At 70.0% G+C, this 40,893-nt stretch carries 37 protein-coding genes (1 of these 37 running past the window's edge); 23 read left to right on the forward strand and 14 right to left on the reverse strand.

Annotated elements, in window-relative coordinates:
- The 8 genes from ACH4TV_RS39955 to ACH4TV_RS39990 form a co-directional block, all read left to right on the forward strand.
- A protein-coding gene (locus ACH4TV_RS39955) for an L-aspartate oxidase (protein ID WP_398406253.1) crosses the window boundary here: on the forward strand, positions 1 to 1,600 show its 3' portion. The gene continues 167 nt to the left of window position 1, outside the view; 1,600 of the gene's 1,767 nt are visible here — the last part of the coding sequence; the start codon falls outside the window, past its left edge; its stop codon occupies positions 1,598 to 1,600.
- Positions 1,601 to 1,605: 5 nt separating this feature from the next.
- Entirely contained in the window at positions 1,606 to 2,592 is a 987-nt protein-coding gene (gene nadC, locus ACH4TV_RS39960) for a carboxylating nicotinate-nucleotide diphosphorylase (protein WP_398406254.1), read from the forward strand.
- A gap of 8 nt (positions 2,593 to 2,600) precedes the next feature.
- Positions 2,601 to 3,398 (forward strand): type III pantothenate kinase, encoded by a 798-nt coding sequence (locus ACH4TV_RS39965; RefSeq protein ID WP_105970850.1) that lies wholly within the window; start codon positions 2,601 to 2,603, stop codon positions 3,396 to 3,398.
- A 209-nt stretch (positions 3,399 to 3,607) separates the two neighbouring features.
- Complete coding sequence (locus tag ACH4TV_RS39970) at positions 3,608 to 4,243, forward strand: hypothetical protein (RefSeq protein ID WP_398406291.1); 636 nt, start codon at positions 3,608 to 3,610, stop codon at positions 4,241 to 4,243.
- Between the two features lie 70 nt (positions 4,244 to 4,313).
- Positions 4,314 to 4,505, forward strand: a complete 192-nt coding sequence (locus tag ACH4TV_RS39975; RefSeq protein ID WP_398406255.1) for a hypothetical protein — start codon at positions 4,314 to 4,316, stop codon at positions 4,503 to 4,505.
- 102 nt (positions 4,506 to 4,607) lie between these two features.
- Positions 4,608 to 5,057, forward strand: a complete 450-nt coding sequence (locus ACH4TV_RS39980; RefSeq protein ID WP_398406256.1) for a BlaI/MecI/CopY family transcriptional regulator — start codon at positions 4,608 to 4,610, stop codon at positions 5,055 to 5,057.
- Positions 5,058 to 5,066: 9 nt separating this feature from the next.
- Positions 5,067 to 5,600 carry an amino-acid N-acetyltransferase gene (locus ACH4TV_RS39985; protein WP_398406257.1) on the forward strand — a complete coding sequence of 178 codons (534 nt, stop codon included), beginning with the start codon at positions 5,067 to 5,069 and terminating at the stop codon, positions 5,598 to 5,600.
- 224 nt (positions 5,601 to 5,824) lie between these two features.
- Entirely contained in the window at positions 5,825 to 6,160 is a 336-nt protein-coding gene (locus ACH4TV_RS39990; protein WP_398406258.1) for an Lsr2 family protein, read from the forward strand.
- Here the strand turns inward: ACH4TV_RS39990 and ACH4TV_RS39995 are convergent.
- Positions 6,139 to 6,759 (reverse strand): SCO3374 family protein, encoded by a 621-nt coding sequence (locus ACH4TV_RS39995; protein ID WP_398406259.1) that lies wholly within the window; start codon positions 6,757 to 6,759, stop codon positions 6,139 to 6,141. The two genes, ACH4TV_RS39990 and ACH4TV_RS39995, sit on opposite strands and share 22 nt — an antisense overlap.
- 432 nt (positions 6,760 to 7,191) lie before the next feature.
- Here ACH4TV_RS39995 and ACH4TV_RS40000 point away from each other — a divergent pair, with 432 nt between their 5' ends.
- A complete protein-coding gene (locus ACH4TV_RS40000; protein WP_398406260.1) occupies positions 7,192 to 9,720 on the forward strand; it encodes an ATP-dependent Clp protease ATP-binding subunit in 2,529 nt (842 codons plus the stop codon).
- 85 nt (positions 9,721 to 9,805) lie between these two features.
- Here the strand turns inward: ACH4TV_RS40000 and ACH4TV_RS40005 are convergent, their stop codons facing one another.
- Positions 9,806 to 10,450 (reverse strand): HAD family acid phosphatase, encoded by a 645-nt coding sequence (locus tag ACH4TV_RS40005; RefSeq protein ID WP_398406261.1) that lies wholly within the window; start codon positions 10,448 to 10,450, stop codon positions 9,806 to 9,808.
- A gap of 460 nt (positions 10,451 to 10,910) precedes the next feature.
- On the opposite strand from ACH4TV_RS40005, the gene ACH4TV_RS40010 reads away from it, so the two are divergent.
- On the forward strand, positions 10,911 to 11,546 hold the full coding sequence (locus tag ACH4TV_RS40010; RefSeq protein ID WP_398406262.1) for a M23 family metallopeptidase: 636 nt from the start codon (positions 10,911 to 10,913) through the stop codon (positions 11,544 to 11,546).
- Between the two features lie 11 nt (positions 11,547 to 11,557).
- Here the strand turns inward: ACH4TV_RS40010 and ACH4TV_RS40015 are convergent, their stop codons facing one another.
- Positions 11,558 to 12,142, reverse strand: coding sequence for a TetR/AcrR family transcriptional regulator (locus ACH4TV_RS40015; protein WP_398406263.1), 585 nt, complete (start codon positions 12,140 to 12,142; stop codon positions 11,558 to 11,560).
- Positions 12,143 to 12,318: 176 nt separating this feature from the next.
- On the opposite strand from ACH4TV_RS40015, the gene ACH4TV_RS40020 reads away from it, so the two are divergent.
- The gene (locus ACH4TV_RS40020) at positions 12,319 to 13,980 is read left to right on the forward strand and encodes an MDR family MFS transporter (RefSeq protein ID WP_398406292.1); all 1,662 of its coding nucleotides are present in this window, start codon (positions 12,319 to 12,321) and stop codon (positions 13,978 to 13,980) included.
- A 365-nt stretch (positions 13,981 to 14,345) separates the two neighbouring features.
- Here the strand turns inward: ACH4TV_RS40020 and cseC are convergent, their stop codons facing one another.
- From cseC to ACH4TV_RS40045, 5 genes are all read right to left on the reverse strand, one after another.
- Positions 14,346 to 15,716, reverse strand: a complete 1,371-nt coding sequence (gene cseC / locus ACH4TV_RS40025; protein ID WP_398406264.1) for a two-component system sensor histidine kinase CseC — start codon at positions 15,714 to 15,716, stop codon at positions 14,346 to 14,348.
- A 9-nt stretch (positions 15,717 to 15,725) separates the two neighbouring features.
- Positions 15,726 to 16,433, reverse strand: a complete 708-nt coding sequence (cseB, locus tag ACH4TV_RS40030) for a two-component system response regulator CseB (RefSeq protein ID WP_398406265.1) — start codon at positions 16,431 to 16,433, stop codon at positions 15,726 to 15,728.
- Positions 16,434 to 16,478: 45 nt separating this feature from the next.
- Positions 16,479 to 17,081, reverse strand: a complete 603-nt coding sequence (locus tag ACH4TV_RS40035; protein ID WP_398406266.1) for a hypothetical protein — start codon at positions 17,079 to 17,081, stop codon at positions 16,479 to 16,481.
- 119 nt (positions 17,082 to 17,200) lie between these two features.
- Complete coding sequence (locus ACH4TV_RS40040) at positions 17,201 to 17,743, reverse strand: SigE family RNA polymerase sigma factor (protein ID WP_398406267.1); 543 nt, start codon at positions 17,741 to 17,743, stop codon at positions 17,201 to 17,203.
- Positions 17,744 to 18,002: 259 nt separating this feature from the next.
- On the reverse strand, positions 18,003 to 18,911 hold the full coding sequence (locus tag ACH4TV_RS40045; RefSeq protein ID WP_398406268.1) for an A/G-specific adenine glycosylase: 909 nt from the start codon (positions 18,909 to 18,911) through the stop codon (positions 18,003 to 18,005).
- 328 nt (positions 18,912 to 19,239) lie between these two features.
- Here ACH4TV_RS40045 and ACH4TV_RS40050 point away from each other — a divergent pair, with 328 nt between their 5' ends.
- Positions 19,240 to 20,097, forward strand: a complete 858-nt coding sequence (locus ACH4TV_RS40050) for a hypothetical protein (protein ID WP_398406269.1) — start codon at positions 19,240 to 19,242, stop codon at positions 20,095 to 20,097.
- A 65-nt stretch (positions 20,098 to 20,162) separates the two neighbouring features.
- Here the strand turns inward: ACH4TV_RS40050 and disA are convergent, their stop codons facing one another.
- Together disA and radA are read right to left on the reverse strand one after the other, a co-directional pair.
- On the reverse strand, positions 20,163 to 21,287 hold the full coding sequence (gene disA / locus ACH4TV_RS40055; RefSeq protein WP_398406270.1) for a DNA integrity scanning diadenylate cyclase DisA: 1,125 nt from the start codon (positions 21,285 to 21,287) through the stop codon (positions 20,163 to 20,165).
- An 81-nt stretch (positions 21,288 to 21,368) separates the two neighbouring features.
- Positions 21,369 to 22,778 carry a DNA repair protein RadA gene (gene radA / locus ACH4TV_RS40060; RefSeq protein ID WP_398406271.1) on the reverse strand — a complete coding sequence of 470 codons (1,410 nt, stop codon included), beginning with the start codon at positions 22,776 to 22,778 and terminating at the stop codon, positions 21,369 to 21,371.
- A 208-nt stretch (positions 22,779 to 22,986) separates the two neighbouring features.
- On the opposite strand from radA, the gene ACH4TV_RS40065 reads away from it, so the two are divergent.
- The gene (locus ACH4TV_RS40065; RefSeq protein WP_398406272.1) at positions 22,987 to 24,750 is read left to right on the forward strand and encodes a hypothetical protein; all 1,764 of its coding nucleotides are present in this window, start codon (positions 22,987 to 22,989) and stop codon (positions 24,748 to 24,750) included.
- A 10-nt stretch (positions 24,751 to 24,760) separates the two neighbouring features.
- Here the strand turns inward: ACH4TV_RS40065 and ACH4TV_RS40070 are convergent, their stop codons facing one another.
- On the reverse strand, positions 24,761 to 25,615 hold the full coding sequence (locus ACH4TV_RS40070; RefSeq protein ID WP_398406273.1) for a hypothetical protein: 855 nt from the start codon (positions 25,613 to 25,615) through the stop codon (positions 24,761 to 24,763).
- A gap of 83 nt (positions 25,616 to 25,698) precedes the next feature.
- Here ACH4TV_RS40070 and ACH4TV_RS40075 point away from each other — a divergent pair, with 83 nt between their 5' ends.
- The 4 genes from ACH4TV_RS40075 to ilvD all read left to right on the forward strand — a co-directional run bounded on the left by ACH4TV_RS40075 (position 25,699) and on the right by ilvD (position 30,357).
- Complete coding sequence (locus ACH4TV_RS40075) at positions 25,699 to 26,643, forward strand: Ppx/GppA family phosphatase (protein WP_398406274.1); 945 nt, start codon at positions 25,699 to 25,701, stop codon at positions 26,641 to 26,643.
- A gap of 206 nt (positions 26,644 to 26,849) precedes the next feature.
- Positions 26,850 to 27,689, forward strand: a complete 840-nt coding sequence (locus tag ACH4TV_RS40080; protein ID WP_398406275.1) for a sugar phosphate isomerase/epimerase family protein — start codon at positions 26,850 to 26,852, stop codon at positions 27,687 to 27,689.
- Positions 27,686 to 28,300, forward strand: a complete 615-nt coding sequence (locus ACH4TV_RS40085; protein ID WP_398406276.1) for a TetR family transcriptional regulator — start codon at positions 27,686 to 27,688, stop codon at positions 28,298 to 28,300. Before ACH4TV_RS40080 ends, ACH4TV_RS40085 begins: the two co-directional genes overlap by 4 nt.
- A 203-nt stretch (positions 28,301 to 28,503) precedes the next feature.
- Positions 28,504 to 30,357 carry a dihydroxy-acid dehydratase gene (gene ilvD / locus ACH4TV_RS40090; RefSeq protein ID WP_398406277.1) on the forward strand — a complete coding sequence of 618 codons (1,854 nt, stop codon included), beginning with the start codon at positions 28,504 to 28,506 and terminating at the stop codon, positions 30,355 to 30,357.
- A 121-nt stretch (positions 30,358 to 30,478) separates the two neighbouring features.
- On the opposite strand, the gene ACH4TV_RS40095 is transcribed toward ilvD, so the two are convergent.
- Positions 30,479 to 32,656 (reverse strand): serine/threonine-protein kinase, encoded by a 2,178-nt coding sequence (locus tag ACH4TV_RS40095; protein WP_398406278.1) that lies wholly within the window; start codon positions 32,654 to 32,656, stop codon positions 30,479 to 30,481.
- A gap of 183 nt (positions 32,657 to 32,839) precedes the next feature.
- Between ACH4TV_RS40095 and ACH4TV_RS40100 the strand changes: the two genes are divergently transcribed.
- The 3 genes from ACH4TV_RS40100 to ACH4TV_RS40110 all read left to right on the forward strand — a co-directional run bounded on the left by ACH4TV_RS40100 (position 32,840) and on the right by ACH4TV_RS40110 (position 34,806).
- Positions 32,840 to 33,199, forward strand: a complete 360-nt coding sequence (locus ACH4TV_RS40100) for an SH3 domain-containing protein (RefSeq protein ID WP_398406279.1) — start codon at positions 32,840 to 32,842, stop codon at positions 33,197 to 33,199.
- A 63-nt stretch (positions 33,200 to 33,262) separates the two neighbouring features.
- Positions 33,263 to 33,811: an EamA/RhaT family transporter gene (locus ACH4TV_RS40105; protein WP_398406280.1), complete on the forward strand. Its 549-nt coding sequence runs from the start codon at positions 33,263 to 33,265 to the stop codon at positions 33,809 to 33,811.
- Positions 33,812 to 34,020: 209 nt separating this feature from the next.
- Positions 34,021 to 34,806 carry a class I SAM-dependent methyltransferase gene (locus ACH4TV_RS40110; RefSeq protein ID WP_398406281.1) on the forward strand — a complete coding sequence of 262 codons (786 nt, stop codon included), beginning with the start codon at positions 34,021 to 34,023 and terminating at the stop codon, positions 34,804 to 34,806.
- Here ACH4TV_RS40110 and ACH4TV_RS40115 read toward each other — a convergent pair.
- Positions 34,761 to 36,275: a SulP family inorganic anion transporter gene (locus ACH4TV_RS40115; protein ID WP_398406282.1), complete on the reverse strand. Its 1,515-nt coding sequence runs from the start codon at positions 36,273 to 36,275 to the stop codon at positions 34,761 to 34,763. The two genes, ACH4TV_RS40110 and ACH4TV_RS40115, sit on opposite strands and share 46 nt — an antisense overlap.
- A gap of 321 nt (positions 36,276 to 36,596) precedes the next feature.
- Here ACH4TV_RS40115 and ACH4TV_RS40120 point away from each other — a divergent pair, with 321 nt between their 5' ends.
- From ACH4TV_RS40120 to proC, 3 genes are all read left to right on the forward strand, one after another.
- Positions 36,597 to 37,427, forward strand: coding sequence for an ABC transporter ATP-binding protein (locus ACH4TV_RS40120; RefSeq protein WP_398406283.1), 831 nt, complete (start codon positions 36,597 to 36,599; stop codon positions 37,425 to 37,427).
- The gene (locus ACH4TV_RS40125) at positions 37,424 to 38,176 is read left to right on the forward strand and encodes an ABC transporter permease (RefSeq protein ID WP_398406284.1); all 753 of its coding nucleotides are present in this window, start codon (positions 37,424 to 37,426) and stop codon (positions 38,174 to 38,176) included. Before ACH4TV_RS40120 ends, ACH4TV_RS40125 begins: the two co-directional genes overlap by 4 nt.
- 233 nt (positions 38,177 to 38,409) lie before the next feature.
- The gene (gene proC, locus ACH4TV_RS40130) at positions 38,410 to 39,222 is read left to right on the forward strand and encodes a pyrroline-5-carboxylate reductase (protein ID WP_398406285.1); all 813 of its coding nucleotides are present in this window, start codon (positions 38,410 to 38,412) and stop codon (positions 39,220 to 39,222) included.
- Between the two features lie 40 nt (positions 39,223 to 39,262).
- Here proC and trpS read toward each other — a convergent pair whose 3' ends face one another.
- On the reverse strand, positions 39,263 to 40,291 hold the full coding sequence (gene trpS / locus ACH4TV_RS40135; RefSeq protein WP_398406286.1) for a tryptophan--tRNA ligase: 1,029 nt from the start codon (positions 40,289 to 40,291) through the stop codon (positions 39,263 to 39,265).
- Positions 40,292 to 40,893: the final 602 nt, after the last annotated feature.

The raw sequence follows: 40,893 nt of genomic DNA on the forward strand, positions 1-40,893 counted from the left end.
GGTCGTCGTCACCAAGGCCCGCCTCGACGACGGCTCCACCCGCTGGGCCCAGGGCGGCATCGCGGCGGCCCTGGGGGAGGGCGACACCCCCGAACAGCACCTGGACGACACCCTGGTGGCCGGCGCGGGCCTGTGCGACGAGGAGGCCGTACGGATCCTCGTCACGGAGGGCCCGGACGCCGTACGGCGGCTCATCGAGACCGGCGCCCACTTCGACGAGTCCTCCGAAGGAGGACTGGAACTGACCCGCGAGGGCGGCCACCACCGCCGCCGCATAGCGCACGCGGGCGGCGACGCGACCGGTGCGGAGATCTCCCGCGCACTCGTCGAAGCGGTCCGCGCGCGAGGCATGCGTACGGTTGAGAACGCGCTCGTCCTGGACCTCCTGACGGACGCCGACGGCCGTACGGCGGGTGTGACCCTGCACGTCATGGGAGAGGGCCAGCACGACGGCGTGGGGGCCGTCCACGCCCCCGCGGTGGTCCTCGCCACCGGCGGCATGGGCCAGGTCTTCTCGGCGACCACCAACCCGTCCGTGTCCACCGGCGACGGCGTGGCCCTGGCGTTGCGCGCGGGCGCCGAGGTCAGCGACCTGGAGTTCGTCCAGTTCCACCCCACGGTGCTCTTCCTGGGCACCGACGCCGAGGGCCAGCAGCCGCTCGTCTCCGAGGCGGTACGCGGTGAGGGCGCCCATCTCGTCGACGCCGACGGCGTGCGTTTCATGACCGGCCAGCACGAACTCGGCGAACTCGCGCCCCGGGACATCGTCGCCAAGGGCATCATGCGCCGCATGCAGGAGCAGGGCGCCGAACACATGTTCCTGGACGCCCGGCACTTCGGCGCCGACATGTGGGAGCACCGCTTCCCGACGATCCTCGCCTCCTGCCGCTCCCACGGCATCGACCCGGTCACCGAGCCCGTCCCGGTCGCCCCGGCCGCCCACTACGCCTCCGGCGGCGTCCGCACCGACTCCCGGGGCCGTACGACCGTCCCCGGCCTGTACGCGTGCGGAGAGGTCGCCTGCACCGGTGTCCACGGCGCCAACCGGCTCGCCTCCAACTCCCTCCTGGAGGGCCTGGTCTACGCCGAGCGCATCGTCGCCGACATCACCGCGGCCCACGCCGGAAACGGCCTCCACGCGCGCGTGCCCGTCCCCGTGCCGCACCCCGAGAAGCCCGCGCACCCGCTCCTCGCCCCCGAGGCCCGCTTCGCGATCCAGCGCATCATGACGGAGGGCGCCGGCGTACTGCGCTCGGCCACCTCCCTGGACACGGCCGCCACGGCACTCCAGCAGCTGCACGCCGCGGCCCGCGACGCGCTCGACGAGCACGGCAAGACCTCCGAGCCGGGCGTCGACACCTGGGAGGCCACCAACCTCCTGTGCGTGGCCCGCGTTCTGGTCACCGCCGCCAGGCAGCGCGAGGAGACCCGCGGCTGCCACTGGCGCGAGGACCACGCCGAGCGCGACGACACGACCTGGCACCGGCACATCGTCGTACGGCTGAATCCCGACCGGACGCTGGCCGTACACACCACCGACACCGCAGACTTCCCCCCGACCCGGCAGCACCAGCCGGGGCACCGTCCCCAGGAGCAGTGACAGACGTGAGCACCCCCGACCTTCCCCTCGCCCAGAGCGGCGGCTGCGGCGACGGCTGCGCCTGCGGCGATGCCTCCGACACGGCAGACGACATGTACATGGAGTGCGGCCTCGACCCCGCGCTCGCCGCCCTCCTCGCCGACGCAGGCCTCGACCCGCTGGAGGTCGAGGACATCGCCAACGTCGCCATCCAGGAGGACCTCGACCACGGCGTGGACGTGACGACCGTCGCGACCATCCCCGAGGACGCCCGCGCCACCGCCGACTTCACCGCCCGCGAGGGAGGCGTCGTCGCCGGTCTGCGGATCGCCGAGGCGGTCGTCTCCGTGGTCTGCACCGACGAGTTCGAGGTCGAGCGGCACGTCGAGGACGGCGACCGCGTGGAGGCCGGCCAGAAGCTCCTCAGCGTCACGACCCGCACCCGTGACCTCCTGACCGCCGAGCGCAGCGCCCTCAACCTCCTGTGCCGCCTGTCCGGCATCGCGACCGCCACGCGCGCGTGGGCGGACGTCCTGGAGGGCACCAAGGCGCGGGTCCGCGACACCCGCAAGACGACTCCCGGGCTGCGTGCCCTGGAGAAGTACGCGGTCCGCTGCGGCGGCGGCGTCAACCACCGCATGTCCCTGTCGGACGCGGCCCTCGTCAAGGACAACCACGTGGTGGCCGCCGGCGGCGTCGCCCAGGCCTTCAAGGCCGTACGGGACGCCTACCCGGACGTACCGATCGAGGTCGAGGTCGACACGCTGCACCAGCTGCGCGAGGTCGTCGACGCGGGCGCCGATCTGATCCTCCTGGACAACTTCACCCCCGGTGAGTGCGACGAGGCCGTCGCGGTCGTCGCCGGGCGGGCGTTGCTGGAGGTCTCCGGCCGGCTGGTCCTGAAGAACGCCAAGGAGTACGCCGACACCGGCGTCGACTACCTGGCGGTCGGCGCCCTCACCCACTCCGCACCGATCCTCGACATCGGTCTCGACCTGCGAGCGGCGGAGTAGGTAACGCCATGCTGCTGACCATCGACGTAGGAAACACGCACACCGTCCTCGGACTCTTCGACGGCGACGAGATCGTCGAGCACTGGCGCATCTCCACGGACGCGCGCCGCACGGCCGACGAACTGGCGGTCCTCCTCCAGGGCCTCATGGGCATGCACCCGCTCCTCGGCGACGAGCTGGGCGACGGCATCGACGGCATCGCCATCTGCGCGACCGTGCCCTCGGTGCTGCACGAGCTGCGCGAGGTGACGCGGCGGTACTACGGCGATGTGCCGGCGGTACTGGTCGAACCCGGCGTGAAGACCGGCGTACCGATCCTCACCGACAACCCCAAGGAGGTCGGCGCGGACCGCATCATCAACGCGGTCGCCGCCGTCGAGCTGTACGGGGGCCCTGCGATCGTCGTCGACTTCGGTACGGCGACCACCTTCGACGCGGTGTCCGCGCGCGGGGAGTACGTGGGCGGGGTGATCGCGCCCGGGATCGAGATCTCCGTCGAGGCGCTCGGGGTGAAGGGGGCGCAGCTCCGGAAGATCGAGGTGGCGCGTCCCCGGGCCGTGATCGGCAAGAACACGGTCGAGGCGATGCAGGCGGGCATCATCTACGGGTTCGCGGGCCAGGTCGACGGCGTGGTGACGCGGATGGCGAAGGAGCTGGCGGAGGACCCGGACGACGTGACCGTGATCGCTACGGGTGGGCTGGCGCCGATGGTCCTCGGCGAGGCGTCGGTGATCGACGAGCACGAGCCGTGGCTGACGCTGATCGGGCTGCGGCTGGTGTACGAGCGGAACGTGTCCCGTATGTAGATCCGCCCCCGCCGCCCCTACCCGTCCCATCCTCGGGGGCTCCGCCCCCGAACCCCCGTTCGCGCTGAACGCGCTCGTCCTCAAACTCCCCCAGAGGGGGGACCCCCAACGGGCTGAAAGGGCGCGCCACGCCCTATCCGTAATGCCGAATTTGTCTGATTAGCGCGTATCGTCGCCGCATGCCCACGCCATTCGGATCTCGCGGCGGCATGGCGTTCGGTGCGGAGGAGCTGCGTGTGCTCCGTCGCGCCCTCGCCCTCGCCCTCCACCCCGGCCCCGCCTCCGCAGAGGACGTTCAGGACTGTCTCCGGCTCGCCGAGTCCGTCGACGAGGCGGCGCACGAGGGGATCAGGCTCCGCGCCTTCCTCGTGGCCGACCTCGCCCGCTACCGCGCCGCCCTGCCCGGCACCGCCGCCGGCTATCTCACGCTCCTGGAGGAGGCGCTGGGCGCCGGGTACCGCCCGGACCCGGATGACCTCGCCGGCCTGCGGGCGCTGCGCGGAAACCCCGTCGCCGCCGTCCTCCTGGACCGCTGTCTGCGGTTCGCGGAACGGGACGTACGGGCCCGGCTGGGCGCCAGAGGGGCCGCCCGCCGGCCGGTCGCGCCGACCGTGCCCGCCTCCCGTACCCGCCTCCTGGCGCTGACCGGCGGGCTCGCCGCCGGGGAACCCGGCAGGAAACCGGGCGAGAAGCCCGCGGAGAAGCAGCCTGTGGAACGGCCCGCCCCGGCTCCCCGCCCCGCGACGCCCCATCCCGACCGCCCCATCCCCACCCCCGGCGAGGTCTTCCCCCGCCGCAAGCCGGCCCCGCCCGCGAATCCCCCGCAGCAGCTCGCCGCGGGCTGAACGCCGCTGAACCCACCGAAGGCCCGGGCCCCCGCCCGGGCCTTCCGTCGGCCCTGGCTACTCTGGGCGCATGGAATACGTCTCCGCGCTCGTGCCCCCGGTAGTGATGGCCGCGCTCTTCATCGGTGTGATCGTGACGATGGTGAAGAGTCAGGGCGGTGCCAACAAGACCAAGGAGGATGCCGTCGTCGACGCCACCCTCGCCCGGGCCGAGCAGACCCGGCAGGCCGGACAGGTCAGCCAGGATCGCCCCGTTTCGTAGGCATTTAGCACTGAAAGTGCACGTCCTTCGCGCTATTCACCGTTTCTCCCACTAGTGTGCTGAGTTGTGCCTCGCCCATTGGGAGAACTCGAAGACGCGGTCATGACGCGGGTGTGGAAGTGGAACCGCCCGGTGACCGTTCGAGAAGTCCTGGAAGACCTTCGGCAGGAACGGTCCATCGCGTACACCACGGTGATGACCGTTTTGGACAATCTCCATCAGAAGGGCTGGGTGCGCCGCGAGGCGGAAGGCCGGGCCTATCGATATGAGGCGGTCTCCACCCGTGCCGCCTACGCGGCCGCGCTGATGAACGACGCGTGGTCGCAGAGTGACAACCCCGCCGCCGCTCTCGTCGCGTTCTTCGGCATGATGAGCGAAGAACAGCGGCTCGCGCTGCGGGATGCCGTTCACATCGTCGAAGGGCCGGAACAGGTCGAACAGCCCCGACGGACCGAACAGACCGAACAGACCGAACAGGCGGTACAGGCGGAAGCCGCGGAACATACCGGCTACGAGAACCCCGCCTCGGTCCGGGACTCCACCGGGCGATAGCGTCCGCTCATGTCAGCGATGCGTCCCGAAGTCACCGCAAAAGCCATCACCGTCCGGCGGGCCAGGACCAGTGATGTCCAGGCCGTGCGCTCACTCCTTGACTCGTTCGTCCGTGGCCGTATCCTGCTCGACAAAGCGACGGTGACGCTTTACGAGGACATCCAGGAGTTCTGGGTCGCCGAACGCGACGACAACGGCGAGGTCGTGGGGTGCGGTGCACTCCACGTGATGTGGGAAGACCTCGCCGAAGTGCGTACTCTCGCGGTGAACCCGGACCTGAGAGGTTCCGGTGTGGGACATCAGTTGCTGGAGAAGTTGCTGCAGACCGCGCGCTGGCTCGGCGTTCGACGCGTTTTCTGTCTGACCTTCGAAGTGGACTTCTTCGGGAAGCACGGCTTCGTGGAGATCGGTGAGACGCCTGTTGACACCGATGTCTACGCGGAGCTGCTGCGTTCCTATGACGAGGGCGTCGCGGAGTTCCTCGGTCTCGAACGAGTGAAACCGAACACCTTGGGCAACAGCCGGATGCTTCTGCATCTGTGATCGGCGGGCAATTCCTGTGAGCCGCCCTGCCCAGGTTCCCTATGTCCGAAACGCGTACGTTTCCGGTCCGGGGAAGGGCAGTCGGTCTCTCCCGGGGGTTTGTGTTTTTCCGGCAAAAGCGGTTTGCTTTCCAACGTACTGCAGTACTGCATATAACAGGGGACGCGAAACGGCGGCGTACGCCGCAGCCTTCGGCTCCCAAGTTATCGATGAAAGGAAATCCGGTGGCACAGAAGGTTCAGGTCCTTCTTGTCGACGACCTCGACGGCGGCGAGGCCGACGAGACCGTGACGTTCGCGTTGGACGGCAAGACGTACGAGATCGATCTCACGACTGCCAATGCTGACAAGCTTCGCGGTCTTCTCGAGGCCTACGTCAAGGGCGGCCGTCGTACCGGTGGCCGTGCTTCGGGTGGGCGTGGAAAGGCGCGCGTCGCCACCGGCGGCAGCCAGGACACCGCGCAGATCCGTGCTTGGGCGAAGGAGAACGGTTACGAGGTCAACGACCGTGGCCGCGTTCCCGCGTCCATTCGTGAGGCTTACGAGAAGGCCAACGGCTGAGCACACGCACGCCGCAGCCGGACGCGGTGGCAATGCGTTGCCAGTGTGTCCACCAGCCGTACGAGATCGGGGGCGCCTCCGACGCCCCCCAGGGCCGACATCGTCGGCAGCGGGATTTCCGTCCCGCGTCCTGTTTCAGGGGGCCGCAGCCAGACAGCGGCCCCCTGCGGATTTTCCCGGCCCACAAGGACGCCCGCCCCGGCCGGGGGTCCGGGCGGCGGGGGCGCCTCGATGTGGCCGCCCGCGCCGATCGCCTTCAGGTCCGGGATGAGCCTGCCCCACTCCAGCCAGTCCAGCAGCCCGGGCAGCTCGTCCGCGCTGCCCGCAGCCACCAGCAGCCGCATCCGGTCCCCGCTCAGGGCCACCGGAAAGCCCGGCGCCCGCGCCTGTCCCCGGTGCCGCAGCGCCGCGAACCCCGCCTCCGCCGGCACGTCCAGGACATCGAAGCGCGGGCCCACGACCAGACGTACCGGAAGTCCCGCGGATCCGGAACCGGGCACTGTCGGCCACCCCAGTTCGTTCTCGTACCACTGCTGGACATCACTCGTGGCATCGCTCGCGTCGGACGGGTGGCGAGGAAAGGGGAGTGTGGGGACCATGCCGAAGCCAACCGCCGTAAAGGCCCGCGAGTTACGCTGGGTTCCCCTGGGGATGCGCAGAGTGCCGATATCGGGGCGTTCGGAGCTGTCCGGCGGTGCAGGGTTGTTCGCCCATAGCGGAGGGAACCGGTGCGCCCGGGATGTGGAGTGTCAGTCCCTGCGGGTAAGACATCCCTAGTGGGAGGGGGCGACACGCAGAAAAGGACGTCTCGCGTTCGCCATCGGCGTACTGATGGTGAAGCTAACTGCCTGGCCTGCGGGAACATCGTCTCGCACCATCGGGTTGGAGCATATGTCGGCGTTCGGGGTCAGGAGGCCAAGGACAGGTGTCGGCAGTTGGAATGAGCGGTCCCCGCTTGCGGGACTAAGCTGCGGAAGGACAGGGAGGGGAGCGTCCCCTTACTGCCTGACCGCTCTGAGGAGCGATTAACGATGTTCGAGAGGTTCACCGACCGCGCGCGGCGGGTTGTCGTCCTGGCTCAGGAAGAAGCCCGGATGCTCAACCACAACTACATCGGCACCGAGCACATCCTCCTGGGCCTGATCCACGAGGGTGAGGGTGTCGCCGCTAAGGCCCTGGAGAGCCTCGGGATTTCGCTCGAGGCGGTCCGCCAGCAGGTGGAGGAGATCATCGGGCAGGGGCAGCAGGCCCCGTCCGGCCACATCCCCTTCACCCCCCGTGCCAAGAAGGTCCTGGAGCTCTCGCTCCGCGAGGCCCTTCAGCTGGGCCACAACTACATCGGCACGGAACACATCCTGCTCGGCCTGATCCGCGAGGGCGAGGGCGTCGCCGCCCAGGTCCTCGTCAAGCTGGGCGCAGATCTCAACCGGGTGCGGCAGCAGGTCATCCAGCTGCTCTCCGGTTACCAGGGCAAGGAGACCGCCGGCGCCAGTGGCGGTCCTGCCGAGGGCACCCCCTCGACGTCCCTGGTCCTCGACCAGTTCGGCCGGAACCTCACGCAGGCGGCCCGCGAATCCAAGCTCGACCCGGTCATCGGGCGCGAGAAGGAGATCGAGCGGGTCATGCAGGTGCTGTCCCGCCGTACGAAGAACAACCCGGTGCTCATCGGCGAGCCCGGCGTCGGCAAGACCGCCGTCGTCGAGGGTCTCGCCCAGGCCATCGTCAAGGGCGAGGTGCCCGAGACCCTCAAGGACAAGCACCTCTACACCCTGGACCTCGGTGCGCTGGTCGCCGGCTCCCGCTACCGCGGTGACTTCGAGGAGCGCCTGAAGAAGGTCCTCAAGGAGATCCGCACCCGCGGCGACATCATCCTGTTCATCGACGAGCTGCACACGCTCGTCGGCGCGGGTGCCGCCGAGGGCGCGATCGACGCGGCCTCCATCCTCAAGCCGATGCTGGCCCGTGGTGAGCTCCAGACCATCGGTGCGACCACGCTCGACGAGTACCGCAAGCACCTCGAGAAGGACGCGGCCCTCGAGCGCCGCTTCCAGCCGATCCAGGTGGCGGAGCCTTCCCTCCCCCACACGATCGAGATCCTCAAGGGCCTGCGCGACCGGTACGAGGCGCATCACCGCGTCTCGATCACCGACGAGGCCCTGGTGCAGGCGGCGACGCTCGCCGACCGGTACATCTCGGACCGGTTCCTGCCGGACAAGGCGATCGACCTCATCGACGAGGCCGGTTCCCGGATGCGCATCCGCCGGATGACCGCTCCGCCGGACCTGCGCGAGTTCGACGAGAAGATCGCCGGCGTGCGTCGGGACAAGGAGTCCGCGATCGACTCGCAGGACTTCGAGAAGGCCGCCTCTCTGCGTGACAAGGAGAAGCAGCTCCTCGCCGCGAAGGCCAAGCGGGAGAAGGAGTGGAAGGCCGGCGACATGGACGTCGTCGCCGAGGTCGACGGCGAGCTGATCGCCGAGGTCCTCGCGACCGCCACCGGCATCCCGGTCTTCAAGCTGACCGAGGAGGAGTCGAGCCGCCTGCTGCGCATGGAGGACGAGCTCCACAAGCGGGTCATCGGCCAGGTCGACGCCGTCAAGGCGCTGTCGAAGGCGATCCGTCGTACGCGTGCCGGTCTGAAGGACCCGAAGCGTCCCGGTGGTTCGTTCATCTTCGCCGGTCCGTCCGGTGTCGGTAAGACCGAGCTGAGCAAGGCCCTGGCCGAGTTCCTCTTCGGTGACGAGGACGCGCTGATCTCCCTCGACATGTCGGAGTTCAGCGAGAAGCACACGGTGTCGCGTCTCTTCGGTTCCCCGCCCGGATACGTGGGTTACGAAGAGGGCGGCCAGCTGACCGAGAAGGTCCGCCGCAAGCCGTTCTCCGTCGTCCTCTTCGACGAGGTCGAGAAGGCACACCCGGACATCTTCAACTCGCTGCTGCAGATCCTGGAGGACGGTCGCCTGACCGACTCCCAGGGCCGGGTCGTGGACTTCAAGAACACGGTCATCATCATGACGACCAACCTCGGCACGCGGGACATCTCGAAGGGCTTCAACCTGGGCTTCGCGGCCTCCGGTGACAAGAAGTCCAACTACGAGCGCATGAAGAACAAGGTCTCGGACGAGCTCAAGCAGCACTTCCGCCCCGAGTTCCTCAACCGCGTCGACGACGTGGTCGTCTTCCCGCAGCTGACGCAGGAGGACATCCTCACGATCGTCGACCTGATGATCGGCAAGGTGGACGAGCGCCTCAAGGACCGGGACATGGGCATCGAGCTCTCCCAGGCCGCCAAGGAGCTGCTGTCCAAGAAGGGTTACGACCCGGTGCTGGGCGCGCGTCCGCTGCGTCGCACGATCCAGCGCGAGATCGAGGACACGCTCTCCGAGAAGATCCTCTTCGGTGAGCTGCGCCCCGGTCACATCGTGGTCGTCGGCACGGAGGGCGAGGGCGAGACCGCGACCTTCACCTTCCGCGGCGAGGAGAAGTCGGCGCTGCCCGACGTCCCCCCGATCGAGCAGGCGGCCGGCGGTACCGGTCCGAACCTGAGCAAGGAGGCGTGACCCTCCGGGGGTTCGCCTGAAGATCTGCGCGAAGAAAGGGGCCGGTGCTCTGCTGAGCACCGGCCCCTTTCGCATGCCTGCCTGGCTACGACAGCTGGCCGTCGTAGTCCGGCAGCTTGTACGTCTTCTCGGCGTGGCCGCCCGAGAGGTCGGTGGCGCTGTTGCCGATGTTGGCGATGATCGTGTAGCCCTTGGCCTCGATGGCGACGCGCTGGGCGGTCTTGTAGTCGGCCACGTTCCTGAAGAGGTCGATCAGATTGCGGATGTACAACCCGGAGACCTTGTAGCCGGCGTGCGTCAGGTTGTACTGCGTCACGGGCTTGAGGATGTCCGGGCGCGCGGTGACGAAGAAGAGGGCGACGCCGTGGTCCTGGGCGTACTGGGCCACTTTCAGCACGGGCGCGTTGGCCGGTGACGGGTAGCTGAAGCCGAAGTCGGTCTCCAGGGTGGTGTTGTCGATGTCGAAGACGATCGCAGGCTTCTCGCCGGTGGAGGCGGCGGCTATGCGCTGCTTCAGGTAGGGCAGCGCCTGGTCCATCACGGCCTGGCAGTCCTGCTGCCAGGTCGCGTAGCCGACGTCCTCGGCTGCGGCCGCCACCGACGCCAGGGAGGTGGTCGTGGTGGTCGCGGCCTGGGCGGTGCCGGGGCCGGTCAGCGTCACCGCGGCGATCGCGACGGCTGCGGTCATGCCGATACGGCGGGTCCAGGGCGTCCAGGAGCCTGATGTCATCGGGATGGGGGTCCTCTCACGTGGGTCCGTGCGGTGCCGGGTGTCACGGGTGGCGCAGGTGTCAGGGGCATGCTTGCGGGAGTGAGTGGCGCTGGCGGGAAGCGAACATTACTCACGAGTAGCCGAGAGATGCCAGTAGTCGGCGCGGGTTTATTCGGCCCGTCGCGCGCGTCACAGTCGTACGCCTCTGGATCCTGCGGACCGGTGACATGACGCACAGGCGATATGTCCGTTACTAGGGTGAGTAGTGGGTGGCGATACGGACGAAACCCCATGAATGGTGGTTTGTGCGGAGTGGTTGTCTTGTCAATGAGTGGATGAATTTGGGACGAACTACGGCCTTGGGTCGTAGATAAGGGGTTTGGGAATGGGCCGGGATCGGGGTTACCAATAGGTTGCCCATCCGGCGGGACCGCCCGTGCCGGGTGGCTTTTTCTGTCCCCGTCCCCGTGAGGTCCAGATGTCCCAGCGCGTCACCACCCCGTTCCGCGACTCCCGTACGGCCCCTGCTTCCCGTGTCTCCCGTACGTCTCGTACGGCCTCGCTCCGTACCCGGGCGGCCGTGCTGGCCGTCGGCCTCGGGGCGTCGGTCGTGCTGGGGGCGGGGGTCGCGACTGCCGCCGCCGGCACCGGTGCGACGGGGGCCGTGCAGGCTCAGGCCGCCGCCAAGAAGGCCGCTTCCTGGGTGGACCCGGTCAAGAAGTACACGCTCAGCGCGAGCTTCAACCAGGCCGGCAACATGTGGTCGTCCACCCACTCGGGGCAGGACTTCGCCGTGCCGAGCGGCACGAAGGTCTTCGCCGCGCACGGCGGTACCGTCGTCAAGGCCGGCGGCAACGGCGCCGGTGACGGACCGGCGTACGGCAACGCCGTCGTCATCAGGCACGGCAACGGGACGTACTCGCAGTACGCCCATCTGTCGCGGATCAGTGTGAAGACCGGCCAGGTCGTGGCCACCGGACAGCGCATCGCCCTGTCCGGCAACACGGGCAACTCCAGCGGTCCGCATCTGCACTTCGAGATCCGTACAACCGCGAACTACGGGTCCGCAGTCGACCCCGTGGCGTTTCTGCGGGGCAAGGGCGTGACCCTCTAGTCACGAGCTGGTCACGAGGGATGCGTGCCCTCGTGGGCCTGGGTCACCAGGTCGATCGCGACTTCCAGGACCGCCCTGCGCTTCTCGGCCTCGTCGCCCGCGAGGTCGTGGAGGACGAACATCCCGGCGTGCAGTGTGAACATCGCGCTGATGCAGCGGACCTGGTCGACCAGGGGGGCCGCCGGGTCGATGATGATCTCCCGCACGCCGAGCATGCGGTTCTTGAACATGTCGCCGATGCTCAGATCCCGTACGGTCGCCTGGTTCTCCTGCATGAAGCGGAAGAGGGGGGCGGCGTCGGTGAGGGCCTGGCTGTAGCGGCGTACGATCTCCTGCTTGGTGGCGAGGGTGTGCGGCTGCTGCCTGCCCCACTCGATCAGGTCCTCGATCGGTTTCGTCAGGTCCTCGAAGAGGCTGACGATGATCTCTTCCTTGGTCTTGAAGTGGTAGTAGAGCGCCGCCTTCGTGACATCGAGGCGCTCGGCGATCTCTCGCAGCGAGGTCTTCTCGTAGCCCTGTTCGGCGAGGAGTTCGAGCGCCACGTCCTGGATGCGCTGGCGGGTGTCCCCGCGACGGCGCTGCTTGATGCGGTCCATTGCTCGTACTCCTGCTCCTGAATGCCCTGGGTAACTGCCTGGGTGGCTGCCGTGGTAGCTGTCTTGGGAAAGAACTTACTTGACGCCCGGCTAGTTACGGGTCTACGTTCCCCAGTGTAGCCAGCTTGCCGGGCGGCAAGTAAGTAGGAGTACACGGGGGAGTGGGGTCGGAGACGATGGCGGACACGCGGGCGGTTGTGGACGAACAGCACGAGCAACAGGGGGGACCCGGCGGCGGGCAGGAGACGCCGGGAGGGGCGCCCGAGGGCGCGCCGGAAGGTGCGGAAGCAGAGGGCAAGCAGCCGCGGAGTGTGCGTGTCGTGCTGCTCGCGCTCATGATCGCGATGATGCTCGCGATGCTGGACAACATGATCATCGGCACGGCGATGCCGACGATCGTCGGTGAACTCGGCGGACTCGAACACCTGGCGTGGGTCGTGACCGCCTACACGCTCGCGACCGCCGCCTCCACCCCGATCTGGGGCAAGCTCGGCGACATGTACGGGCGCAAGGGCGTCTTCATGAGCTCGATCGTGCTCTTCCTGATCGGGTCGGCGCTCAGCGGTATGGCGCAGGACATGGGGCAGCTGATCGGGTTCCGGGCGGTGCAGGGGCTCGGTGCGGGTGGCCTGATGGTCGGGGTCATGGCGATCATCGGCGATCTGATTCCGCCGCGTGAACGCGGCAAGTACCAGGGCATGATGGCCGGCGTGATGGCGCTCGCCATGATCGGCGGACCGCTGGTCGGCGGGGCGCTCACGGACCACCTGGGCTGGCGCTGGTCGTTCTACATCAACCTGCCGCTGGGCGTGGTGGCGCTCATCGCCATCAGCGCCGTACTGCATCTGCCGAAGAAGCGGGCACAGACACGGATCGACTATCCGGGCGCCGCGCTGCTGACGGTCGGTATCACCTCGATCGTTCTGGTCACGACGTGGGGCGGTACGGAGTACGCGTGGGGCTCCGCCATGATCATGGAGCTGATCGGGATCGGGGTCGCCTCGCTCGTCGGGTTCGTGTTCTGGCAGACCAAGGCCGCCGATCCGATCATGCCGCTGCACATCTTCCGCAGCCGCAACTTCTCGCTGATGTCGGTCATCGGCTTCGTCACCGGGTTCGTGATGTTCGGTGCGGTGCTGTTCCTGCCGCTGTACCAGCAGTCCGTCCAGGGCGCGTCCGCGACCAACTCGGGGCTGCTGCTGCTTCCGATGCTCGGCGCGATGATGGTCGTGTCGATGATCGCCGGGCGGGTGACGACGAACAGCGGCAGGTACAAGGTGTTCCCGGTGGTCGGCAGCGTGCTGATGATCGTGGGGCTGTTCCTGCTCGCGCAGATGGACACCGGGACCTCGCGGGTGACGTCCGGTCTGTACATGGCTGTGGTCGGTGCCGGTATGGGCTGCCTGATGCAGATCACCATGCTGGTCGCGCAGAACAGCGTCGAGATGAAGGACATGGGCGTCGCGTCCTCCGGGGCCACGCTGTTCCGTACGCTCGGGGCCTCGTTCGGGGTCGCGATCATGGGGGCGTTGTTCAACAGCCGGGTGCAGGACGTGATGACCGAGCGGGCCGGGGCGCTGGGGTCCAAGGTGACCGAGCAGTCGGCGCAGCTGGATGCGGCGAGCCTGGCGAAGTTGCCGGTGGCGGCGCGGGAGGCGTACCAGTACGCGGTGTCGTCCGGGACGCACTCCGCGTTTCTGCTGGGGGCGGTGGTGGCTGTCGTCGCGCTGGTGGCTGCGGTGTTCGTGAAGGAGGTTCCGCTGAAGGGGGCGGGGCCGGAGGCGGCTGACAAGGGGAGCGGGGCTTCGGCTAAAGAGCCTGTGGTTGAGGTGGCGTGACGTCTCGGTTCGGGCTATGAGGTGACGGTGATGGGCTGAAGGCCCCCGGTTGGTGTCCGCCCCGGGGGTCTTCGTCTGTGTTTCGCCGCCGCCGCCCCTACCCGTTCCCATCCCTGGGGGCTGCCGCCCCCAGACCCCCGCTGTCGGCCCTGGACGGGCCTTGTCCTCAAACGCCGGACGGGCTGAGATGCCTGGGCCTGCGCTGAACAGATGCGGTAAACGGGTGGGCGGGTGGGAAGCACGGCCTGGGCTGTACCGGGCTTGCCTCTGACACGCCGGGGGAGATGGGTGTGCCTGGGCCTGCGCTGGACAGATGCGGCAAACGGGTGGGCGGGTGGGAGACACGACCTGGGCTGTACCGGGCTTCAGGCGCGGCCGCGGGGCAGCATCGGGTAGCTGCCTGTGTTGGTCGGGGCGTGTTCCGGGAGCCATAGGACGGCTACCGCTCCCTCTGCGGGGACGTGGTCGGGGGCGCCCGGGGGGCGTATGTTGCGGAAGGTGAGGCGGGCGCCCAGGACGCGGGCCTGGCCTGCGGCGATGGTCAGGCCGAGTCCGTGGCCGTGGCCGGAACGGTCGCTGCTTCCCGTACGGAAACGGCTCGGGCCGTCGGCCAGCAGGTCCTCCGGGAAGCCTGTGCCGTGGTCGCGTACCCGGATGACCCGGCCTTCCACCGAGACCTCGATCGGGGCCTTGCCGTGCCGGGCCGCATTGGCGAGCAGGTTGAACAGCACGCGCTCCAGCCGGCGCGGATCGGTCGTGACCTCCGACTCGTGCACCACGTGTACGGCGATCTCCGGGTCCTTCGCGATCACGCGCCGCGCCACGAACTCGCCCAGCATGAGGTCCTGCAACTCGGCCCGCTCCGAGGCGCCGTCGAGACGGGCCACCTCCAGGACGTCCTCGACCAGCGTGCGCATGGCCTGCGCCCGGTCCAGTACCAGCTCTGTCGGGCGGCCGGGGGGAAGCAGTTCGGCGGCCGTCAGGAGGCCCGTCACCGGCGTACGCAACTCGTGCGCGATGTCCGCCGTAACCCGCCGTTCCGCCTCCAGGCGCTGTTGCAACGTGTCCGCCATCGCGTCCACCGCCCGGGCGAGGTCGTCGGTCTCGTCCCGTACGACACCGCCGATGGCGTCCCGCACCCGTACGTCCGTCTCACCCCTGGCGACCCGGTTCGCGGCCGCCGCAGCTTTGCGCAGCCGGCGCGACAACTGGCCGCCGATGAGCACGCCGAGCGCGCTGCCGCCGAGGACGACGGCGATCGAGCCGATGACCAGCGCCTGGTCGAGGTCGGCCATGATGTCCGTATTGCGGTCGGTGAATCCGGTGTGCAGCGACATGACGTGCCCGTCCTTGAGCGGTACCGCCGCCCAGATGTCCGTCACACCGTCGGGCCGGTCGGTCACATAGGTCGCCCGGCGGCCTTCCTCGGCCTTCGCCCGCAGTGCGTGCGGCAGATTCGGGTCGTCCACCTTGATGCCGGGGAAGTTGGGGCGACCCGACAGGTTGTAGTTGCTCTGCCCGATCAGGACGCGTTCGTCCGCGAGGTCGCGCGCGCTGTCCAGCATCGAGACACGGGCCGCGTTGTGCACGACCAGGCTGAGCGTGACCGCCACGAGCGCGCCGACCAGCGCGATGGCGGCGCTGAGCTTCCATCGGAGTCCGGTGCGGATGCCCGCGAACCGGTTGATCCCGCTGAACCCGCTGAATCGGGTGAGTCGCTTTTCTCTGGAGCGCATGGCGGCCGCTCAGGCCTTCAACTTGTAGCCGAAGCCGCGGACCGTCTCGATCCGGTCCTGACCGATCTTCGTACGCAGCCGCTGCACATGGACGTCGACGACGCGGGTGTCGCCGCCCCAGCCGTAGTCCCACACACGTTCGAGGAGCTTGTCGCGGGAGAGGACCGTGCCCGGCGCGGACGAGAACTCCAGGAGCAGCCGCATCTCGGTGGGCGTCAGTGCCACCGTCCGGCCCTCCTTGCGGACCTCCATGCCCTCGGTGTCGATCTCCAGGTCACCGAAGACGAGCACCCCGCCGGTCACCGGCCCGCTGCCCTCCGAGGCCCCCGCGTTCGGGCCGCTCGCGTGACCGAAGCGGCGCAGCACCGCGCGGATCCGGGCGACCAGGACGGCACCGTCGAAGGGCTTCGTGACGTAGTCGTCGGCGCCCGCCTCCAGGCCCAGGACCACGTCGATCGAGTCGGCGCGCGCCGACAGCATGATCACCGGCACGGTGGACTCGTCGCGGATACGGCGGCACAGGCTGACCCCGTCGAGGCCCGGGACCATGACGTCCAGGAGCGCGATGTCGGGGCGGTCCGCGCGGAACGCCTCCAGGCCCGACAGCCCGTCCGGCATGGCGGTGACCGCGAAGCCGTCCCGTTCCAGGGCGAGTTGGGTGGCCTCGCGGATGACGTCGTCGTCCTCGACGAAGAGGACGTGGGTCTGGTCTGCCATCCCGGATGCTCTCAGTTCTCGTCTTGTGTCAGTGCTCGTCTTGGGTCAGTTCGGGGCCGTCGTCGGTACGGCGCCGTCGACCGCGCCGCTGTACTCGGTGTACGTGCGGTCCTCCAGTGTGAAGCGGCCCGCCGTCCAGCGGTAGGTGATCACATTCTCGCCGGACGGGCTCGTCACCGGGTCGTCCCTCTTGTACACCTGTTTGGTGACCACCAGGTCGCCCCGGTCGATCTCCGCGTAGACCGGGGACTCCTCGGCCCTGAACACGTTCCGGTACCCGCCGCCCGAGTCGCGGTACACGTACGAGCCGACGCCGACGGCATCGCTGCAGGTCATGACGTTGACGACGACGTCGTCGGCGGACCCGTCGGTCAGATCGCCGTACGACACGTCGACCGGGTACTCGTCCCCGACACACGGCTTCAGCGCCCGCTTGACCGAGGCCGCGACCCCCGGGTCGTCCATGACGAGCCCGACCGCGTCCACGTCGTCCGGAGAGGCGTACGCGGAGGGGCCGGACGTGGGCTTCAGCGTGCCCGCCATGGAGTCGGCGCCGGCCGGGCCCTCGTCACGGGCGCCGGTGCCGCCGGTGGCGCAGGCGGAGACGAAAAGGGTGAGGGCGGCGAGTACGGCCGTCGCCGTGATCACCGCCTGGAAGGTCCGTCCCGGTCCCGGGCCCGGGTCCCGACCCGCAGGCGGCTCGGTATTTGTATCCGTATCCGCGTCCGCGTCCGTTCCTGGGGCCCCGGAAGCGGTCGTCCCTGTGCCTAGGCCGCGCAACTCTCCCGCTCCTCACGCTCCAGCGCGCGTGCGTCCAGATCGCGGGCCTCCAGCTCCTCCCGGAGCCGGGCGAGCGCCCGGTGCAGCGTGCTCTTGACCGTTCCGGCCGACATGCCGAGGGCGGCAGCCGTCTCTTCCGTGGACATCTGCTCCCAGTGTCGCAGCACGACGACACTGCGCTGCTTCGGTGCGAGCACCTTCATGACGTCCATCAGAAGCGCGCGGTCCGCGTGCTGGTCGGTGGAGTCGTCGACACACGCGTCCGGCAGCTGCTCGGTGGGCACTTCCTCCAGCTTGCGCGCCCGCCACCACTCGGTCCGGGTGTTGATCATCACCCGGCGGAGATAGGCGTCCGCGAGCCGCTTGTCCGCTATGCCCTCCCAGCGGCCGTACGTCCGTACGAGCGCCGTCTGGAGCAGGTCCTGGGCGTCGACGGGGTCCGGGACCAGTCGACGGGCGCTGCGCAACAGCGCGTCCTGCCGTGTGCGGACGTACTCCTCGAACTCGAGCACCTCGCCCTGCTGCGTCATCTCGACCGCCTCCGATCCCCGTTTCCGACCCGACTTCCGGCCGGCTGTCACTGCCTTGTGGTCCGTACAGGGATGAAGCTACGGAGGCGTTGTCACGGGGGTGTCCGAGGCAGCCTGCGGGGAGCGCGCGGCTGTCCATAGGTTGTGTAACGAAAGTAGGGAAGGGGTAGGCGAGCGGGGTAATTCGTTGCGGTGTGGGGTGATTTGTGGGTGGGGTTGGAGTGTTACGTGCGGCTGGGTCCGTGTCCCGGGATGTGTCTCAGCTGTGCGGCAGGCGGTACAGCCCGCCCGGCAGGGGCTCGACGAGACCGTCGGAGACGAGGCCGTCGAGGGCGCGGGCGCGCTGGACCGGCTCGTGCCACACCCGGTCGAGCGCGGCCTGCGGTACGGGGGTCAGGGCTTCGCGGAGTACGGCGAGCAGCTTGCCGCGCACCTGGCGGTCGGTACCGGCGTACGTCTGGCCGCGGCGGGCCGGACCCTCGTGCGCGGGCTTCCCGGCGAGCCGCCAGGCGCACTGGGCGGCGATCGGGCAGTCGTCGCAGGTCTCGTTCCGGGCCGTGCAGACGAGCGCGCCGAGTTCCATGGACGCGGCGGCCCAGCGGGCGGCGGTGGGCTCGTCGTCCGGCAACAGGGCGCGGGCGAGCTTGCGTTCGGCGGCGGTGGTGGCGTTCGGGGGGTACTGGACGCCGGTGACGGCGCGGGCGAAGACCCGGCGGACGTTCGTGTCCAGTACGGCGTGCCGCTGGCCGTAGGCGAAGGAGGCGACGGCCGCGGCGGTGTACTCGCCGATGCCGGGCAGGGCGAGCAGCTGGGCGTGCTCGGTGGGTACGTCGCCACCGTGGCGTTCCGTTATGGCGACGGCGGCGCCGTGCAGGCGCAGGGCGCGGCGCGGGTAGCCGAGCCGGCCCCAGGCGCGGACGGCTTCGCCGGGGGCGTCCTTGGCGAGGTCGGCGGGGCGGGGCCAGCGGGCGAGCCACTGCTCGTAGACGGGCAGTACGCGGCTGACGGGGGTCTGCTGGAGCATGAACTCGCTGACCATCACGCCCCAGGGGCCGGCGTCGGGGCGGCGCCAGGGCAGGTCGCGGGCGTGGTCGTCGAACCAGTCGATGACGGGGGAGTGGAGGGGCGTGCCGGCGTCGCGGTGCGGGGGCTTCGTGGGCGCAGTCATGGCGGTTCCGATCCTGCCATGCGGGAGTGCCGGGGTGCGCGATGCGGTGCGTCCCGGGCCGCGTTGTTTCGCCCCCGCCGCCCCTATCCGTCCCATCCCTGAGGGCTGCCGCCCCCAGACCCCCCTTACGGCCCTGAACGGGCCTCGTCCTCAAACGCCGGACGGGCTGAACAACCAGCCGGCGGGGGCGAGGAAAGTGAACTGACCGGAGGTCCGGCGGAGTTCGGCAGGCTGCATACCCGCCTGCCGGGATGATGATCCGGAAAAGTTGGTGCCCCGGCGGCGGGTGGGGTGAGTGAACCGTCCGATCTCTCGTACAGTTTGCGCCGTGGGATCTATGCGCAATCCGGTCGGGCCGCTTCCCTCCACCATCTACTGGCGACGGAGGGCCGTTCTGCTGTCTGTGCTCGCCCTGTTGACGTTGCTGGTCGTCTGGGTCGTCGCCTCCGGCGGCGGAGGCGGGAACAACGGCACGGACGGCGCCAACGGCAAGGATCCCGTGCAGACGATCACCCCGGGACCGTCCGGTTCCGGGCCCGCGATCAGTCAAGCCCCGGGCGGACGCGACGAGTCGGGCAGCACCGACACCGGCGGCTCGGACTCGGACTCCGGCTCCGGCTCCGGCTCCGCGGGCTCCGGGGAATCAGGTGGCGACGACGGTTCGACCGGTTCGGCCGGGTCCGGTGGCGGCAGCGGTTCCGCCGGATCGGGCGGCGCCGGCACGGACGACGGCGCCAACGGCAGTGTGGGCAGCGGCGACACCCTTCCGGCCGGCTCCGCACTCCCCAACTGCACTGCCGACGCCGTCCAGTTGAGCCTGCGAAGCGTCCAGAACGCGTACGCGCCCGACGAGACGCCCACCTTCCAGCTGGTCGCCGACAACTCCTCCGGCAACGACTGCAAGATCGACCTCGGAGTCGAGTCGGCGGTGGTGACGATCACGCAGGCGAGCAGCGACGACGAGTTCTGGTCCTCGGACGACTGCCCCAAGGACGCGGCCGGCCTGCTGTTCCGCGTCTCGGCCGGCGGCAGCATCACGTACACCTTCGAGTGGGACCGCGAGGCGAGCGCCCCCGAGTGCGCCACACCGAAGGCGGGGGCCGCGGAAGCCGGCACCTACCTGGTCGAGGCGCAGGCGCCGGGCTTCACGAAGGCCCAGACGTCCTTCGTACTGGAGAAGGACTGAGAAGGAGAAGGACTGAGAAGGGGGGCGAAGACCTCTCGCCCCCCACGCACGTACAACCGCCCCACCTACACGTACCGCTCCAGGATCGACGACTCCGCCAGCCGCGACAGTCCCTCGCGCACGCTGCGCGCCCTCGCCTCGCCGACGCCGTCCACCGTCTGGAGGTCGTCGACGCTCGCGGCGAGGAGCTTCTGCAGGCCGCCGAAGTGTTCCACCAGGCGGTCGATGATCGCGCCGGGCAGGCGCGGCACCTTTGCCAGGAGGCGGAAGCCGCGGGGGGAGACCGCCGAGTCGAGGGTCTCGGGTGAGCCCGTGTAGCCCAGGGCCTTGGCCACCGTGGAGAGTTCGAGCAGTTCGGCGTGGCTGAGCGCGTCGAGTTCCCCGAGCGCCTCGTCGACCGTACGGGAGCGTTTGACGGTCGGCTCGGGGACGTAGTCCCGGACCACCAGCTCGCGCTCCGGCTCCACGCCCGCGATCAACTCCTCCAGCTGGAGGGCGAGAAGGCGTCCGTCGGTGCCCAACTCCAGTACGTATCCGGCGATCTCCGTCGCGATGAGGCGGACCATCTCCAGGCGCTGTACCACCGCCGAGACGTCCCGGACCGTCACCAGGTCCTCGATCTCCAGGGCGGAGAGCGTGCCCGCGACCTCGTCCAGCCGGAGCTTGTAGCGCTCCAGGGTCGCCAGGGCCTGGTTGGCGCGGGACAGGATCGCCGCCGAGTCCTCCAGGACACGGCGCTGGCCGTCCACGTACAGGGCGATGAGCCTCATGGACTGGGAGACCGAGATGACGGAGAAGCCCACCTGCTTCGACACCCGGTCGGCGGTGCGGTGCCGGGTGCCCGTCTCCTCGGTGTGGATCGTCGGGTCGGGGACCAGCTGTACGCCGGCCCGCAGGATCTTGGACAGGTCCGAGGAGACCACGATGCCGCCGTCGAGCTTGCAGAGCTCGCGCAGCCGGGTCGCCGAGAACTCGACGTCCAGGACGAAACCGCCCGTGCACATCGCCTCGACGGTCTTGTCGGAGCCGAGCACGATGAGTCCGCCGGTGTTGCCGCGGAGAATCCGTTCAAGCCCGTCGCGCAGCGCCGTGCCGGGTGCCACGGCGCTCAGTGAGGCGCGCATCAGGCCATCGGCACCGGAACTCCCACCGGACTTTCCGGGAGCTGCCGCCCGGTCGTTGGCTGCCACTGCACTCCTCCGGTCACAGGTTCTGGGGTGCTCCCGTTTCGCATACTGGGTTCGTACGCACGGGCGAGACCTGGGCAAAGTCTACCGGCGGTCCTCCGCCTCCCGTGGGGCCTCTCGCCTACGCGACCTCGGGAGCACACTCAGAGCTTCCCCCATGTCGGCGACTTCGAGGACCTTCATACCGGCGGGGACCTTGCCGGGGTCCGACGGAACGAGGGCGTGGGTGAAGCCCAGACGGTGTGCCTCGGCCAGTCGGCGCTGGACCCCCGTCACCCGTCTGACCTCGCCCGCGAGGCCCACTTCGCCGATCGCGACCAGGTTTTTGGGGAGCGGGGTGTCGGTCGCGGCGGAGGCCAGCGCGAGGGCGATCGCGAGGTCCGCGGCGGGCTCGGAGAGCTTCACGCCGCCCACCGTCGCCGAATAGATGTCCCTCTTTCCGAGCGCGCTGATCCTGCCCCGTTGTTCGAGAACCGCGAGCATCATCGAGACGCGGGACGTCTCCAGGCCCGAGGTCGTACGCCTGGGGGAGGGGATCTGCGAGTCGACGGTGAGCGCCTGGACCTCGGCGACGAGCGGCCGGCGGCCCTCCAGGGTGACGGTCAGACAGGTGCCCGGCACCGGCTCGGCGCGCCGGGTCAGGAACAGGCCGCTCGGGTCGGCGAGACCCGTGATGCCCTCGTCGTGCAGTTCGAAGCAGCCGACCTCGTCCGTCGTGCCGTACCGGTTCTTGACGCCTCGTACGAGGCGCAGGCGGGCGTGGCGGTCGCCCTCGAAGGACAGGACCACGTCCACCAGGTGTTCCAGGAGGCGTGGTCCTGCGATCGCGCCGTCCTTGGTGACATGGCCCACCAGGAGCGTCGACATGCCGCGCTCCTTGGAGGCGCGGATCAGCGCCCCGGCGACCTCGCGGACCTGCGCCATACCGCCCGCAGCGCCGTCGATCTCGGGCGAGGCGATGGTCTGGACGGAGTCGAGGATCAGGAGGGACGGCTTCACGGCGTCCAGGTGGCCCAGGACAGCCGACAGGTCCGTCTCCGCCGCCAGGTACAGGTGGTCGTCGATCGCCTTGATGCGGTCGGCGCGCAGCCGGACCTGGCTCGCGGACTCCTCACCCGTCACGTACAACGTGCGGTGCTCGTCGCTCGCCGCCTTCGCCGCCACGTCCAGCAGGAGGGTCGACTTGCCGACGCCCGGCTCACCGGCCAGCAGGACCACCGCCCCCGGGACCAGTCCGCCGCCGAGTACGCGGTCCAGTTCGGGCACGCCGGTGGAGCGGGCGGTGGCCTGGCGGCCGTCGACCTGGCCGATGGGGAGTGCGGAGGTGGTGACGCGGCCCGGCGCCGTCGTACGGACCGCGGGCGCGCCGTACTCCTCGACCGTGCCCCACGCCTGGCACTCGGAGCAGCGGCCGAGCCACTTGACCGTCTGCCAGCCGCACTCGGTGCAGCGGTAGGACGGGCGGTCCTTCGCGGTCTTCGTACGGGCAGCCATGGGACGAACCGTAGCCCGGACCACTGACATCACCGTCGGCGACCGGTGCCGAAACCCGCGCTCCCCGCCCGAATCGGCCATGTCCCATCGCGAACGAGCCACCGAACCCGGGGTTCCTGGCCCCGATTGAGGGATCGTTTCACCCGTACGGATTAAAAGTGCTCAAGGTGGGAGAAGGGGCCGTCGTAAGGCGCCTACGGTCGCACGGGTGATGAGCAGCAGTCCGGACATTCCGACCCGCACCACCGGCGCACACCGGGCGCACCGCGAGGCGCGTGACCGGGCGGCGGGACGCACGCTGGTCCAGCGCCCGCCCGCGCGCTACGAGCCGTATCTGGACGGCCTGTTCACCTACTGCCTGTCCGTCCTGTGCGACCACGACGCGGCCACCGCCGCCCTCGGTGACGTCCTCGCCCTCGCCGAGCGCCGCAGCCCCCGCGTCCCCGGGTCCGCCGACGACCGCAGGGCCTGGCTGTACGCCCTGGCCCGCTGGTCCTGTCTGCGCAAGCTGGCCGAGGCCAAGCAGAAACGTCAGAGCACGCACGCGGCCGGCCGCCGCGGCAAGCGCCGTGCATCCCCCGCCCCCGCTCCCCAGGACGCCCCCGCCCCCGTTCCCGCCTCCGAAGAGGCCCAGGAAGCGCACCGGAGCGAACTGGCCCAGCTCGCCTGGCCGGAGGCCGCCGGCACCACCCCCGAGCAGCGCGAGGCGCTCGAACTCGCCGTGCGCCACCGGCTCGCCGCCCAGGAGGTCGCCGCCGTCCTGGGCCTGGAGACCGCCGCCGCCCGTGAGCTGCTCGCCTCCGCCGCCTGCGAGGTCGAACGCACCCGCGCCGCCCTCGCCGTCGTCGAGACCGGCACCTGCCCGAGCGTCTCCCGCCTCACCGGCGACCACCAGCTCGTGCTGAGCACCGCCCTGCGCCGTGAACTGGTCCGGCATGTCGACGACTGCCCGCGGTGCCGCCGTACCGCCGAGCGGGCCGTCCCCGGCAACTGGCCCGGCACCAGCGTCACGCCCGCCGAACTGCCCGTCCTGGAGGCCCCCCGCGCGGCCCTGCACGTCGCCATGGCGCACCCCCCGCGCGCGCGGGGCACCGTTCCGCGCTTCGACCGGCGCGGTTTCCCGATGGACCCCAAGGACCGCGCCGCCCGAAGGGACCGTCTACGCGCGCGTGCCGTCACGACAACCGTGGTCGCCACTGTCGTCGCCGCCCCCGTGCTCGCCCTGTGGGCGGCCTACCGCGGGGCCCCGCTGATCGGCGAGGGCGGCCCGGGGGACCGGTCGGCCAGCGCGGGCGAGGCACAGCGCCCCGACCTTCTCGACGGCGAGGCCGCGGGCGCCGGCTACGAGAACGCGGGCAACGCGGGCACCAGCCCCGACAAGGGCCTCGTCAGAAAGGACAGCGGCTCACCGGACGTCTCCGTGGAGGTCGTCAGCGCCGCCCCCGGTGTGCGCAGGAGCCCCGGCCAGCTCACCGTGGAGGCCTCCAGCGACGGCGACACGACGCTCATCACCCTCACCGCGTCCGGCCCCACACCCGTGCGCTGGACCGCGTACACCGGCGCGCCCTGGCTCTATCCCAGCCGGTCGTCGGGAACGCTGCGGCCCGGCGAGTCGTTCACGATCAAGGTGTACGTCGATCCGCTGCGCGAGCCGGCCGGGTACTGGAGCGCGCGGGTGTCGATCGCCCCCGAGGGCGCCGTCGTCTCCATCGAGGGGTACGGCACCGCACCCACCCCCGCGAAGCCCGCGCCGCCCGCCCCCGGCCCGCCCCGCCCGAGCAACCCGCCCCCGAGTCCGAGCCCGGACCCGACGACCTCGGCCCCCGCCACCCCGCCCCCCAGCGACCCGCCACCGACCTCACCGGACCCGGAGCCCACACCGACCCCCACGGCCTCGGCGACCTCGACCCCGGCCGACCCGGGAGGCTCGTCGCCGCCCAGCAGCGGCGACCCGAGCCCCTCGACCGCCTAGACCCGCCGCGTCAGCGGACGGGATCGGCCGGATGCGGAGCCAGCAGCGGCAGCTGCGAGGCCAGCCGCTCCTCACAGAGCTCGACCAGCCGGTCGTACCCCGCCTTGCCCATCATCTCGACCAGCTCCGGCCGGTACGAGACGTACACCGGGTCGCCCGCGCCGTGCGCCGAGGTCGCCGAGGTGCACCACCAGTGCAGGTCGTGGCCGCCCGGACCCCAGCCGCGCCGGTCGTACTCACCGATCGACACCTGGAGCACGCGCGTGTCGTCGGGCCGGTCGATCCAGTCGTACGTCCGCCGCACCGGAAGCTGCCAGCAGACGTCCGGCTTGGTCTCCAGCGGCTCGCGGCCCTCCTTCAGCGCCAGGATGTGCAGCGAGCAGCCCGCGCCGCCCGCGAACCCGGGCCGGTTCTGGAAGATGCAGGACCCCTGGTACGGGCGCGTCTGCCGCGACCCCTCCTCGTCCTCCGAGGTCCAGCCGGACTCGGCGCCGACGTCGTGGTGCTGCCAGATGTCGGGCGTGAGGCGTGCCACATGTCCGGCGACCCGCTTCTCGTCGTCCTCGTCGGAGAAGTGGGCACCCAACGTGCAGCATCCGTCGTCCGCGCGGCCGGCCTGGATGCCCTGGCAGCCGCTTCCGAAGATGCAGTTCCAGCGAGAGGTCAGCCAGGTCAGATCGCAGCGGAAGATCTGCTCGCCGTCCGCCGGATCAGGGAACTCCACCCATGCGCGCGCGAAGTCGAGCCCCGTCTCGTCGGTCGCCCTCGCCGGCTTCGAGGGCTGTTTCGAGGACTGTGAGGATTTCGGGGACTTCTTGGCTGACGCTGCCGACTTGTCGGGCTTTGCCTTTTTCGTCTTTGGCACGCGTCCAGGGTAAGTCGCCCAGGACCCCTTCCGGCACCGCTCCGGGGGCGGATGCGGACGCGGCTGGCAGTAGCGTTCCGTCCATGAGACTCGGTGTCCTCGACGTGGGATCGAACACGGTGCATCTGCTGGTGGTGGACGCGCACCCCGGCGCACGCCCGCTGCCCGCGCATTCGCACAAGGTCGAGCTGCGGCTCGCCCAACTCCTCGACGATGCCGGGGCCATCGGCCCCGAAGGGGTCGACAAGCTCATCGCGGTGATCCAGGACGCGCTCCAGGCCGCCGAGGACAAGGGCGTCGAGGACCTGCTGCCGTTCGCCACCTCCGCGGTGCGCGAGGCCAGCAACGCCGACGACGTCCTCGCGCGCGTGCAGGCCGAAACGGGCGTCGAGCTCCAGGTCCTGACCGGCGCGGAGGAGGCCCGCCTCACCTTCCTCGCCGCCCGCCGCTGGTTCGGCTGGTCGGCGGGCAAGCTCCTCGTCCTCGACATCGGCGGCGGCTCCCTGGAGATCGCCTACGGCATAGACGAGGAGCCCGACACCGCCGTCTCCCTCCCGCTCGGCGCCGGCCGCCTGACCGCGGGCTGGCTCCCCGGCGACCCGCCCGACCCCGACGAGATCAGGGCCCTGCGCCGCCATGTACGCGCCCAGATCGCCCGTACGGTGGGCGAGTTCAGCCGCTTCGGCGCCCCCGACCACGTCGTCGCCACGTCGAAGACGTTCAAGCAGCTCGCCCGCCTGGCCGGCGCGGCCCGCTCCACGGAGGGCCTCTACGTCCAGCGCGAACTGAAGAGCGAGTCCCTGGGTGCCCTGGTCCCCCGGCTCGCCTCCATGACGACCTCGGAACGAGGCGCCCTCCCCGGAGTCTCCGAAGGCCGAGCCGGCCAGCTCGTCGCGGGCGCCCTCGTGGCAGAGGCGGCGATGGACCTCTTCGCCGTGAAAACCCTGGAGGTCTGCCCCTGGGCCCTCCGAGAGGGCGTAATCCTCCGCCGCCTGGACCACATGGGCGACCACCTGGGCACGGAGTAACGGTTCTTCGCACACGGCAGGCTCCGGCCACTTCTTGAGTGGCCGGGGCACTGACGTACCCAGGGGCGCGGGGCTGTGACATTGTGCGGCTCCGCCGCGCGGGCGCGACAAGCCACAACGAACCCGCACCCGCCCAATCACCGATCCCCGACGGCGAATAGGCACCCCAACACCGGGCAACCTACTCACCCCGTACCCTGTCTCCCGTGGCAGAACCAGTCGTACGCATCCCGGATGCGAAGGTCGCGCTGTCCACGGCCTCCGTGTACCCGGAGTCGACGGCGACGGCCTTCGAGATCGCCGCGCGTCTCGGCTACGACGGCGTCGAGGTCATGGTCTGGACGGACCCCGTCAGCCAGGACATCGAAGCCCTGCGCAGGCTGAGCGACTACCACCAGATCCCCATCCTCGCCATCCACGCCCCCTGCCTCCTGATCACCCAGCGCGTCTGGTCCACGGACCCCTGGGTCAAGCTCCAGCGCGCCCAGGCGGCAGCCGAGAAACTCGGCGCGACGACCGTCGTCGTACACCCCCCCTTCCGCTGGCAGCGCCAGTACGCGCGCGACTTCGTCACCGGCATCTGGCGGATGGCCGACGAGACGGACGTACGGTTCGGCGTCGAGAACATGTACCCCTGGCGCTACCGCGACCGCGAGATGCTGGCGTACGCCCCCGACTGGGACGTCACGAAGGACGACTACCGGCACTTCACGATCGACCTCAGCCACACCGCGACGGCCCGCAGCGACGCCCTGCAGATGATCGACCTCATGGGCGACCGCCTCGGCCACGTCCACCTCGCCGACGGCAACGGCTCCAACAAGGACGAGCACCTGGTCCCCGGTCGCGGTACGCAGCCCTGCGCAGAGCTGCTCGAACGGCTCGCGCTCACCGGTTTCGACGGCCATGTCGTCATCGAGGTCAACACCCGCCGCGCGATGTCCAGCGCCGAGCGCGAGGCCGACCTCGCGGAGGCGCTCGCCTTCACCCGCCTCCACCTGGCCTCGGCGGTCAGAGCTTTCCCCGGCGGGGGACCGCGCCCGTGAACGACGCGGCCCCCCGCCGCCGGGGACGTCCCTCCCGTACGGACTCCGCGGACGCCCCCGCCGCCCGCGACCGCATCCTGACGGCGGCCCGCGAGGAGTTCTCCGAACGGGGGTACGACAAGACGTCCGTACGCGGCATCGCCAAGGCGGCGGGCGTGGACTCGGCCCTCGTCCACCACTACTTCGGCACCAAGGAACAGGTCTTCGAGGCGTCGATCGAGGTCGCCGTCGGGCCGCTCCTGAGCGCCCCCGGCTCGATCGCCGAAGGCCCCCTCGACGGCGTAGGCGAGCGGCTCGCCCGCTTCTTCTTCGGCGTCTGGGAGAACCCGGCGACCCGCAAGGCCCTCCTCGCGATCGTCCGCTCCGCCGTGAACAACGAGGTCGCGGCCGGCGTCTTCCGCCGGCTGATCTCCACCCAGCTGCTGCGCCGCATCGCCGCCCAGCTGGACCTCCCGGACGCGGAACTCCGCGCCGAACTGGCAGCCGCTCAGCTGGTGGGCATTGCGATGCTGAGATACGTGATCAAGGTCGAGCCCTTGGCCTCGGCAGACCCGGAGCAGATCATCGAGAGAGTGGCCCCGGCAATCCAGGCCCATCTGACAACTCCCTGAGCCTGGGCGCGCCCTATAGGGGCGCGGGGCTGTGACATGTGCGGCTCCGCCGCGTGGGCGCGACCAGCCCCCACCGGACCCGCACCCGAAAACCGAGACAACCATCCCGCATTCCGGACTCGCCGTCCGATCCCTGGATAACCGGCGTACGCTCGACTTCAGTCATAACTCCCCGAAGTCCCGAAGTAGCGAGGCGAGCGAAGATGCCCGAGCTGAGGTCCCGAACCGTCACCCACGGCCGCAACATGGCGGGCGCCCGCGCCCTTATGCGTGCCTCCGGTGTACCGGGTGCCGACATCGGGCGGAAGCCGATCATCGCGGTCGCGAACAGCTTCACCGAGTTCGTGCCGGGCCACACCCACCTCCAGCCGGTCGGCCGCATCGTCAGCGCGGCCATCACCGCCGCCGGAGGCATCCCCCGCGAGTTCAACACGATCGCCGTCGACGACGGCATCGCGATGGGCCACGGCGGCATGCTGTACTCCCTCCCCTCCCGCGACCTCATCGCGGACTCGGTCGAGTACATGGTCGAGGCCCACTGCGCAGACGCCCTGATCTGCATCTCCAACTGCGACAAGATCACCCCGGGCATGCTGAACGCGGCCCTGCGCCTCAACATCCCCACGGTCTTCGTCTCCGGCGGACCGATGGAGTCCGGCCGCGCCACCCTCGTGGACGGCACGGTCCGCACGCTCGACCTGGTCGACGCGATCTCCGACGCGGTGAACGAGAAGATCTCGGACGAGGACATTCTCCGTATCGAGGAGAACGCCTGTCCGACCTGCGGTTCCTGTTCCGGCATGTTCACCGCCAACTCGATGAACTGCCTCGCGGAGGCCATCGGACTCGCCCTCCCGGGCAACGGCTCGGTCCTGGCCACGCACACGGCCCGCCGGGCGCTGTACGAGGACGCGGGCCGCACGGTGATGGACATCACCCGCCGCTACTACGAGCAGGACGACGAGACGGTCCTGCCCCGCAACATCGCCACCCTCGCGGCCTTCGAGAACGCCATGGCCCTCGACATCGCCATGGGCGGCTCCACCAACACGATCCTGCACCTGCTGGCCGCCGCCCAGGAGGCGGAGGTCCCCTTCGGCCTGGACGAGATCAACGCGGTCTCGCGCCGGGTGCCGTGCCTGGCGAAGGTCGCGCCGAACGTCGCCAAGGACCGCACGTACTACATGGAGGACGTGCACCGGGCCGGCGGCATCCCCGCCCTCCTCGGCGAACTGCACCGCGCGGGCCTGCTCAACGAGGACGTGAACTCGGTTCACAGCTCGTCCCTCGCGGACTGGCTGAAGACCTGGGACGTGCGCGGCGGCTCGCCGTCGCCGGAGGCCCTGGAACTGTGGCACGCGGCGCCCGGTTGCGTCCGCTCCGCCGAGGCCTTCTCCCAGTCGGAGCGCTGGGAGGCCCTCGACGAGGACGCCGCCGGCGGCTGCATCCGCAGCGCCGAGCACGCGTACTCGAAGGACGGCGGCCTCGCGGTCCTCAAGGGCAACCTCGCCGTCGACGGCTGTGTGGTCAAGACGGCCGGCGTCGACGAGTCGATCTGGACCTTCGAGGGCCCGGCGGTCGTCTGCGAGTCGCAGGAGGAAGCCGTCGAGAAGATCCTCAACAAACAGATCACGCACGGCGACGTCGTCGTCATCCGCTACGAGGGCCCCAAGGGCGGCCCCGGCATGCAGGAGATGCTCTACCCGACCTCCTTCCTCAAGGGCCGCGGCCTCGGCAAGACCTGCGCCCTGATCACGGACGGACGCTTCTCCGGCGGCACCTCGGGCCTGTCCATCGGCCACGCCTCCCCCGAGGCGGCCTCCGGCGGCACGATCGCCCTCGTCAACAACGGCGACCGCATCCGCATCGACATCCCGAACCGCACGATCGAACTCCTCGTCCCCGACGAGGAGTTGACGACCCGCCGCACCGCCCTGAACGGCGTCTACGCCCCCGTCTCCCGCGAACGCAAGGTCTCCCAGGCCCTGCGCGCGTACGCGGCGATGGCGACGAGCGCCGACAAGGGCGCGGTGCGGGACGTCTCCAAGCTGGGCTGACACTCGTACGCCTGAGTGAACCTGTCCGTACGATCCGTACGAAGTGAAGGGCCGCTCCTCAGGAGCGGCCCTTTTCCGCCGTACGGGCCTCAGCTGCCGTACGGGTCCCGGGCGACCCGGCTCACCAGCCCGCCGGGTCCGCCGCGTCCACGGCGAAGACGGAACCGTCCGGCGCACTCGCGTAGACGCGTCCGTCGGCGACGACGGGGGCGGGCAGCGAGGGCGCGATCGTGTCCGAGTTCGCGCCGAACCGCGGCGGCGTCTGCCCCACGAGCGTCCCCGTACGGGCGTTCACTGCGATCAGCCGCCCGTCGGCGGCGCTGAAGTACACGTACCGCCCGTCGGCGACCGGCGCCGAGCCGAGGCTCACGGACGTTTCGAGCGACCACAGTTGCTTGCCCGCCGCCAGGTCCACGGCGATCAGCGCACCCCCGGAGGCCAGCAGATAGACGGTGTTCCCGCGCACGACGCCATGGGCCCGCGAGAGCGGAACGGTCACGTCGACCTTGCGCGTGGTCCCGGTCCCCGGGTCGTAGGCGACGACGGCGATCGTCTCCTCGTACTCGGTGTCGATCGCGGCGAAGAAGACGGAGGCGCCCGCGGCGGTGGTGCCGATGGGCTCCAGCATCCCGTCCAGCCGTTCCTGCCAGCGCACGTCACCCGTGCCCGGGTCCAGCGCGGCGACCCGTGTGCTCGATTCGTCCTCGGCCTTGTTCGTGGCGTAGGCGAGCCGGTCCCCGGCGAAGGAGAACAGCTCGGGCCAGCTCAGATCACCGATCCGCCGGTTCCACTTGCTGTCGCCGGACGCGCTGTCGACGCCGGAGACCTTCCCATCGGGGCCGCTGAGAAGGGCCATGCCGCCGGCGTACCCGAGGCCGACGCGGTCGGCGTCGGTCTGCTGCCAGCGGGTCCGGCCGGTGAGCGGGTCGAGCGCCTCCAGCCGGGAGCCCCTGTCCAGCGGGGGGTGCACAAGCCCACCCGACAGGACGGGCGGGCGACTCACCAGGTTGGCGGCGTCGATCGGGTGCCGCCACAGGACGGTGCCGTCGGCGGGGTCGATCGCGGAGACCAGCCCCTTCTGGGCACAGAACAACTTCCCACCGCCGTACGAGCATTGGGGCGTACCCGCGCTGCTGTCGGCGGCCGGCCGTACCGACCAGGCCCGGAAACCGGCCGGGGCGCTCGTCGCGCCGGCGCCGGAGGGATCGCTCCCGGGCTCGGTGTCCGGACCACCGTCGAACACCTGCACCGACGCGAGGACACCCCCGGCGGCGAGGACGAGAGCGCCCGCGGCGAGGGCGACGCGCTTGCGCATACGCCGACCCGAACTCCGGTCTGGGGGAGGGGGGTTGTGCGATTCGGGGGAGCCGGGGGAGTCCGCTTGTTGTGCCTCCCGCGCACCCGGGAAACTTGGGGGACCCGAGTCGCTCGGGGTCCGCTGCCCGGGTATGAACGACTGGGTGTCGTAGGAGGCGGCAACCGACCTGAGTTCCCGCATCAGTTCATCGGGAGTGGGCCGGTCCTCGGGCTCCTTGGCGAGACAACCCAGCACCAGCGGCGCGAGGTTCGCCGGTACCCCGGTCAAGTCCGGCTCGTCGTGCACGACTTGGTAGGCGACGACGTACGGACTGTCGGAGTCGAACGGCCCGCGCCCGGTCGACGCGTGCACCATCACCGACCCCAGGGCGAAGATGTCGGCGGCGGATCCCACCTCGCGGGGGCGCCGGAACTGCTCGGGCGCCATGAACGGCGGCGTACCGATCAACTTCCCGGTCTCGGTGCGCAGTTCGCTGTCCTTCGGCCGAGAAATGCCGAAGTCGATGACCTTCGGACCGTCCTCGGCGAGAAGAACATTGCTCGGCTTCAGGTCCCGGTGGACGACCCCGACCCGATGGATGTCACGCAGCGCCTCGGCGAGCCCGGCCATCAGCCGCCGCAACTGTCTGCCGTCCATGGACCCGTTCCGCTTCACCTCGTCGGCGAGGGTCGGCCCCGGGATGAACAGGGTGGCCATCCAAGGCCGTTCGGCGTCGGGGTCGGCATCGACGACGGGTGCGGTGAACGCACCGCTGACCCGCCGCGCGGCGGCGATCTCCTGCCGGAACCGCCCCCGGAACTCGGGGTCCTTGGCGAACTCGCCGTGCACGATCTTCACCGCGAGCTTCATCCCGGAGGTACTCCGGGCCAGGTGCACCACGCCCATGCCGCCGGAACCCAGCCGTGACTCCAGACGGTACTGACCGGCGTACTCCGGAAATTCCGCTTCCGCGCCGGGTCCGGAGTTCCGCTGTGGCGCCATGGACTCACCCCCGTGCTGTTCAGCCGCGCCCGCGACGGACGGAGCCTAGTCGATGAGGTTGACGGGGCAGAGGCGGCTTGCTGACGTTGGTTTACGAGTTACGTACATGTGTTTCATGGCGCGTTTTAGGGGTATCAACGGGACCCCATGGCAGTCATGGGGTCCAACGGGGGAGGTTTTTTCATGTCCGCAGAACGCACCGGAGAGAGAACGGCCGAAGAGGCCACGCACCAGACGGACCAGACGGCCCGGACAGAACTGACGCTCACGACCGCGGCGGTGGCGACAGCAGCCGTCCGCTACTACTCGGTCGCCCCGGGCTACCGCCTCAACGTCCGCAGCGGCCCCGGCACCGACTACACCGTCATCCGCGTCCTGTCCGAGGGCGCCAAGATCCGGATCTACTGCCAGCGCCCCGGCGAGGCGATCGCCGGTCCCTACGGCACGTCGAACATCTGGGACAACATCGACAACGGCGAGTACGTCTCGGACGCGTACGTCCTGACAGGCAGCGACGGCTACGTGGCCGCGCGCTGCAGCTGACCCACCTCACCCACCTGGGCACCGGCATTCAGGGCCGGTGCCCAGGTGGCGATAATCGACCGGGTGAGCGACAAGACAGGGAAGACAGGAAAACCCGCCGAGACCGCCAAGCCCGGCAAGCTCGGCAAGCCCGATACGACAGGCGACGCCCGTACCGACCCCCACCCCGAGCCCATCCGCTTCTTCGGCACGACCTGGGTGAACCACGACGCCGGCTACACGGCCCGCCGGGTGGGAGTGGCCGCCGGTTCACTGGCGGCGGCGGTGGCGTCCTGCCTGATCCTGCGCCTCGCCTACGAGGGCCTGCGCATCGCGGAGGTAGGAGGGCTCGTCACGCTCCTGGTACTGGCGATGTTCGCGATCTGCAGCGCCCTGGCGTTCGGCCACACCTGGGGCGCCTTCACCACCCGCCCGGACCCGGCCCGTCAGGCATCCCTCCGCGGCCTCCTGACCATCGGCTTCGTAGGCTCCCTGACCGCCTACTTCCTCCGCTCCCTCCACGAGGCCCCCGGCGAGTCCCTCCACCGCCAGGAATACGAGACATCCCGCCAACAACACACCCGCCGAACAACCCGCCGAACGGGAAACCCAGCAAAGAGAAAAACCCCTTAAGGCCAAGGCGCCGGCCGGCATTTCCAGCCCGTCCGGCGTTTGAGGACAAGGCCCGTTCAGGGCCGGAGGGGGGTCTGGGGGCGCAGCCCCCAGGAACGGGATGGGACGGGTAGGGGCGGCGGGGGCGAAAACCCCACCCCAAGCCCCCCGCCCCCCAACTCTTGCCCAAATCCCCCACCCCCACCAACACCCCAAGCCACCATGTCCACATGACGGTCACCCCACCCCCCACCCCCACCCCCTCCCGAGCCACCTCCTTCAACGCAGCCGCAGCCCAGTACGCCCAAAACCGCCCCTCCTACCCACCCGCCCTCCTGGACGCCATAGAGCACCTGGCAGACCACCCCCTCACCCGCTCCCGCGTCGCAGACATCGGCGCCGGCACCGGCATAGCCACCGCCCTCCTCCACGCCCGCGGCGCCCACGTGATCGCCGTAGAACCCGGCGACGGCATGGCGGCCCAGTTCCGCCGCACCCTCCCCGACATCCCGATCGTCCGGGGCAACGGCAACGCCCTCCCCCTGGCCGACGCTTCCGTCGACTTCCTCACCTACGCCCAGTCCTGGCACTGGACCGACCCGGCCCACGCGATCCCGGAAGCCCTCCGCGTCCTGCGCCCGGGCGGCGCACTCGCCCTGTGGTGGAACACGTACGCCCTCGACGTCCCCTGGATCGCCGCCCAGGCGAACCGCATCCGGTACTTCTTCGGCATCGACCCGGTCGTGGAGCAGAACGGCGCCTCCCTCCGCGCCGTGGACCCCTCGGGCCGCCTCGACTTCGCCCGCCGCCAGGTCCGTTGGAGCCGCCGCGTCCCGATCGACACCCACCTGGCCAACCTCGGCAGCCACTCGCTCTTCCTGGTCCACGACAAGGAGGCCGCCGCTGCCTTCCTGGCCGACGAACGCAACCTCCTGCTCAAGCTGTTCCCGGAGGAAACAGTCGAGGAGACCTACGACGTGGACCTACTGGTAGCCACGACGCCCGCTGCTCCTTGACCCCGCACTCCCATCCCCATCCCCGCCCCCACCACGTCATAGCCCCGCGCGGCGGCCCACCCCTCCAGGGCCGCCGCACACGCGTGATCCACATGCCGAAGCCCACCCAACTCCAGCCGCACCACCCGGTCCCGAGGCAACTCCTCCAGGACATCCAGCAACTTCGGCAACCGCAAGAACGTGGCATGTCCGAAGACCCGCACGACAACAACCCCGGCGCTCAGCCCCGAACCCTCCCCCCGGCCACCATCCTGATCCTCGATCTCCACATGCACATGGCTGATGTCCCAGGCGGTCTTCCCCACGGCAAGCGCAAGCCCGACAACCACCCCCTCGAACAAATTCCCCACAGCGACGGCCCCGGCCGTCACCACCAGCACCACCACCTCCCCCCGATGCCCCCGCCACATCACCCCCACCTCCCGCACCGGCACGAGCCTGCACCCGGCATGCACCAGCAGCCCGGCCAGCGCCGCCACCGGAATCACCCCGAGCACCCCGGGCACGACCACGGTGAACGCGAGCAACCACACCCCATGCAGTACCCGTGACACCTTCGTACGCGCCCCCGCCTCCACGTTCGCCGCACTCCGTACGATCACCGCGGTCATCGGCAACGCCCCGAGCACCCCGCACACCGCGTTCCCGGCCCCCTGCGCCATCAACTCCCGGTCGTAGTCGGTCCGCGCCCCCCGATGCAGCCGATCGACGGCCGCCGCACTGAACAACGACTCCGCGGACGCGATCAACGCGAACGCGACGACGGTCCCGATCACCCCCACTTCCGCGAGCCGCCCGAAATCCGCCCCGTCCGGCACCCGTACGGCAGCCAGCAGCCCCCGTACCTCCACCCGCCGCACGCCCAGGTCGAACACCCAGGTCACCCCGGCCGCCAGCCCCACCGCCACCAACGGCCCGGGCACCAGCCGCGCACCCTGCGTCCAACGCGGCCACAGCAGCAGTACGGCGATGGTGGCGCCGCCGACGGCCAACGCCACGGGGTTCGCGTCCCCGGGCAGCGAGACCAGCCCCGCCACCTTCCCGAGCCCACCCGAGGGCGCGCTCACGTCACCCATGGCGTACACCTGCCCGGCGACCAGCACGAGCCCGATCCCGGCGAGCATCCCCTGGACGACCGCCACGGACACGGCCCGGAACCACCGCCCGAGCCGCAGCGCCCCGAGACCGAGCTGCACCAGCCCGGCCGCGAACACCACGACCCCGAGCACCTCCACCCCGTACGCCCGCACAGCCTCGTACACGAGCACGGTCAGCCCCGCCGCGGGACCGCTCACCTGGAGGCTGCTCCCGGGCAGTACCCCGGCGACCAGCCCGCCGACGATCCCGGTGACCAGCCCCAGCTCGGCGGGCACACCGGAGGCCATGGCGACGCCCACACACAGCGGCAGCGCGACCAGAAAGACGACGAGAGAAGACAACAGATCGGCCTTGCGCACGCCAAAGCGCATGACGAATGCACCCCCGGAAGTGAACGGAAGAAACGAAGAAGACGGAGAAGACGGAGAAGACGGAGAACGGAGATGCGCGGCCACCAAACCCGAACAGGAAGGAAGAAACGGGCACGGCGAATGAAACCCATTGTCGGCAAGGCGGACGGGCGGCGCACCCACTTCCCCCGCCCCTCACCCAAAACCGGAGTCATCGGAAGCCCCCGAGGGCGCACGAACCGGAGCGCCGCCCTCCGATCACCCCACCACGCGCCTGCGCGCCCACCCTCCTTGACGCACTTCTGCTTGACGAGCCCTCGAGCCGCGAGCATTATTCATCGCATGATGAATTACAAATCTCCCCCTCCCGCCGAGACCCCACCCTCCCCGCCACCCCGAACCCCCAGTGAAACGGCGGCAGTCCAAGCCCGGGACCTCACCGTCGTACGAGGCACCCGAAAGGTCCTGCGCGCCCTCGACTTCACCGTTCCGCGCGGTCAGATCACCGGCCTGCTCGGCCCCTCGGGCTGCGGAAAGTCGACCCTCATGCGGGCGATCGTCGGCACCCAGGCCAAGGTCACCGGCACCCTGGACGTCCTCGGCCACCCCGCCGGCCACGCCACCCTCCGCACCCGCATCGGCTACGTCACCCAGGCCGCCTCCGTCTACGACGACCTGACCGTCCGCCAGAACCTGGCCTACTTCGCCGCCATCCTCGACCCCGGCCGCGCGGCAGCCGACCGCCGCCACGACAACGTCACCCGCGCCATCGCCGACGTCGACCTCACCACCCACGCCGACAACCTCGCGGGCAACCTCTCCGGCGGCCAGCGCAGCCGTGTCTCCCTGGCGGTGGCGCTCCTCGGCACCCCCGAGCTCCTGGTCCTCGACGAACCGACGGTGGGCCTGGACCCCGTACTCCGCCGCGACCTGTGGGCTCTCTTCCACGACATCGCGACCACCCGCGGCGCAACGCTCCTGATCTCCTCCCACGTCATGGACGAAGCCGAACGCTGCCACCGCCTCCTCCTCATGCGCGACGGCGAACTCCTCGCCGACGACACCCCGGACGCCCTCCGCACCCGCACCGCCACGCACACCGTGGAAGCGGCGTTCCTGCACCTGGTGGACGAGGCGGCGAAGTCGCCGACCAGGAAGGAACGGACCCCGTGACCACCACCGCGCTGAACGTCTCCCGAACCACAGCCACCGCCGCCAGGGTCCTGGCCCAACTCCGCCACGACCCGCGCACCATCGCGATGATGATCCTGCTCCCGAGCCTGATGCTGCTTCTGCTCCGCTACGTCTTCGACGGCAGCGCCCGTACGTTCGACAGCATCGGCGCGTCGCTCCTCGGGATCTTCCCCCTCATCACGATGTTCCTGGTGACCTCGATCGCCACCTTGCGCGAACGCACCTCGGGCACCCTCGAACGCCTCCTCGCGATGCCCCTCGGCAAGGGCGACCTCATCGCCGGCTACGCCCTGGCCTTCGGCATCCTCGCGATCATCCAGTCGGCCCTGGCCACCGGCCTGGCGGTCTGGCTCCTGGGCCTGGACGTGACGGGCTCCCCCTGGCTCCTCCTCCTGGTGGCCCTGCTCGACGCCCTGCTGGGCACCGCCCTGGGCCTGTTCGTCTCGGCCTTCGCGTCCTCGGAGTTCCAGGCGGTCCAGTTCATGCCGGCGGTGATCTTCCCCCAGCTCCTCCTCTGCGGCCTCTTCACCCCCCGCCCCACCATGCACCCGGCCCTCGAAGCGATCTCGAACGTCCTCCCCATGTCCTACGCGGTCGACGGCATGAACGAGGTCCTCACCCACACGGACATCACAGCCAACTTCGTACGAGACACCCTGATCGTCGCGGCCTGCGCCCTGCTCGTCCTGACCCTGGGCGCAGCAACCCTCCGCCGCCGAACCCCATGAACGACTTTCTCGTCGCCGGCCGGCATTCCAGCCTGTCCGGCGTTTGAGGACGAGGCCGTTCAGGCCGACAGCGGGGGTCTGGGGGCGGCAGCCCCCAGGGATGGGAACGGGTAAGGGCGGCGGGGGCGAGAAACACCCACCCCACATTCCGCCCACCGGACACCCACCCCACCTCCCCACCCCCGATGCGAGGATGACCCCGGACGACGCAACCCCCGGAGGGCACCGCAACCATGACCCAGAAAGTCGCAGTCCTCGGCACCGGCAAGATCGGCGAAGCCCTGCTCAGCGGAATGATCCGGGCAGGCTGGGCCCCGGCCGACCTCCTGGTCACCGCCCGCCGCCCGGAACGAGCCGAAGAACTCCGCACCCGCTACGGAGTGACCCCGGTCACCAACCCGGAGGCCGCGAAAACCGCCGACACCCTGATCCTCACGGTCAAACCGCAGGACATGGGCACCCTCCTCGACGAACTCGCCCCTCACGTCCCCGCCGACCGCCTGGTCGTCAGCGGAGCCGCCGGCATCACCACCACCTCCATCGAGGCCCGCCTCGCCACCGGCACCCCGGTCGTCCGCGTCATGACGAACACCCCGGCGCTGGTCGACGAGGCCATGTCGGTCATCTCCGCGGGCACCCACGCCAGCGAAGCCGACCTCGCCCACGCCGAGGAGATCTTCGGCGCCGTCGGCAAGACGCTCCGCGTCCCCGAGTCCCAGCAGGACGCCTGCACCGCCCTCTCCGGCTCCGGCCCGGCGTACTTCTTCTACCTGGTCGAAGCCATGACCGACGCCGGCATCCTCCTCGGCCTGCCCCGCGACAAGGCCCACGACCTGATCGTCCAGTCCGCGATCGGCGCCGCCGTGATGCTCCGCGACAGCGGCGAACACCCGGTCAAGCTCCGCGAGAACGTCACGTCCCCCGCGGGCACCACGATCAGCGCCATCCGCGAACTCGAGAACCACGGCGTACGAGCAGCCCTCATCGCCGCCCTCGAAGCCGCCCGCGACCGCAGCCGAGCCCTGGCCGCCGGCAACACCGGCTGACCGCTGTGCCGCCCCACCCCGGGGCGGCACACCACCGCGCCTACCCGCCCGCGTTCACCACGGCCTCCGCGTAGGTCGCCGGCAACAGCCCGACAGCGCGATAAGCGGCATCCACGGTCGGCCGGGCCATCGCCCGAGCCTTCTCCGCCCCGTCCCGCAGCACCCCCTCCACATATGCGGGATCGGCACACAACTCCTTGTGCCTGGCCTGCACAGGCCGGAGAGCCTCGACCACGGCCTCCGCGGTGTCCCTCTTCAAGTCCCCGTACGACGCGTACGCACCACCCAGCTCCGACGGATCCCCACCCGCACAAGCCGCGAGAATCTCCAGCAGATTGGCGACCCCGGGCCGCCCCTCCGGGTCGTACACGACATCCCGCCCGCTGTCGGTCACCGCCCGCATGACCTTCTTCCGCACCACGTCGGGCTCATCGAGCAGATAGACGATCCCCGGCCCGACGTCGTCGCTCTTCCCCATCTTCGACGTCGGCTCCTGCAGGTTCATGACCCGCGCACCCACCTTCGGAAGCGTGGCCCGCGGCACCACGAACGTATGCCCGTACCGCTGGTTGAACCGCACCGCCAGATCCCGCGTCAGCTCGACATGCTGAGCCTGATCGTCCCCGACCGGCACCTCGTCGGTCCCGTACGCCAGGATGTCCGCCGCCATCAGCACGGGATACGTCAGCAACGACAGCCGCACACTCCCACCCCGCGCCCGCTCCCGCGCCGCCTTCTCCTTGTACTGGATCATCCGCCGCATCTCTCCGTCGGTGGCGACGCACTCCAGCACGTACGACAGCCGGGTGTGCTCGTCCACATGACTCTGCAGAAAGAGGGTGCACAACTCCGGATCGAGCCCCGACGCCAGCAGCAGCGTGGCCGCCTGCCGACTGAGCCGGCGCACACGCCCGGGATCGTGGTCCACCGTCAGCGCGTGCAGATCGACGACGCAGAACAGGGAGTCCGCCTCGTGCTGGTCCACTGCGGCCCACCGCCGCATGGCACCCAGGTAGTTCCCCAGCGTCAGATGCCCGGTCGGCTTGATCCCACTGAAGACCCGTGTCATCTCTTCTCCACCTCCTGGTCGAGACCGCCGCACCCGGCCGGCCGACCCCTCTGGAGGGAGAAACAAGAACGGCCGCCGAGGCGGCGGCCGTTGAGTACATACGTATGTACGGCCGCCGTCAGGCGGCCCACCACTGCTGGGTGTACGTATGCGTAGTCACGCCCACGAGACTACGCCCCGGAGGCACCCTCCGGCATCGAGTTGACACACCCCAGGCCCGTACGTAGTGTTCTCCGAGTTGTTCGACGTGAGCGCCGACCCCGGTCGGTCCCCGGACAACCATTCCGCAGCTACCAAGCAACGGTCGACGACCTGTCGTCACGCCGTTGGCGTGTCATTGGCATGCGTCTTTGCGAAATGAGGAATCCGCGTTCGAAAGGACGCACCCCCGATTAGCTCGGGGGCAGGGAATCCGCTAAAGTCTCACTCGTCGGAACGGCCCAACAGCCGGGAAGGCAAGCCCCACTGACTGGGAATCAGGCCCGAAAGGATCTGGTAGAGTCGGAACCGCCGGAAAGGGAAACGCGAAAGCGAAAACCTGGAAAGCACCGAGGAAATCGGATCGGAAAACGGTCTGGTAGAGTCGGAAACGCAAGACAGCA

This window comes from Streptomyces sp. NPDC020898 (assembly GCF_044333925.1).
Taxonomy (GTDB): Bacteria; Actinomycetota; Actinomycetes; order Streptomycetales; family Streptomycetaceae; genus Streptomyces.

Coding starts and splice junctions, on each gene's coding strand:
- ACH4TV_RS40110 (WP_398406281.1), top strand. CDS start 34,021: ATGACGGTCACCCCACCCCCCACCCCCACCCCCTCCCGAGCCACCTCC.
- ACH4TV_RS40020 (WP_398406292.1), top strand. CDS start 12,319: ATGGCGGACACGCGGGCGGTTGTGGACGAACAGCACGAGCAACAGGGG.
- ACH4TV_RS40040 (WP_398406267.1), bottom strand. CDS start 17,743: ATGACGCAGCAGGGCGAGGTGCTCGAGTTCGAGGAGTACGTCCGCACA.
- ACH4TV_RS40010 (WP_398406262.1), top strand. CDS start 10,911: ATGTCCCAGCGCGTCACCACCCCGTTCCGCGACTCCCGTACGGCCCCT.
- ACH4TV_RS40120 (WP_398406283.1), top strand. CDS start 36,597: ATGATGAATTACAAATCTCCCCCTCCCGCCGAGACCCCACCCTCCCCG.
- ACH4TV_RS39980 (WP_398406256.1), top strand. CDS start 4,608: ATGACGCGGGTGTGGAAGTGGAACCGCCCGGTGACCGTTCGAGAAGTC.
- ACH4TV_RS39995 (WP_398406259.1), bottom strand. CDS start 6,759: ATGGTCCCCACACTCCCCTTTCCTCGCCACCCGTCCGACGCGAGCGAT.
- cseB (WP_398406265.1), bottom strand. CDS start 16,433: ATGGCAGACCAGACCCACGTCCTCTTCGTCGAGGACGACGACGTCATC.
- proC (WP_398406285.1), top strand. CDS start 38,410: ATGACCCAGAAAGTCGCAGTCCTCGGCACCGGCAAGATCGGCGAAGCC.
- ACH4TV_RS39985 (WP_398406257.1), top strand. CDS start 5,067: ATGTCAGCGATGCGTCCCGAAGTCACCGCAAAAGCCATCACCGTCCGG.
- ilvD (WP_398406277.1), top strand. CDS start 28,504: ATGCCCGAGCTGAGGTCCCGAACCGTCACCCACGGCCGCAACATGGCG.
- cseC (WP_398406264.1), bottom strand. CDS start 15,716: ATGCGCTCCAGAGAAAAGCGACTCACCCGATTCAGCGGGTTCAGCGGG.
- ACH4TV_RS39970 (WP_398406291.1), top strand. CDS start 3,608: ATGGCGTTCGGTGCGGAGGAGCTGCGTGTGCTCCGTCGCGCCCTCGCC.
- ACH4TV_RS40005 (WP_398406261.1), bottom strand. CDS start 10,450: ATGACATCAGGCTCCTGGACGCCCTGGACCCGCCGTATCGGCATGACC.
- ACH4TV_RS40045 (WP_398406268.1), bottom strand. CDS start 18,911: ATGACTGCGCCCACGAAGCCCCCGCACCGCGACGCCGGCACGCCCCTC.
- trpS (WP_398406286.1), bottom strand. CDS start 40,291: ATGACACGGGTCTTCAGTGGGATCAAGCCGACCGGGCATCTGACGCTG.
- ACH4TV_RS39965 (WP_105970850.1), top strand. CDS start 2,601: ATGCTGCTGACCATCGACGTAGGAAACACGCACACCGTCCTCGGACTC.
- radA (WP_398406271.1), bottom strand. CDS start 22,778: ATGGCTGCCCGTACGAAGACCGCGAAGGACCGCCCGTCCTACCGCTGC.
- ACH4TV_RS40075 (WP_398406274.1), top strand. CDS start 25,699: ATGAGACTCGGTGTCCTCGACGTGGGATCGAACACGGTGCATCTGCTG.
- ACH4TV_RS40095 (WP_398406278.1), bottom strand. CDS start 32,656: ATGGCGCCACAGCGGAACTCCGGACCCGGCGCGGAAGCGGAATTTCCG.
- ACH4TV_RS40115 (WP_398406282.1), bottom strand. CDS start 36,275: ATGCGCTTTGGCGTGCGCAAGGCCGATCTGTTGTCTTCTCTCGTCGTC.
- ACH4TV_RS40015 (WP_398406263.1), bottom strand. CDS start 12,142: ATGGACCGCATCAAGCAGCGCCGTCGCGGGGACACCCGCCAGCGCATC.
- ACH4TV_RS39975 (WP_398406255.1), top strand. CDS start 4,314: ATGGAATACGTCTCCGCGCTCGTGCCCCCGGTAGTGATGGCCGCGCTC.
- ACH4TV_RS40000 (WP_398406260.1), top strand. CDS start 7,192: ATGTTCGAGAGGTTCACCGACCGCGCGCGGCGGGTTGTCGTCCTGGCT.
- ACH4TV_RS40100 (WP_398406279.1), top strand. CDS start 32,840: ATGTCCGCAGAACGCACCGGAGAGAGAACGGCCGAAGAGGCCACGCAC.